64 protein-coding genes, 2 tRNA genes and 2 pseudogenes (1 of these 68 cut by a window edge) are annotated in these 54,342 nt (G+C 53.5%); 37 read left to right on the top strand and 31 right to left on the bottom strand.

Translation table 11 applies throughout. The annotated features are described in order from the left end of the window. Positions 1-741, bottom strand: partial view of a 2-isopropylmalate synthase gene (gene leuA, locus B4N58_RS10145; protein WP_291748840.1) — the 5' end (the start) only. It extends 942 nt beyond the left edge of the window; the window shows 741 of its 1,683 coding nt (coding positions 1-741); the start codon lies at positions 739-741; its stop codon lies off the left edge, out of view. A gap of 141 nt (positions 742-882) precedes the next feature. Here leuA and B4N58_RS10140 point away from each other — a divergent pair, with 141 nt between their 5' ends. Beyond that, positions 883-1,350: an Lrp/AsnC family transcriptional regulator gene (locus tag B4N58_RS10140; protein ID WP_040512228.1), complete on the top strand. Its 468-nt coding sequence runs from the start codon at positions 883-885 to the stop codon at positions 1,348-1,350. A gap of 9 nt (positions 1,351-1,359) precedes the next feature. Here B4N58_RS10140 and B4N58_RS10135 read toward each other — a convergent pair whose 3' ends face one another. The 7 genes from B4N58_RS10135 to B4N58_RS10105 all read right to left on the bottom strand — a co-directional run bounded on the left by B4N58_RS10135 (position 1,360) and on the right by B4N58_RS10105 (position 7,184). Then, positions 1,360-1,992 carry an exopolysaccharide biosynthesis protein gene (locus tag B4N58_RS10135; RefSeq protein WP_291748836.1) on the bottom strand — a complete coding sequence of 211 codons (633 nt, stop codon included), beginning with the start codon at positions 1,990-1,992 and terminating at the stop codon, positions 1,360-1,362. Between the two features lie 106 nt (positions 1,993-2,098). Continuing rightward, a complete protein-coding gene (locus tag B4N58_RS10130) occupies positions 2,099-2,686 on the bottom strand; it encodes a 50S ribosomal protein L25/general stress protein Ctc (protein WP_008247817.1) in 588 nt (195 codons plus the stop codon). A 90-nt stretch (positions 2,687-2,776) separates the two neighbouring features. Then, complete coding sequence (locus B4N58_RS10125) at positions 2,777-3,730, bottom strand: ribose-phosphate pyrophosphokinase (RefSeq protein WP_008247818.1); 954 nt, start codon at positions 3,728-3,730, stop codon at positions 2,777-2,779. A gap of 75 nt (positions 3,731-3,805) precedes the next feature. Beyond that, positions 3,806-3,882 (bottom strand) — tRNA-Gln (locus tag B4N58_RS10120). A gap of 28 nt (positions 3,883-3,910) precedes the next feature. Beyond that, positions 3,911-4,828, bottom strand: a complete 918-nt coding sequence (gene ispE, locus B4N58_RS10115; RefSeq protein ID WP_291748829.1) for a 4-(cytidine 5'-diphospho)-2-C-methyl-D-erythritol kinase — start codon at positions 4,826-4,828, stop codon at positions 3,911-3,913. Positions 4,829-4,831: 3 nt separating this feature from the next. After that, positions 4,832-5,401, bottom strand: a complete 570-nt coding sequence (locus B4N58_RS10110) for a hypothetical protein (RefSeq protein WP_008247821.1) — start codon at positions 5,399-5,401, stop codon at positions 4,832-4,834. Positions 5,402-5,405: 4 nt separating this feature from the next. Continuing rightward, positions 5,406-7,184: a tetratricopeptide repeat protein gene (locus B4N58_RS10105; protein ID WP_291748822.1), complete on the bottom strand. Its 1,779-nt coding sequence runs from the start codon at positions 7,182-7,184 to the stop codon at positions 5,406-5,408. A 78-nt stretch (positions 7,185-7,262) separates the two neighbouring features. Here B4N58_RS10105 and mutM point away from each other — a divergent pair, with 78 nt between their 5' ends. Continuing rightward, a complete protein-coding gene (mutM, locus tag B4N58_RS10100) occupies positions 7,263-8,081 on the top strand; it encodes a bifunctional DNA-formamidopyrimidine glycosylase/DNA-(apurinic or apyrimidinic site) lyase (protein WP_291748818.1) in 819 nt (272 codons plus the stop codon). Between the two features lie 7 nt (positions 8,082-8,088). Then, entirely contained in the window at positions 8,089-9,222 is a 1,134-nt protein-coding gene (gene mutY, locus B4N58_RS10095; RefSeq protein WP_291748815.1) for an A/G-specific adenine glycosylase, read from the top strand. On the opposite strand, the gene rapZ is transcribed toward mutY, so the two are convergent. From rapZ to B4N58_RS10045, 11 genes and pseudogenes are all read right to left on the bottom strand, one after another. After that, the gene (gene rapZ / locus B4N58_RS10090; protein ID WP_291748813.1) at positions 9,175-10,044 is read right to left on the bottom strand and encodes an RNase adapter RapZ; all 870 of its coding nucleotides are present in this window, start codon (positions 10,042-10,044) and stop codon (positions 9,175-9,177) included. The genes mutY and rapZ overlap by 48 nt on opposite strands. After that, complete coding sequence (gene hprK / locus B4N58_RS10085; protein ID WP_291748810.1) at positions 10,037-11,020, bottom strand: HPr(Ser) kinase/phosphatase; 984 nt, start codon at positions 11,018-11,020, stop codon at positions 10,037-10,039. The genes rapZ and hprK overlap by 8 nt, the downstream gene beginning before the upstream one ends. A 4-nt stretch (positions 11,021-11,024) precedes the next feature. Continuing rightward, positions 11,025-11,495: a PTS sugar transporter subunit IIA gene (locus tag B4N58_RS10080; protein WP_291748807.1), complete on the bottom strand. Its 471-nt coding sequence runs from the start codon at positions 11,493-11,495 to the stop codon at positions 11,025-11,027. A 110-nt stretch (positions 11,496-11,605) separates the two neighbouring features. Continuing rightward, a complete protein-coding gene (hpf, locus tag B4N58_RS10075) occupies positions 11,606-11,935 on the bottom strand; it encodes a ribosome hibernation-promoting factor, HPF/YfiA family (RefSeq protein WP_008247834.1) in 330 nt (109 codons plus the stop codon). A gap of 40 nt (positions 11,936-11,975) precedes the next feature. Beyond that, positions 11,976-13,496: an RNA polymerase factor sigma-54 gene (locus B4N58_RS10070; protein WP_008247836.1), complete on the bottom strand. Its 1,521-nt coding sequence runs from the start codon at positions 13,494-13,496 to the stop codon at positions 11,976-11,978. Between the two features lie 12 nt (positions 13,497-13,508). Further along, positions 13,509-14,000 carry an LPS export ABC transporter ATP-binding protein gene (gene lptB / locus B4N58_RS15685; RefSeq protein WP_414673844.1) on the bottom strand — a complete coding sequence of 164 codons (492 nt, stop codon included), beginning with the start codon at positions 13,998-14,000 and terminating at the stop codon, positions 13,509-13,511. A 318-nt stretch (positions 14,001-14,318) separates the two neighbouring features. Further along, positions 14,319-14,597, bottom strand: a pseudogene (locus B4N58_RS15680) (ATP-binding cassette domain-containing protein); the annotation flags it as partial. Next, complete coding sequence (gene lptA, locus B4N58_RS10060) at positions 14,594-15,175, bottom strand: lipopolysaccharide transport periplasmic protein LptA (protein WP_008247844.1); 582 nt, start codon at positions 15,173-15,175, stop codon at positions 14,594-14,596. The pseudogene B4N58_RS15680 and the gene lptA, both read right to left, overlap by 4 nt. Beyond that, a complete protein-coding gene (lptC, locus tag B4N58_RS10055; protein ID WP_291748798.1) occupies positions 15,172-15,771 on the bottom strand; it encodes an LPS export ABC transporter periplasmic protein LptC in 600 nt (199 codons plus the stop codon). The genes lptA and lptC overlap by 4 nt, the downstream gene beginning before the upstream one ends. Further along, on the bottom strand, positions 15,756-16,295 hold the full coding sequence (locus B4N58_RS10050) for a KdsC family phosphatase (protein WP_008247847.1): 540 nt from the start codon (positions 16,293-16,295) through the stop codon (positions 15,756-15,758). The genes lptC and B4N58_RS10050 overlap by 16 nt, the downstream gene beginning before the upstream one ends. Next, complete coding sequence (locus B4N58_RS10045; protein WP_291748794.1) at positions 16,295-17,287, bottom strand: KpsF/GutQ family sugar-phosphate isomerase; 993 nt, start codon at positions 17,285-17,287, stop codon at positions 16,295-16,297. Before B4N58_RS10045 ends, B4N58_RS10050 begins: the two co-directional genes overlap by 1 nt. Before the next feature lie 139 nt (positions 17,288-17,426). On the opposite strand from B4N58_RS10045, the gene B4N58_RS10040 reads away from it, so the two are divergent. Continuing rightward, on the top strand, positions 17,427-19,394 hold the full coding sequence (locus B4N58_RS10040; protein ID WP_373567544.1) for a monovalent cation:proton antiporter-2 (CPA2) family protein: 1,968 nt from the start codon (positions 17,427-17,429) through the stop codon (positions 19,392-19,394). Positions 19,395-19,402: 8 nt separating this feature from the next. Here B4N58_RS10040 and B4N58_RS10035 read toward each other — a convergent pair whose 3' ends face one another. Continuing rightward, positions 19,403-20,047 carry a type II secretion system protein gene (locus B4N58_RS10035; protein WP_008247856.1) on the bottom strand — a complete coding sequence of 215 codons (645 nt, stop codon included), beginning with the start codon at positions 20,045-20,047 and terminating at the stop codon, positions 19,403-19,405. Positions 20,048-20,104: 57 nt separating this feature from the next. Continuing rightward, entirely contained in the window at positions 20,105-21,235 is a 1,131-nt protein-coding gene (locus tag B4N58_RS10030; RefSeq protein ID WP_291748787.1) for a hypothetical protein, read from the bottom strand. Positions 21,236-21,402: 167 nt separating this feature from the next. On the opposite strand from B4N58_RS10030, the gene B4N58_RS10025 reads away from it, so the two are divergent. The 23 genes from B4N58_RS10025 (at position 21,403) to tatC (ending at position 37,091) form a co-directional block, all read left to right on the top strand. Then, positions 21,403-22,191 carry an ABC transporter ATP-binding protein gene (locus B4N58_RS10025; RefSeq protein WP_291748784.1) on the top strand — a complete coding sequence of 263 codons (789 nt, stop codon included), beginning with the start codon at positions 21,403-21,405 and terminating at the stop codon, positions 22,189-22,191. Continuing rightward, entirely contained in the window at positions 22,188-22,973 is a 786-nt protein-coding gene (gene mlaE, locus B4N58_RS10020; RefSeq protein ID WP_291748781.1) for a lipid asymmetry maintenance ABC transporter permease subunit MlaE, read from the top strand. Before B4N58_RS10025 ends, mlaE begins: the two co-directional genes overlap by 4 nt. A 12-nt stretch (positions 22,974-22,985) precedes the next feature. Next, positions 22,986-23,459, top strand: coding sequence for an outer membrane lipid asymmetry maintenance protein MlaD (gene mlaD, locus B4N58_RS10015; RefSeq protein ID WP_008247870.1), 474 nt, complete (start codon positions 22,986-22,988; stop codon positions 23,457-23,459). A gap of 21 nt (positions 23,460-23,480) precedes the next feature. Next, positions 23,481-24,371, top strand: coding sequence for an MlaA family lipoprotein (locus B4N58_RS10010; protein ID WP_291748778.1), 891 nt, complete (start codon positions 23,481-23,483; stop codon positions 24,369-24,371). A 72-nt stretch (positions 24,372-24,443) separates the two neighbouring features. Next, the gene (locus B4N58_RS10005) at positions 24,444-25,067 is read left to right on the top strand and encodes an MlaC/ttg2D family ABC transporter substrate-binding protein (protein ID WP_008247872.1); all 624 of its coding nucleotides are present in this window, start codon (positions 24,444-24,446) and stop codon (positions 25,065-25,067) included. A gap of 1 nt (position 25,068) precedes the next feature. Beyond that, positions 25,069-25,320, top strand: coding sequence for an STAS domain-containing protein (locus B4N58_RS10000; protein WP_008247873.1), 252 nt, complete (start codon positions 25,069-25,071; stop codon positions 25,318-25,320). A gap of 33 nt (positions 25,321-25,353) precedes the next feature. Then, positions 25,354-26,262 carry an ABC transporter ATP-binding protein gene (locus tag B4N58_RS09995; RefSeq protein ID WP_291748771.1) on the top strand — a complete coding sequence of 303 codons (909 nt, stop codon included), beginning with the start codon at positions 25,354-25,356 and terminating at the stop codon, positions 26,260-26,262. Then, positions 26,259-27,014, top strand: coding sequence for an ABC transporter permease (locus tag B4N58_RS09990; RefSeq protein WP_291748768.1), 756 nt, complete (start codon positions 26,259-26,261; stop codon positions 27,012-27,014). The genes B4N58_RS09995 and B4N58_RS09990 overlap by 4 nt, the downstream gene beginning before the upstream one ends. A gap of 33 nt (positions 27,015-27,047) precedes the next feature. Then, on the top strand, positions 27,048-27,290 hold the full coding sequence (locus tag B4N58_RS09985) for a BolA family protein (RefSeq protein ID WP_008247876.1): 243 nt from the start codon (positions 27,048-27,050) through the stop codon (positions 27,288-27,290). A gap of 16 nt (positions 27,291-27,306) precedes the next feature. Continuing rightward, positions 27,307-28,563 carry a UDP-N-acetylglucosamine 1-carboxyvinyltransferase gene (murA, locus tag B4N58_RS09980; protein WP_008247877.1) on the top strand — a complete coding sequence of 419 codons (1,257 nt, stop codon included), beginning with the start codon at positions 27,307-27,309 and terminating at the stop codon, positions 28,561-28,563. Continuing rightward, positions 28,560-29,195: an ATP phosphoribosyltransferase gene (gene hisG / locus B4N58_RS09975; RefSeq protein WP_008247881.1), complete on the top strand. Its 636-nt coding sequence runs from the start codon at positions 28,560-28,562 to the stop codon at positions 29,193-29,195. Before murA ends, hisG begins: the two co-directional genes overlap by 4 nt. A gap of 20 nt (positions 29,196-29,215) precedes the next feature. Then, positions 29,216-30,538, top strand: a complete 1,323-nt coding sequence (gene hisD, locus B4N58_RS09970; RefSeq protein ID WP_291748764.1) for a histidinol dehydrogenase — start codon at positions 29,216-29,218, stop codon at positions 30,536-30,538. 7 nt (positions 30,539-30,545) lie between these two features. Then, positions 30,546-31,646 carry a histidinol-phosphate transaminase gene (hisC, locus tag B4N58_RS09965; RefSeq protein ID WP_008247883.1) on the top strand — a complete coding sequence of 367 codons (1,101 nt, stop codon included), beginning with the start codon at positions 30,546-30,548 and terminating at the stop codon, positions 31,644-31,646. A 14-nt stretch (positions 31,647-31,660) separates the two neighbouring features. Beyond that, the gene (hisB, locus tag B4N58_RS09960) at positions 31,661-32,248 is read left to right on the top strand and encodes an imidazoleglycerol-phosphate dehydratase HisB (protein ID WP_291748761.1); all 588 of its coding nucleotides are present in this window, start codon (positions 31,661-31,663) and stop codon (positions 32,246-32,248) included. Beyond that, on the top strand, positions 32,245-32,877 hold the full coding sequence (gene hisH / locus B4N58_RS09955) for an imidazole glycerol phosphate synthase subunit HisH (protein WP_291748758.1): 633 nt from the start codon (positions 32,245-32,247) through the stop codon (positions 32,875-32,877). Before hisB ends, hisH begins: the two co-directional genes overlap by 4 nt. Positions 32,878-32,929: 52 nt before the next feature. After that, on the top strand, positions 32,930-33,679 hold the full coding sequence (gene hisA, locus B4N58_RS09950; protein WP_008247894.1) for a 1-(5-phosphoribosyl)-5-[(5-phosphoribosylamino)methylideneamino]imidazole-4-carboxamide isomerase: 750 nt from the start codon (positions 32,930-32,932) through the stop codon (positions 33,677-33,679). After that, positions 33,679-34,443, top strand: a complete 765-nt coding sequence (gene hisF / locus B4N58_RS09945) for an imidazole glycerol phosphate synthase subunit HisF (protein WP_008247896.1) — start codon at positions 33,679-33,681, stop codon at positions 34,441-34,443. Before hisA ends, hisF begins: the two co-directional genes overlap by 1 nt. A 13-nt stretch (positions 34,444-34,456) precedes the next feature. Then, entirely contained in the window at positions 34,457-34,882 is a 426-nt protein-coding gene (hisI, locus tag B4N58_RS09940; RefSeq protein WP_008247898.1) for a phosphoribosyl-AMP cyclohydrolase, read from the top strand. A 13-nt stretch (positions 34,883-34,895) separates the two neighbouring features. After that, complete coding sequence (locus B4N58_RS09935; RefSeq protein WP_291748754.1) at positions 34,896-35,234, top strand: phosphoribosyl-ATP diphosphatase; 339 nt, start codon at positions 34,896-34,898, stop codon at positions 35,232-35,234. A gap of 22 nt (positions 35,235-35,256) precedes the next feature. Next, complete coding sequence (locus tag B4N58_RS09930) at positions 35,257-35,613, top strand: histidine triad nucleotide-binding protein (protein WP_008247901.1); 357 nt, start codon at positions 35,257-35,259, stop codon at positions 35,611-35,613. Positions 35,614-35,648: 35 nt separating this feature from the next. After that, entirely contained in the window at positions 35,649-35,885 is a 237-nt protein-coding gene (gene tatA, locus B4N58_RS09925) for a Sec-independent protein translocase subunit TatA (RefSeq protein WP_008247902.1), read from the top strand. A 24-nt stretch (positions 35,886-35,909) separates the two neighbouring features. Continuing rightward, on the top strand, positions 35,910-36,338 hold the full coding sequence (gene tatB, locus B4N58_RS09920) for a Sec-independent protein translocase protein TatB (protein ID WP_008247903.1): 429 nt from the start codon (positions 35,910-35,912) through the stop codon (positions 36,336-36,338). 15 nt (positions 36,339-36,353) lie between these two features. Next, positions 36,354-37,091, top strand: coding sequence for a twin-arginine translocase subunit TatC (tatC, locus tag B4N58_RS09915; protein ID WP_008247904.1), 738 nt, complete (start codon positions 36,354-36,356; stop codon positions 37,089-37,091). Positions 37,092-37,138: 47 nt separating this feature from the next. Here tatC and B4N58_RS09910 read toward each other — a convergent pair whose 3' ends face one another. Beyond that, positions 37,139-38,290 carry a S1C family serine protease gene (locus tag B4N58_RS09910; RefSeq protein WP_008247905.1) on the bottom strand — a complete coding sequence of 384 codons (1,152 nt, stop codon included), beginning with the start codon at positions 38,288-38,290 and terminating at the stop codon, positions 37,139-37,141. A 32-nt stretch (positions 38,291-38,322) separates the two neighbouring features. On the opposite strand from B4N58_RS09910, the gene B4N58_RS09905 reads away from it, so the two are divergent. The 8 genes from B4N58_RS09905 (at position 38,323) to B4N58_RS09870 (ending at position 44,591) form a co-directional block, all read left to right on the top strand. Next, positions 38,323-39,075 carry a Nif3-like dinuclear metal center hexameric protein gene (locus B4N58_RS09905; RefSeq protein WP_291748879.1) on the top strand — a complete coding sequence of 251 codons (753 nt, stop codon included), beginning with the start codon at positions 38,323-38,325 and terminating at the stop codon, positions 39,073-39,075. Between the two features lie 145 nt (positions 39,076-39,220). Beyond that, positions 39,221-39,826 carry a ubiquinol-cytochrome c reductase iron-sulfur subunit gene (petA, locus tag B4N58_RS09900; protein WP_008247907.1) on the top strand — a complete coding sequence of 202 codons (606 nt, stop codon included), beginning with the start codon at positions 39,221-39,223 and terminating at the stop codon, positions 39,824-39,826. A gap of 25 nt (positions 39,827-39,851) precedes the next feature. Then, complete coding sequence (locus tag B4N58_RS09895; RefSeq protein WP_008247908.1) at positions 39,852-41,117, top strand: cytochrome b; 1,266 nt, start codon at positions 39,852-39,854, stop codon at positions 41,115-41,117. A 26-nt stretch (positions 41,118-41,143) separates the two neighbouring features. Then, positions 41,144-41,902 carry a cytochrome c1 gene (locus B4N58_RS09890; RefSeq protein ID WP_291748740.1) on the top strand — a complete coding sequence of 253 codons (759 nt, stop codon included), beginning with the start codon at positions 41,144-41,146 and terminating at the stop codon, positions 41,900-41,902. A 75-nt stretch (positions 41,903-41,977) separates the two neighbouring features. Then, on the top strand, positions 41,978-42,580 hold the full coding sequence (locus B4N58_RS09885) for a glutathione S-transferase N-terminal domain-containing protein (RefSeq protein WP_008247910.1): 603 nt from the start codon (positions 41,978-41,980) through the stop codon (positions 42,578-42,580). Positions 42,581-42,626: 46 nt separating this feature from the next. Continuing rightward, a complete protein-coding gene (locus tag B4N58_RS09880; protein ID WP_040512238.1) occupies positions 42,627-43,169 on the top strand; it encodes a ClpXP protease specificity-enhancing factor in 543 nt (180 codons plus the stop codon). 14 nt (positions 43,170-43,183) lie between these two features. Beyond that, positions 43,184-43,259 (top strand) — tRNA-Thr (locus B4N58_RS09875). 465 nt (positions 43,260-43,724) lie between these two features. Beyond that, a complete protein-coding gene (locus tag B4N58_RS09870; RefSeq protein ID WP_291748734.1) occupies positions 43,725-44,591 on the top strand; it encodes a class I SAM-dependent methyltransferase in 867 nt (288 codons plus the stop codon). Between the two features lie 11 nt (positions 44,592-44,602). Here B4N58_RS09870 and B4N58_RS09865 read toward each other — a convergent pair whose 3' ends face one another. From B4N58_RS09865 to B4N58_RS09835, 7 genes are all read right to left on the bottom strand, one after another. Then, complete coding sequence (locus B4N58_RS09865) at positions 44,603-45,205, bottom strand: UbiX family flavin prenyltransferase (protein WP_008247914.1); 603 nt, start codon at positions 45,203-45,205, stop codon at positions 44,603-44,605. Between the two features lie 53 nt (positions 45,206-45,258). Next, positions 45,259-45,591: a Grx4 family monothiol glutaredoxin gene (gene grxD, locus B4N58_RS09860; protein WP_008247916.1), complete on the bottom strand. Its 333-nt coding sequence runs from the start codon at positions 45,589-45,591 to the stop codon at positions 45,259-45,261. A 12-nt stretch (positions 45,592-45,603) separates the two neighbouring features. Beyond that, positions 45,604-46,527: a peptide chain release factor N(5)-glutamine methyltransferase gene (gene prmC / locus B4N58_RS09855; RefSeq protein ID WP_008247917.1), complete on the bottom strand. Its 924-nt coding sequence runs from the start codon at positions 46,525-46,527 to the stop codon at positions 45,604-45,606. Next, the gene (gene prfA / locus B4N58_RS09850; protein WP_008247918.1) at positions 46,524-47,606 is read right to left on the bottom strand and encodes a peptide chain release factor 1; all 1,083 of its coding nucleotides are present in this window, start codon (positions 47,604-47,606) and stop codon (positions 46,524-46,526) included. The genes prmC and prfA overlap by 4 nt, the downstream gene beginning before the upstream one ends. Next, the gene (gene hemA, locus B4N58_RS09845) at positions 47,607-48,875 is read right to left on the bottom strand and encodes a glutamyl-tRNA reductase (protein ID WP_008247921.1); all 1,269 of its coding nucleotides are present in this window, start codon (positions 48,873-48,875) and stop codon (positions 47,607-47,609) included. It lies immediately after the preceding gene. 54 nt (positions 48,876-48,929) lie between these two features. Next, positions 48,930-49,673: a response regulator transcription factor gene (locus B4N58_RS09840; RefSeq protein WP_291748721.1), complete on the bottom strand. Its 744-nt coding sequence runs from the start codon at positions 49,671-49,673 to the stop codon at positions 48,930-48,932. Positions 49,674-49,804: 131 nt separating this feature from the next. Beyond that, positions 49,805-50,452 (bottom strand): TetR/AcrR family transcriptional regulator, encoded by a 648-nt coding sequence (locus tag B4N58_RS09835; RefSeq protein ID WP_291748719.1) that lies wholly within the window; start codon positions 50,450-50,452, stop codon positions 49,805-49,807. 181 nt (positions 50,453-50,633) lie between these two features. On the opposite strand from B4N58_RS09835, the gene B4N58_RS09830 reads away from it, so the two are divergent. Together B4N58_RS09830 and B4N58_RS09825 are read left to right on the top strand one after the other, a co-directional pair. Further along, on the top strand, positions 50,634-51,836 hold the full coding sequence (locus B4N58_RS09830; protein ID WP_291748716.1) for an alkane 1-monooxygenase: 1,203 nt from the start codon (positions 50,634-50,636) through the stop codon (positions 51,834-51,836). 12 nt (positions 51,837-51,848) lie between these two features. Further along, entirely contained in the window at positions 51,849-52,922 is a 1,074-nt protein-coding gene (locus B4N58_RS09825; protein WP_291748713.1) for a 2Fe-2S iron-sulfur cluster-binding protein, read from the top strand. A 55-nt stretch (positions 52,923-52,977) separates the two neighbouring features. On the opposite strand, the gene B4N58_RS09820 is transcribed toward B4N58_RS09825, so the two are convergent. Next, positions 52,978-53,808, bottom strand: coding sequence for a hypothetical protein (locus tag B4N58_RS09820; protein WP_008247929.1), 831 nt, complete (start codon positions 53,806-53,808; stop codon positions 52,978-52,980). Between the two features lie 116 nt (positions 53,809-53,924). Next, positions 53,925-54,342, bottom strand: a pseudogene (locus B4N58_RS09815) (hypothetical protein); the annotation flags it as partial.

The raw sequence follows: 54,342 nt of genomic DNA, 5'->3' as shown, positions 1-54,342 counted from the left end.
GTTGTGGGGGTGCACGGAAAGCACCACATGTTCACGTCGATTTAAACGCCGGTTCATCCACTCAATTTGATCGGCGAACACATTGGGTGTGCTCCATTCCACCGTGGTGGGCAGGTTGATAATGATCTTTCTACCCGGCCCGGCTTCCCAGGCTTCAATGGCGGTGTTGCAGGCCTGCAAGGCCACATCCGGTTCGGTCATGTTGAAGCACTCGGGCGAGTACTGTAAAACCCATTGTGTTTCGGGGTGTGCGTCAGTGAGTTCTTTCACCTTTTTCACGCGTTTTTTTACCATGTCGATGACTTCAGGCACAGTCATGCGGAACACCGTATTTCTCCACACGGGTGCAGTGGAGTTGTAGATGTGGACGATGGCGCTTTTGGCACCAATCACCGATTCCACTGTTCGCTCGATGAGATCATCACGAGCCTGGGTCATGACCATGGGGGTAACGTCTTCCGGAATCAAATCGTTGTTGATCAAATGCCGAACCACGTCGAAGTCGATTTGCGAAGCGGCAGGAAAGCCCACCTCAATTTCCTTGAAACCAATGCGCACCAATTCCTTGAAGAAATCCAGTTTGGTGGCCACGCTCATGGGTTCAAAAATCGCTTGGTTGCCGTCGCGCAAATCGGTGCTTAACCAGATTGGCGCATTCTCAATGGCCTTGTTGGGCCATGTTCTGTCGGGCAGGTCCACTTTGTAAGCGGGGCGATATTTGTTGGCGGGGTTCTTCAACATGCTGCGTTGGCCTGAAAGGTGAATCGATGAAGACCAGTGTAGGCGCTTTACTGCGAAATAAGATTGCGTTTATTGCTTGGTTATTTGAACTAATTGGCAGATAATTGCGTATGAGTTGGTAAATTGAGCATTAAAAGCGAAATGCAAGAACTTGACCGCTATGACAAGCGAATTTTGACCCTGCTGCAGAGTGATGGGCGAATGAGCAACCAGGACCTGGCCGATGCCATTGGCTTGTCGCCTTCACCGTGTTTGCGCCGCGTGAAAGCGCTGGAGGACGCGGGCCTGATCACCGGTTACCGCGCATTGGTCGATTCAAAAAAACTGGGCTACAGCTTGATGGCCTTGATTTATATTTCCATGGATCAACACACCCCTGAACGCTTTGCCAGTTTTGAGGGCGCCATTGCCGCCATTCCCGAGGTGCTGGAATGTTTGCTGATTACCGGGCAACAGGCCGATTACCAATTGAAGGTGATAGTGGCCGACATGGACGGCTACCAGAATTTGCTGCTGAATAAAATTACCCGCATCAAAGGGGTAACTGGCGTGCACACCAGCTTTGTGTTGCGCCGGGTGGTGGACAAAACTGAAGTACCAGTGGGCTAGCGTGAAAGCCTAGTTTTTCAGCATGTTTTGAATCATCATGCCGCCGCCGCCAATCAGCACGCCGAAGTACACAATAGAGGCCGCATTGGCCAAATGCCCCAAGAGCACCGCTGCGCCGTCGCGTTGAATTAGGCCTACAGCCAGAAACAGCAGGGCAATGCCAGGCACGGTGTTGGAAAACGGGATGAATCCGAAGGGGGCCATCAGCAACACAGCGCCCAGAATCAGGCCGCCGTCGTTGATGATATTCATGCCGCGCCCGGTGCTTAGCCAGGCCATGCGATGGGGTTTGCTGATTTTTTCAAGGCGCGGAATCCAGACCAAACCTTTCTCAAGTGCATTTCGCAGTTTGTCAGCTGGCAGGGCACGCTCTTTGAAGCGTTTGGGCAACCACAAGGTGCGCCCGAAAATCCGGCTGATTCCGATGAGCAGAATGGCTGCTCCGAAGATGGTGCTGACACCCGGAATAGAAACCGGCACCATGAACACCAGCGTGAGAAATGCCACCAACAGCAACATGCCGTCTCGGCCCACCAGGTCCAGAATTTCGCCCAGGCTCACAGTGGTGGAGGGCAGTTGCGCGATCACTTGTTTGATTTGATCGCCCAGTGGCAATTCATCGAAATTGGGTGTGTTGTTCACTTCAGGTGTGTTGTGCGATTGATCAATGAGCCCACATTGTGCCCATAAAAAAAGCCGCTGAACTTCGGTGCAGCGGCTTTTTCGGTACTAATTGGACTTCGAGAATTTACTCGTCGCCGCCTTTCACTGCGCCAGCCTTGATTTTTACAGTCACCACTGACAGGTCTTGTTGACCGTGGTTTGGAATGCTCACGCCTTCCGGGAACTGCAATTCAGTCACGTGGATAGAGCGCTTGGTAACGTCCAACACGCTGCAATCTACGGCGATGAATTCTGGCAGGTCTTTTGGCAGACATTCGATTTCAATCTGGTTGGCCACGAAAGTAACCTGACCGGCATACAGCTTGACTGCTGGGCTTTCCAGGTGGCCAGAGAAGTGCAAGGGCACGTTCATGTGGATCTTCTGGTTGCCATCAATGCGCTGGAAGTCGATGTGCAGCAACTGTGGCTTGTAAGGGTGTGACTGGTAGTCACGCAGCAAAACCTGCTGTGACTTGCCATCGATTTCCAGGTCCAGAATGCTGGAGTGGAATTTCTCTTTTTGCAGGGCGTGCCACAGGGGGTTGTGTTCAATCGACACAGCCTGAGCTTCCTGATTTGCGCCATAAACAATGCCAGGTACCTGGCCAGCACGACGCAGGCGGCGGCTCGCTCCGGAACCCTGCTCTGTGCGGGATGTTGCAACTACTTTCATGTTGATTCTCCAAATTTGACTTCACCGCGACCAGTGAAACCAAGTTATGCGGCACTTAAGGGCGTCCGCAAATAAGCCCGAAAACTGTTCTTAGTCGATAAACAGCGAGCTGACTGAGTCAGAGCGCACGATGCGGCGAATGGTTTCAGCCAGCAGTTCGTCTACGCTCAACACACGAATGGTCTTGCTGTTGCTTGCTTCGTCTGACAATGGAATGGTGTCGGTAACCACCAGTTCGTCCAGGTCAGATTCTTCGACACGTTGAATGGCACCGCCTGACAACACGGGGTGAGTACAGTAAGCCACCACTTTCTTTGCACCGTTGGCTTTCAGGGCCGCTGCAGCCTTGCACAGGGTGTTTGCGGTGTCGACCATGTCGTCCATGATGACACAGGTGCGGTCTTTCACATCACCGATGATGTTCATCACTTCAGCCACGTTCGCGCGGGGACGGCGCTTGTCGATGATCGCCAAATCACAATTCAGGCGTTTGGCCAAAGCACGTGCGCGAACCACACCACCCACGTCGGGCGATACAACCATCAGGTTGTCGAGGTTTTGTTTCCATACGTCGCCAAGCAAAACGGGCGACGCGTAAATATTGTCCACGGGAATGTCGAAGAAACCCTGAATTTGGTCGGCATGCAAGTCCATGGTCAGCACGCGGTCTACACCAACCACCTGCAGCATGTTGGCCACCACTTTGGCAGTAATCGCCACACGTGAAGAACGCACGCGGCGATCTTGACGGGCATAGCCGAAGTAGGGAATTGCTGCGGTAATGCGGCCAGCTGATGCGCGCTTGAGCGCGTCGATCATGACCATCATTTCCATGAGGTTGTCGTTGGTGGGCGCGCAAGTGGATTGCAGCACGAACACGTCTTTGCCACGAACGTTCTCGTTGATCTCGACCATCACTTCTCCGTCGGAGAAGCGACCCACGGTTGCTTTGCCCAGTGGAATGTTCAACTGTTTTGCAACAGACTCGGCCAATGCGGGAATTGCATTGCCGGTGAAGATCATCAGACTGCTGTCGCTGGCCATTGTTTACCCCAGGGCTTGACGTGTGCGTTGGCGAAATAAAAAAAGGGCCAACCTGTGGCTGGCCCTCTTTGGTATTGGCAGAGGAGGAAGGATTCGAACCTTCGAATGCCGGAATCAAAATCCGGTGCCTTAACCAACTTGGCGACTCCCCTAAAACTTTTCTCGATTCAACTTGGTGGCTCAGCCATATTTAATTTGGCAAGCAAACCATTGTCCAGCGTTTAATTCAGGTGCATCGGCGACTGCTGCCACTGCGTTGCTGAGCTGGCTTGGGCTGGCAAACACAGCAAACATGGCCGAGCCGGAACCTGACATGCGAATCAATTGCGGGTTGAACTTTGCAACACAGCTTGAAAAAACACCAAATTGGCATTCCCAGTCTGGAAAGTTGCGCGACACAACAGCTTGTAATGCATTCTGTGTGTTGGCTTTAAGGTAAGCCATCAACTCACTATTCATTCGGCGGGCCGAATCGAAGACCGCTATTTTGACGTCACTTGAGTTGCGTGTCAATTGCGGATCGCTAAATATTTTGGGCGTTGGGCAAGAAAGTGGCGGTTTGTAGACAATTAAATGCCCGGAAATGCCCTGAATCGGGGTGATGACCTCGCCGATGCCTTCCACAAAGGCACTGCTTTCTTGAAGAAAAAAGGGCACATCAGCGCCAAGCTTCAGACCAATTGAGGCCAGTTGTTCCGGTTCTATCGGGTGTTGGTGGTGCTGTTGCAGCAGACGCAGCACGGTGGCTGCATTGCTGCTGCCACCTCCCAGGCCCGCTTGTTCCGGAACCTGTTTGCTGACATGAATGAACACCGAGTGGCCGATGCCAAGATTAGCGTGGGTATAAAAAGCCTTGCAGGCGCGAACTGTCAGGTCGATTTCTTCAGGAATGTGGACAAGGTCGCCACTTCGCTGAACCACCAATTCATTTTCAGGGTTGGCCTGCACTGAAATTGAAACCTGATCGCCCAAGGTGATTGGGCAGAAAACACTTTGCAGCAGGTGGTAACCATCGGCCTTGCGACCAGTAATGTGCAAAAACAGATTGATTTTTGCCGGCGAAAACGCAGAAAGTTTAGCGGGTGTGGGAAGGTTCACGCTTTACTTGCCCAAGGTGCCTTGTGGAATCAGGTCAATGCGGCCCGAGGTATTGTTCTCGATGAACACCACGCGGTATCGGCCGTTCTGGTTTTCCCAGGACCAATTGGCAGGCAATGTGGGCAATTCATTGGGGTTCGGGTTTTCCATCCACTGCACCAAGGCTTCGGCAGGCAGTTCAACGGGGAACATCAAGTCGAACAGGCTTTGCCAGTCTTTGGCCAAATACACGCGTCCATCTGCAGCCCGAACCTCGTAAAAATTACCCAAGCGCTTTGCGCTGCCCAGTGAGGGGCCCAGGGTGGAGTTCACCTCAAGGTAAGCAATTTCGGGAGCTTGGCTGGGTCCGGTGCGGCCCGATCGCCATTCATAGGTGCCAGAAATGGAATCGGCCTCAATTTTGCCGTCGGTTTGTTCAACCTTCCAGATGAGGCCAAAACGCCCATAGTGGCAACTGGACTGAATCGACTTGCAATCCACTTCGGTGCTTGGGTTTTGATCCAAAGTGCTGCAGGCGGCAAGACTTGCGCTGATCAAGCCAATGCAGGCCAGGCGCAGTGTTGATAAAGCCATGAACTTAAATTTCCTCAACCTGTTGAACCAGTTTTCTCAATGCTTTGCTGTCAGGGTAGCGAACGGTCAAGCGGCTCCCCAGTTGACGTGCTTCTTCTTTTTTGCCTGATTTAAGCAACACTTCAAGTAAATGCAGGCCGATTTCTTCGTCCTGACGCAGATCGAACGCTTTTTTCAAGGTGGCCTCGGCGCTGTCCAGTTTGCCCAGGCGGTAATGCACCCAGCCCAGTGAATCAAGAATGAAGGGGTCGTTGGGGGCCAGTTCAACTGCCTTCTTGATCAACTCGTAAGCTTCTTCCAGTCGCATGTTGTTTTCGGCCCAGGTGTAGCCCAAGGCATTGTAACCATGCGGATTTTCAGGGCGAACTGCAATAAGGCGCTTCAGGAATTGCTCAACAACTGGCAGGTCGTCTTGCCGCTCGGCCACCATGGCACGTTCATAAAGCAGGTCGGGTTGATCCGGAAAATTGAGCAACGCGAGTTCAAGTTCAGTGGCGGCTTCAGCGGGGGCTTTTTGAGATTCTGCCAGTTGCGATTTCGCCAGTGCCAGGCGCACAGACTCATCCTCGTTCTTGGGCTTGAACTGATTCAGCACCCGTTTGGCTGACCGCACATTGCCTTGTTTCTCGAACAAGGCCGATTTTTTCAGCTGCACATCGAGGTTATCGGCTGCGTTGGGTGTGGTGTCCAGCCATTTCAGGGCGGCAGCGTAGTCTTTTCGTTCAAGTGCCATGTCGGACAGCGTGGCGTGAATCAGTGATTCATTTTGACGCTCGGCTGGTGCAGTTTTGTCCAGGTAAATCCTGAAATGCTGCTCGGCTGCTTTGTAGTCTTTGAGCTGGGTGAGTACAAAGCCTTGGCTTGAATACAGTGGAATATTGTCGGGTTGAAGCTCGATCATTTCAGCAAAGCGCTGCCTGGCCTGTGCCCACTGCCCAAGCTGGGTGTGGTTGCGGGCGAGGTAAAGGCGCGCACCAAACCAGTTGGGGTGCAGTTGGGCTTGCTCGTTCACCAGTTGCATGGCTGCATCCAGGTTGCCGTCGCGCTTTTCCATGAACTGCGCCATCAACACATAAAAACGTTCTTGTGGTGACTTGCGCAACACGTTTTCCATGTGTCCTACAGCCTGTGGGTATAACTCGGAATTGTTGGCGAGTTGGGCCAGCAGGGTTTGTGTTTCAAGGTCATCGGCGTTGTTGCCAAACAGCTCGATGCCGGTTTGGTACGCTTTGTTTTTGTCGGGAATGCGTTGCAGCATGTCCAGCGCAACTTTCTCGGTGCTTGAACCACCCAAGCCCGGGTTTGCAGTTTCAGCGGCCTGTACGTCGGCCAAAAACGCCTTGAGCGCAGGCATGGCTTCATCGACCCGGTTGGTGCCCAGTTGCAGCAGCATGATGGAGCGGCTGGCTTGTTTGTCGCTGGGCGACAATTCGGACCACACTTGGGCCGCGTTCAAAGCCAGGTCCAATTGGCCTTCCGCCAGGCTGATTTCGACGGCTCGTTTTGCAAGTTCGGGATTGCGCTGTTGCTTGGCGGCCTCGGTGTAGGCCAGCGTGGCAGAATAAGTGTCGCCGCGCTGGCTTGCAATTTCAGCGGTGAGCAGCGCAAACAATGGGTCTTGTTTGACCATGTCGGCAACACGGGCCTCGTAGGCTTTTTGCTCGTCAGACATTTGCTGTTGTGCGGGCTCGCCTTGATCTGCGGGCACAGTGGCGCAGCCTGTGGTCAGGCTGGCGGCCAGAAAAAATACCGGGCCTGCGATGGTCCATTTAAAACAAGTCATACTGTTGAACCCAATGAAAACTGGTGAATCCGCTTTTATTTTTATCACATTAACAGATGCGCGTGCGCGCTTTAGCTTATGCCTGAATTACCCGAGGTAGAAATCACCAAAAGAGGCGTAGACCTGCATTTCACAGGGCAACGCCTGATGGCTTGTACCGTGCGGCAACCCCGTTTGCGCTGGCCTGTGTCCACCCAAGTGCAAAGTTGTGTAAAGCAGATATTGCAAGCTGTGGAGCGTCGGTCGAAATACATGTTGATGGATTTCGGCGGGCAGGTGTTGGTGGTGCATTTGGGCATGTCGGGGTCCATGAAAATTGTTAGCGCCAGTACCCCGTGGGACAAACACGACCACATTGAATGGAATTTTGGTGACAAGGTGCTGCGCTACAACGATCCGCGCCGCTTTGGCAGTGTGGAGTACGTCGAAAAAGCACCCGGCTGGGAAGACAGTTTTGTACGGTTTGCAAAACTGGGGCCGGAGCCTTTCAGTGATGCATTCACGCCAGAGTCATTTTTCAAGGCAACCCGCGGTAAAAAGGTGTCAATCAAGGCCTTGTTGTTAAGTGGGTTTGCGGTGGTCGGCGTGGGCAATATTTACGCCTGCGAGGCGCTGTTTCGCAGTGCGATTCGCCCTGGCAAAGCCGCAGGGCGGCTGAGTAGAGCAAATGCGCAGGCCTTGCATGCAGCGGTGGTTGCTGTATTGACTGAGGCGATAGAGCGGGGTGGTTCAACCCTGCGTAATTTTCAGGCCATTGATGGCGAGTTGGGACATTTCCAGTTGCATTGTGATGTGTACGGCCGCGAGGGGCAGCCCTGCAAACGCTGTGGGGCCTTGGTAAAACGCCGGGTAATGAATCAGCGCAGCACGTTTTATTGTGCGCAATGTCAGGAATAGACCCAGTATGAGCCCTTTGACAGGAGAGCCGTTTGGCGAAGTGTTGGTGCGGTGGCAGAAGCAGCATGGTCGACAAACCTTGCCTTGGCAGCACACCGGCGATGCTTACAAGGTGTGGCTGAGCGAAGTGATGTTGCAGCAAACCCAGGTAACGACCGTGCTGGCGTACTACACCCGTTTTTTGCAGGCTTACCCGACTGTAGCCGACCTGGCTGGCGCCCCGGAGCAGGATGTGATGCAGTTGTGGGCCGGTTTGGGCTATTACACCCGTGCGCGTAATTTACATGCCTGTGCCAAGCAGGTGGTGGCCCGTTTTGGAGGGCAATTCCCGCGCACGGTGGCCGAGCTTGAAAGTTTGCCCGGCATTGGTCAGTCCACGGCAGGTGCAATTGCATCGCTGGCATATGGTGTGCAGGCTCCCATTCTGGACGGCAATGTGAAACGTGTGTTTTGCAGGTATTACGGCATCGAGGGGTACCCGGAGCAAACCACCATCAAGAAAACCTTGTGGGCTATTGCACAGGCCAATGTGCCAGAACAGCAGCCCGGTGTTTACAACCAAGCCTTGATGGACCTTGGGGCCACATGCTGTGTGCCGCGCAACCCTGCATGTTCAGCTTGCCCATTGATGCAAAGTTGTGTGGCTTTGCAAAAGGGCATGGTCGGGTTGTTGCCCACACCGAAACCCAAAAAAGCCCGGCCTGAATTGCATTTTGTCAGCATGATTGTGGAAGACGAGCGTGGCGCGGTGTTGCTGGAACTGCAAACAGGCAAAGGAGTTTGGCAGGGCCTGTGGACTACACCTTTTGAGGCCTGTGGTAGCCAGGGCGGTTTTGCAGACGATTTTGACAACTTAACCCGAATCGCAGCTGTGTGGGTTGAGCGCTATGGCTTGCAGGCCCACCGTGTTGAACTTGAGCATCAGTTGCACGCGTTGCAAGGTCAGCCTTGGTTGGTGCATGAATTAACCCACCGCAAAATGCACTTTAAATTGTTGCGTGTGAAGGTGCCCGGCGTGTGGATTGGTTGTCATGTGGTTAGTGAAAAGCCCGTGCCGAAAATTGTGCACAAATTGTTGGAGCAATCGAGAGCTTTAGCCCAGGCTGCGGTGCCGCAACAAAACGCTCTCGATCTCGGTTAAAGGCTGGTTGGTAAAACGCTTGGCCAGTGTTTCGGCCACATACACCGAGCGGTGTTGACCGCCGGTGCAACCAATGGCCACGGTCACGTAGCTGCGCTGCTCATTCAAATACGAGGGCAACCATTTTCTCAAATAGGTTTCGATATCGCTGATCAGCGGGTCGCTGCGATTGTCGGCTTGAATGTACCGTTGTACTTCTGTGTCTTTCCCGGTCAGTGGACGCAGGCTTTTGTCGTAATACGGGTTACTCAGGCAGCGCACATCAAACACCAGGTCTGCATCGCTGGGCAGGCCTTTTTTAAAACCGAAGGTTTCAAACACCAATGTAAGTTTGGCCGATTCTTCTTCTACGGTTTCAAGCACCCATCGCCGCAGTACAATGGGCTGCAGGGCAGAGGTGTCGATACAGCTTGCAATGTTTCTCAGGGGCTCAAGCGACTCTCGTTCCGCATCAACACATTCTTGCACGGTGGCTTGCTCGCCAAGGCGTGCGCTCATGGGGTGACGGCGGCGGCTTTCAGAGTAGCGGGTGATCAGGGTTTCATCGTCGGCATCCAGAAACAGAATGCGAACATCGGTTCCGTCGGCTTTCAGGGCCTGAATAATTTGGGGAACATCGATAATGTCTCGTCCAGTGCGGGCGTCGGCTGCAATCGCAATTTGCGTGATGCCCTCGGAGGACAAGCGCTGGATGACTTGCGGTATGAAAGAAGGCGGCAAGTTGTCGACACAGTAAAAGTGGGAGTCTTCCAGCGCGCGAATGGCGACTGATTTGCCCGAGCCTGAAAGGCCGGTGACCAATACCACTTTCATGTTAATCATGGCCGATGTCCGTTTCAGTGTCGGGGTCAACCTGTAGGTGGTCAATGCCGCCCAGTTCAGTGAGCATGGCTTTTTGTTGACGAACCATGAATTCGTCGAGTGTGTTGATACCCCGCATTTGCAAGATGGTGTTGCGCACCGCAGCTTCCAGCAACACGGCCAGGTTGCGGCCCGCAGCCACTGGCAATATGGCTTTGCGAATCGGCAGCCCCAGCACTTCCTGGAATTGTTGCTCGGTTACCAATCGTTCCTGGTGCAATTCTAGCGAGGCTTTACGAACCAGATGTACGATCAGCTTCAATCGCATTTTCCGGCGTACGGCGGTTTCACCAAAAATAGCCTTGATGTCGAGCAGGCCCACGCCGCGCACTTCCATCAGGTTGCGAATCAGTTCAGGGCAGCGCCCTTCGATCAGGTTGGGGGCTACGCGCGAGAATTCGACCACATCGTCTGCCACCAAGCCGTGCCCGCGAGAAATCAGTTCCAGGCCCAACTCGCTTTTGCCCAAACCCGACTCGCCACAAATAAGCACGCCCATGCCAAGCACATCCATGAACACGCCGTGCATCATGGTGGTGGGGGCTAACCATTTGTTGATGTACACGCGCAGAAAATCGATGATTTCGGCGGCTGACAATGGAGTGGCCAGCAGGGGGATGTTGGATTCGTCGCAGGCGGCCTTCAGTAGGGTATGGGGCTGAAACGATTCAGCCACGATGATTGCGGGCGGATCGCCTTCGATTAGCTTGTCGATTTGGTGTTTTTTGCGTTCGTCGCTGATGCGGGCGAAGTATTCGATTTCCTGACGACCAAACACCTGAATGCGGCCAGGGTGGATGGTATTCAAGTGGCCTACGAGGTCGGAAGATGCAAAACACTGAAGATCCAGGTGGCGGTCACCACCATTTAAACCGGCCAGCCAGTCAAGCTTGAGTTTGTTGCGGTTGGCTTCGATCAGTTCTTTCAGTTGCTTCACAGGCTTAACTCGCGGGTTGGTAGGGCTCCCAGGTGGCGATGAGCTGGTGCATGGCGCCGGGGTCTGCTTCAGTCATGAGTTTCTCACGGAAATCCTTGTCAGACAGCATTTGAGCCAGTTCAGACAGTATATCCAGATGATGCTGGTTTGCGCTTTCTGGCACCAGCAAAAACATGAGCAGTTTGACGGGTTGACCGTCAGGGGCGTCGAAGGGAATTGGATCTTGAACTCGAACCAGTGAAGCGATGGGTTCGCGAAGGCCCTTGATGCGACCATGCGGCACAGCGACTTGTTGACCAAGTCCGGTGGAACCCAGGCGTTCACGTGCAAAGAGGCTGTCGAAAACCTTGGAGCGAGCAATGCCCTGGTTGTTTTCAAACACCAAACCGGCTTGTTCAAACACGCGCTTTTTGCTGGTGACCTGTGCATCCAGCAAAATGTTGGATGGAGGCAGTAGATTTGCGATCAAGTTCATCGCTGTTGATTCCTGAGACCCGCTTCTAATCGTGGGGCCGATTATACGCCATAAAAACAGAAAAGGCGGATGGAAGTCCGCCTTTTGATTTTCCCTGAAATTACAGAGGTTTATTCGGCTTCTTCGACCACCTGGTGTTTGATCGGTGTGTGATTGTGATTGGTTAGTTTGTCTTTGTGACGCAGTACCTGGCGATCCAGTTTGTCGGCCAGCGCATCAATGGCTGCGTAGAGGTTTTCATGACTTGCTTCAGCGTGAATGTCTTTGCCGCGAACGTGCAGCGTAACATCTGCCCTTTGAACCAGCTTGACCACCGAGATGGTCACCGATGCATCAATGACGTGATCAAAATGCCTTTTCACCCGATCCAGTTTTTCGATGACGTAGTTTCGAATTGCTGGGGTAACTTCCAGATGATGACCATTGATGTTCAAGTTCATAAGGTATCTCCTTTCGTTGCTGCGGGGGGAAGCTTTAAATTTAAAGCGACTTGCGCATGTTCACCGGGGGTATTTTCAGTGATTCCCGGTATTTAGCGACCGTGCGTCTTGCGACCACGATGCCCTGTTGACCGAGTAGGTCGGCGATTTGGCTGTCAGATATCGGCTGCTTGGCGTCCTCCGCAGAAATCAGTTGCTTGATGAGTGCACGTATTGCTGTGCTGGAAGCCTGACCACCCGAGTCGGTGGAAACATGACTTCCGAAGAAATACTTTAGCTCAACCAACCCATAGGGCGTCAACATATATTTTTGCGTGGTAACCCTTGACACGGTCGATTCATGCAGTCCCAAGAGATCGGCAATTTCCCTCAGAACCAAGGGCTGCATTGCGATTTCGCCGTGATTGAAGTAGCCGATTTGCCGTTCTACGATGGCTTGGCTCACCCGTAAAATAGTGTCAAATCGCTGCTGAACGTTTTTTAACAACCAGCGAGCCTCTTGTAATTGCGCACTGAGTTGCGCACTTTGACCACGGTGTGATCGCAAGATGGAGGCATACATTTCATTAATACGGATTTTTGGCATCACGTCGGGGTTCAGTTGCACATGCCACTGTCCACTCAGTTTTTTCACGATCACGTCGGGCACCACATGGTCATCGTCGATGCGTCGAAAACGCGCACCGGGAAACGGCTCGAGTGAACGAATGATTTGATGACATGTTTTTAGCATGTCCTCGTCGACGTTCAATGCTTTTTTCAGCTTGGTGAAGTCGCGTTGGGCCAATAAACCCAAGTGGTCGCGAATAATGTGCTGACAGTTGCTGTACAGGTTTGGCTGGCAAGTAATGTCTTTGCGCTGGGCCAGTTGCAGCAGCAGGCATTCGGCTGCATTGCGGGCACCCACGCCGGGTGGGTCAAAACTTTGCAGCAGGCGCAAGGCCGCGCTGAGTTCTTCAAACTCCAGGTCGGGCTCGTCCTGCAGGGTTTCCCACAGGTCTTCAAGTTCAACAGTCAGGTAGCCATCGTCGCTGAGGTAGTCAATCAGCCAAAGCACCAGGTTTTTGTCACGTTCGCTGGCCTGTGTCATGCGCAGCTGGTCGATCAGGTGCTGGTGCAGGCTGCTGTCGGGCGCAGCCAGTTGCAGGCCGGGTTTTTCTTCATCGCCATCGGCACCTGCGCCGCTGTTGTCGCGCCAGTCGCCTTCCCAGTTGTCCTGGATGGAGTCGATGGTCTCGCGCTGAACAATTTCTTCGCTTTGATTGTCTTGTTCAGCTTGCTGATCGCTGACCGGTTCGCTGGCTTTGCGGGGGTCGGGATCGGCCTCAAAGCTGTCGCCCTGTGGCTCGTGCAGTTCGCCATTGCTGCTGTCCAGGCTCAGGGTGCGCTCGCCTTCCACGGCCTCTTCGTCAGCCAACTCCAGCAGTGGGTTTTCAGCCAGCGCTTGTTGAATTTCCTGCTGCAACTCCAGTGTGGACAATTGCAGCAAGCGAATGGATTGCTGCAACTGAGGCGTGAGCGTGAGGTTTTGCGAGACTTTAAGCTGAAGGGATTGTTTCATGGAGATTCAGCTTTACATACGGAAGTGTTCGCCGAGGTACACGCGGCGTACATCGTCGTTTTTCACAATTTGCTCGGGACTGCCCGAGGCCAGCACGCGGCCCGCGCTGATGATGTAGGCACGATCACAAATGCCCAGGGTTTCCCGTACATTGTGGTCGGTGATCAGCACGCCGATGCCGCGGTCCTTGAGGTGGCGGATGATGCTCTTGATGTCGTTCACGGAGATCGGGTCGACCCCGGCGAAGGGCTCATCCAGCAGAATAAAATCCGGGTCCGTGGCCAGGCCCCGGGCGATCTCCGCGCGCCGGCGCTCGCCGCCGGACAGGCTCATGCCCATGCTGTCGCGGATATGGTCGATGTGGAATTCCTGCAGCAGTTTCTCCAGCTGCTCCTTGCGCTCCGCCTTGCTCAGGTTCTTGCGCGTTTCCAGGATCGCCATGATGTTCTGCTCCACGGTGAGGCGGCGGAAGATGCTCGCCTCCNNGTGGTCGGTGATCAGCACGCCGATACCTTTGGATTTCAAAAAGGCAACGATGCGTTGAATTTCCAGTACCGCAATGGGGTCAACGCCTGCGAAGGGCTCGTCCAGCAAAATGAAGCGCGGCTGGCTGCCCAGCGCACGGGCAATTTCAAGTCGGCGGCGTTCGCCACCCGAGAGGGACGCCGCCAGCGAGGTGCGAATGTGCGCAATTTGAAGGTCGTTCAGCAAATCTTCGACAGCCTGATCCACCGTTTTGTCTCTGGGTGGATTGATTTCAAGCACTGCGCGAATGTTGTCTTCCACAGTCAGTTTGCGAAACACGGAGGCTTCCTGAGGAAGATAAGAAAGCCCTGCGCGTGCGCGCTCGTGAATGGGTTGCAAGGTGATGTCGCGGCCTTCCAGGCAAATGTTGCCCTCGTCGGCACTGACCAAACCCACAATCATGTAAAAGCAGGTGGTTTTACCCGCACCGTTGGGGCCTAACAGGCCCACCACTTCACCGGTGTCTACATGCAGGGAAACGTCTTCAATCACACGCTTGCTTCGGTAGGCTTTGCGCAGGCTGAGTGCCTGAAGGCGGCCTTGACCTGTCAATGTGTGTGCAGGGGTGTTGCTCACTTGCTGCCCCCTTTGGGCGCGGGCTCGGGCGCAGGTTCCGTCGATTGGGTTTTTGGTTTGATCACGGCTTGAACGCGTGAGGAGCCGCTGCTGCTGGGTGAACCCACCACATTCAGGAATTCGGTGTTTTGCTCGTAGGTGATCCGTGTGCCCGAGATGGACTCAGTCAGCTGACCATTGGTACTTTTTTGAATGCTGGCCGCACCAGTCAACGTCACTATCGATTTGTTGCCGTCGAATTCTATGGTGTTACCAGTGCCGTTGATCAGCAATACCTCGTTGGGCGTCTCTGAATCACGTTGTTGCTTGAAGCGGGCTGGTTTACCTTCCACGGTTGCAAACTGGGTGCCGTCGCTGCGCTCGGTCAGTGTGAGTTTGTCGCCGCGAATCACCAGGCTTCCACGTGTTAAGAGCACGTTGCCAGTGAAAACATTCACATTTGACTTCTCGTTGTAAGTCATCTGGTTGGCGTCGATGGTGGTGGGTTGTTGTTTGTCCGATTCCAGTGCTTGCGCGCAAACCCCAAAGGCCAGTGCAGGCGCAGCCAGTGCGAGGGAAATCCAGGTAGAGCGTTTCATCGTTTGGCCTCTATGCGAAACTTGATTGACCCTTGGGCAGTCAATTCGCCAGTGTCGTTGTTCAGTGTGGCACCTTGTGCTTCAAACCGTTGGCCTGGTCGCGTCACCAGCACATTTTTGTCGGTTGAAATTTCGTTGGTGATATTGTCGATTCGTATTTCTTCAGACTTCATGGTGGTCAGCAGCCCTTCGTTTTGACTGGTCACCACAACGTTGTCCCGCAAGAAAATTTCATCCGTGTCGAGCAGGTAGACACCTTTTTGGGCATTGCCTTTGACCATGCCATTGCCCGATTCAAACTGTTCCAGTTCAGGCGCTGTAATGTTCCACACATTGCCTTGTGGAATATGCTCGGCTGCGTTGCTGCGGATGATTGAATATTTATTCTCGGCCAGGTCGTGGCTTTGTACCGAAAAATTACGCAGATAGTAGTCGCTGCTGGTCGGATCGTTTTTGCCGCTGGCGCTGAACAGGCTGAGCTCAGATTGAATTGCAAACCAATACGAGGTGGCCGCCAGTGCGAACGTCAACAACAGCGGAATGAACTGCGAAATCAGGTTGAAAAAAGCACTCAACGGTTTCACGCTGTTTCCCATGGGTTTTGATAGCCTGCCTGGTGACTCAAAATGAAGTCGCACAATTCGCGGGCTGCACCATCGCCTGGTGGGCGCGTGTTAATCCAGTTGGCAGAGTTTTTCATGGCAGCCGGGGAGTGCTGCGTGGTGGCCGCCAGAGCAACCTGTTGCAGCACTGGATAGTCGGGCCAGTCATCCCCAAAAAAGCCGCATTCGCTCCAGTCCAGCCCCAATAGCTGGCGAATTTCATCATAGGCTTGCAGCTTGGTTTTGCAGCCCTGAACCAGTTGATAGATGCCAAGGTCTTTGGCACGTTTTTCCACAATGGTGCTGGAGCGCGCGGTGATCCAGATCACCTTGATGCCATGGTCCATCAGCAGTCGAAGGCCCTGGCCGTCAAATACACTAAAGCGTTTCATGACCTCGCCTTCATTGCCGAAGTACAGGCCACCATCAGTCAGTGTTCCGTCTACATCAAAACCCATCAATTTGATGTTTGCCGCAGCTTGGGCGGCAGTGGGTTGGCGGTCGGTCAATTGATCCATCACACCACCTTGGCTTCGAAAAGATCATGGAAATTCAGGGCGCCGACAATGTGTCCCTGTTCGTCTGTGACCACCACTTGGCTGATGTGGCTGACTTCCATCATGCGAACGGCCTCTACGGCCAGCTTGTCGGGTGAAATGCACTTGGGCATAGTGTTCATCACTTCGCTCACCAGCAAACCGCGTAAATCCAGGCCTTGTTCAATCAGGCGGCGCAGGTCACCATCGGTAAAAACGCCCAGCAGTTTGTTGTTGGCCCCCACAACGGCAGTCATGCCCAGGCCCTTTTTGGTGATTTCCAGAATGGCACTGGAAATGCTGGCTGATGGTGAAACGGTGGGGATTCGGTCGCCTTTTCGCATGACATCGCTGACATGGGTCAACAGTTTGCGTCCCAGGCTGCCACCTGGATGCGAGAGTGCGAAGTCTTCTTCGCTGAAACCACGTGCTTTCAAAACCACCACGGCAAGCGCATCGCCAAGGGCCAAGGCTGCGGTGGTGCTGGCAGTTGGGGCCAAATTCAGTGGGCAGGCTTCTTTTTCAACGCCACAGTCCAGTACCAAGTCCGCCTGCCGGGCCAAGGCTGAATCGAGTTTGCCGGTCATGGCGACTATTTTTGCGCCTCGCCGTGCAATGGCTGGCAACACCGCGACCAATTCTTCGGTATTTCCCGAATTAGACAGGGCAATAACCACGTCGTCTTGGGTAATCATGCCCAAATCGCCATGAGAGGCTTCGGTGGCGTGCACGAAAAAAGAAGGCGTGCCCGTGCTGGCAAAGGTGGCAGCAATTTTTTTGGCAATCAGGCCCGACTTGCCCACACCGACCAGAATGACTCGACCCTTGCAGTTCAGTATGGCGGTGGTGGCTTGGCTGAACTGATCATTTAAGCGTTCAGCCAGTGCCGAGACTGCTTGGGCTTCAATGGCAAGCGCCTCCCTGGCCATGGCCAGAAAATCGTGCTTGTCATTATTCGACGGTGTTTTTGACATGGTAGACCCTGATAGACTTAAGCAACTAAGGTGCTTGAGGCTGTGCTCTTTTCAGGGCAGTATAGCAAAGCGCGTGCCAATTCTCTCCACTTCCTAAGCATTAAACGTGCCTAACGCTCTAGAGCTGTCTTTGATTCTAATGCTGGTCGCCGTGTTGGCGGTCTCGCTTTTCCGTCACTGGAAGCTGCCCGCCATGCTGGGCTATCTGTTTGCGGGTACGCTGATTGGTCCTTATTCATTCGGCATCGTGCCCGATACCGCCGAAACCCGGCATCTGGCAGAGTTCGGCGTTGTTTTCCTGATGTTCTCAATTGGTCTCGAGTTCAGTTTGCCGAAACTGCATGCCATGCGCCGTGTTGTGTTTGGCCTGGGGTTTGCGCAAGTAGGGCTGACCATGCTGGGCGTGATGGGCCTAGGCTTGTTGGCTGGCTATTTCTTTGAGGTGCCACTGAGCACCGCCTTCGTGCTGGCAGGGGCTGCAGCCATGTCTTCCACGGCGATTGTCAGTAAATTGTTGTCGGAGCGGCTTGAACTCGATTCTCCCCATGGTCGTCAAATCATGGGTATTTTATTGTTTCAGGATTTGGCCGTGGTGCCGCTACTCATCATTATTCCAGCACTGGGGCAAGGGGCTGAGAACCTTACTGTGACACTGAGCCTGGCGGTGGTGAAGGCTGCACTGGTGTTGGGGCTGATGTTGGTGTTTGGCCAGCGCATGATGAATTGGTGGATGACATTCGTGGCCCGTAGCAAGTCGCAAGAATTGTTTGTGCTGAATGTGCTGTTGATCACCTTGGGCTTGGCTTGGTTGACCGAGCTTGCAGAGCTGTCGCTGGCCCTTGGTGCATTTGTGGCGGGCATTCTGATTGCAGAGACCCAGTACAAACATCAAGTGGAAGAGGACATCAAGCCATTCCGTGATGTGCTGCTGGGTCTCTTCTTCGTGACCACAGGCATGCTGCTGAACCCACAAGTGGTGATGCAGAATTGGTACTGGGTAATTTTGCTGGCGGTACTCCCGGTGTTGGCCAAGTTGGTGTTGATTGCGGCACTGGCCCGGATATTTGGTGCGAACACCGGCACAGCCATGCGCACCGGCATTTATCTGGCGCAGGCCGGTGAATTCGGTTTCGTGCTACTGGCCAACACGGGCTCAGCCGGTTTTGGTTTGGTCCCCGACCCTTGGTTACAAACCATTACGGCCAGCATGGTGCTATCCATGTTGGCAGCGCCCTTCATGATTCAACATGCAGATCGAATCGTGCTGCGCTTTTCAAGTCAGGAATGGTTGCAAAAATCGCTGGAATTGCACCAAATTGCCCAGAAGAGTCTTGCCACGACCAAGCATGTACTGATCTGCGGCTTCGGGCGCAGTGGTCAGCACCTGGCCCGGTTGCTGGACCGTGAAGACCTGGATTATGTGGCTTTGGATCTGGATCCGGATCGTATTCGTGAAGCAACCGCAGCAGGCGATTCAGTGGTTTTTGGCGACGCCGCAAAGCGTGAAACACTGGTTGCTGCGGGTTTGCTGCGGGCATCCTGTGTAGTGGTCACATTTGCTGAATTCAAGTCGGCCGAGAAGGTGTTGATTGCAGTGCGTGCTTTGGCTCCGAATGTTCCAGTTGTGGTGCGCACTTACGATGAAAGTGATTTGGAGAAACTGACTGCAGCTGGAGCCACCGAGGTGGTGCCAGAAATTCTTGAAGGCAGTTTGATGCTGGGCTCACAGGCCTTGATGTTGTTGGGTGTGCCGGTTTCTCGTGTGGTCAAACAGATTCGAGCCATTCGTGAATCGCGTTACCAAATGTTCAGGGGGGTATTCCGTGGCGTAGACGACGAAGCGGATACACCCGAAAACCAATGGATCCGTTTGCATTCGGTGTTCCTGGAGCCGGGAGCCAGTGGCGTGGGTAAAAGCCTGGCCGAGTTGGGTATTCTTGAATTGGACATTGAAGTAAGCGCAATTCGCAGGCGTGGTATTCGGGGCGGGGATCCTTCCCCCGATACGCAACTGGAGTCGGGGGATATCCTGGTGCTGAAGGGGCAGCCTGATGCTTTAAGTTTGGCCGAAGCCATTATTCTTGGCCGCAAGTCTATGGGGCGTTGAATTGGTGTTTACCGAATAATATAAAGTGCCGCGCAATCAGCGCCTTGCGCCTCGTCCCATTGACTGCCGTTGATGGTGCACAGTTCTTCCTCGCCACTAATCACCTGCACTGCGCCACGCAGGGGGTTGCCATCATCGAGTTTGCGGTCAATTTCTGCCAGTTGGGCAACAGGTACGGTTTCGCCAATCAGCAAGGCCATTGCATTTTCCCGGGAGTTAGGGCCCTGCATGGTGTTGTTGAGCAGGTACTGGCCACTGAACTGGTTGCCCATGGTGCTGGCGGGCGTGCAATTTCCAGATTGGTCACTGCCACCGGTGAAGTCACCTTGGATGAAACCTGACAGTTGAAGATGCGTGAATACATTGCAGGATTCTTCGCCTTCAATCAGGCCGTTGCCGTCACCGCCGCTGTTGGAAAGCCCCGCTGCGCTGGCCGCAATGAAGTCACCGGGCAAGGCTGAATAACGTGCCTGAAAAGCGGACAATGCTGTTTCAAGGCTGGCGATGTCGGTAAGAGTGGCCTGTACGCGGGCGCTGTTCAGCAGCTCGCGTCCCTTAAGTACGCCACCAGCGAGTATGGCCAGCACAGCCAGCGCAATGGCCAGTTCTAATAAAGAGAACCCGTTCTGGGTCTGGTGTCGAGGTTGTTTCAATTCAATTCTCCTGAATGTGAGGTGTGTCGAGCGCGCCGCGTTTCATCCAAAGCCAGTTCAGACGTTCAAATGAAAGCCAAACGGGGTTTGCAGCGGGTTGGTCGGGATTGATAAAAAATTGTTGATACCGGTTTTGGTTTGCAAGATCGTCTGCTGGGTACCCAAGTTAAGCCCTTGCACCGCCAGGCCCGCGGTAATTCCGTTTTGGCGCAGCACATTCCAGTCAATTCCTCGCTCGTAGCGATCATTCAGTGAGATCTCGGTGATTACCGCTTCAATCACAATTTGCCGATCAACCCGACGCTGAATTTGTGTGAGCCACTGGGCTACCCTGCGATGCTGGCTGGGCTTTGCGATCACCGACACGGTTCCAGATTCCGGATTGGTGGTGACTCGCCCGGAGCGGGTTTCTTTACGAGTCGTTGTGATGTCCCGTTTCTCGGAGGAAACCGCAGTGGTACTCCTCAAATTGGGTTGTGCTCGGCGAGGGGATGTGTTGCGCGTGCTGGCATAGGCACGGTCTTCATCTTCATCAATGACGCGTTCCCGCGTCGAGAGTTCTACCGGCTTTATCTGCACCTGAATGATCTGTTCAATTTGAGTCGCGATGTCTTCCCACAAGTCGTGCTGTTGTGAGTTGTTCAGCACCAGTTCCGAGCGATTGCCAGTTTCCCGTCGATCAGTCAGTTCGCGCGGGCCGCCAGCGATTGCCGAACTCAAGCTGGATGAGTCATTCATTTCCCGGGCAATTGACAGGTAGTCAAGGGTATACACCCGAAGCTCATCTGCCTCGCACCGCATGGACAGCTGATTGCCTGCAAATTGCACGCTGGCACCGGATTGAAGTTCCAGGCTTTCTATGACTTGTTGAAGTGGCATGTCTCGACCCACCAGGCTGACCGGGGCGTCGCCGCAGTTGTCCATTTCATAGCCAAGCTTTAGCTCCCGCGAAATCAGTTCGAGCACTTGGCTTGCGGGTATGTTTTCAAGCCGGAAAGTGAATGTTTGCTGATGTCTTTGCCACGCGTTGCTGCTGTGCTGAACTTTGTCTGCCCAAAAAACAGCATTCAACTCAAGCGTATGTGCCACTTCAAGAGGCGCAATGCGCTCGCTTGTTTGGGGAGGAGTGGCCACGCACGCAGTCAGGAGGGTGGTCAAGCCGATTAAAAACACAAACAGTGAGGGCACGGGCAGACTTTTCAGGGTTTAAGTGCTGCGGATCATACTTTGATGAAACCATTTCCACGCTTCGTGGTCATGCCTTGTGGGTGAGCCTGTCACCATTTGGATGGTGAGTGCATGCCCTTCGGGGTACAATAGCTCCCAAATTCGTATTCGTTTACTAAGGAGCCCCCATGGGCTTTGTTGCTCAATTAAAAAACGTGGACTTCGGCTACGCCGATCGCCTCATTCTGGAAAACATTTCGCTGGACATCCCCAAGGGCAAAGTGGTTTCTGTCATGGGTGGCTCTGGTTCGGGCAAAACCACTTTGCTGCGCTTAATGTGTGGTCAGTACCCGGTTAATCGGGGTGAGGTAGAAGTGCTGGGCCAAAATGTGGTGACTGCCAGTACACAACAGCTTTACGCATTCCGCAAAAAAATCGGTGTGCTTTTTCAGTTTGGTGCGCTTTTTACCGATTTGAATGTCTTCGAGAATGTGGCGTTTCCGCTGCGTGAACACACCAATCTGCCCGAAGCAGCCATTCGCGATCTGGTGCTGTTGAAGTTGCAGGCCGTGGGCCTTCGTGGAGCAAGCAATCTTTTTCCGTCGGAAATCTCCGGCGGCATGAGCCGGCGAGTGGCCCTGGCCCGCGCCATTGCGCTCGATCCCGAACTGATTTTTTACGATGAACCCTTTGCCGGGCTTGATCCAATTTCGCTGGGCATCACAGCCAACCTCATTCGTACCCTGAATGATGCCTTGGGCGCCACCTCCGTGGTGGTTACCCACGATATTCACGAGTCTTTTGCAATCAGTGACCATGTCATTGTGATTGCGAACGGCAAGGTACTTGCGCAAGGTACGCCAGCAGAAGTGGAGGCCAACCAGGATCCTTACGTTCAACAGTTCATCCAAGGTTTGCCCGAAGGGCCTGTGAAGTTTCATTATCCTGCACGCGATTTGCAGGAGGACTTTGCATGAATCCAGTCGCATTGGTTTCCCGCCTGGGGGCGGGTGTTATTGCAACAATTGCCGGCCTGGGTGTTTTTGCGCGTTTTGTGGGCAACTTGTTCATGTTGCTTCCTAAGGCTTTATTCCGCCCGCGCCTTGTTATCGATCAAATCCATTTCATTGGCAATTATTCGCTGGTCATCATTGTCGTCTCGGGTCTTTTTGTGGGCTTCGTGTTGGGCTTGCAAGGTTATTACACCCTGAACAGGTACGGTGCCGAGCAGGCCTTGGGTCTCTTGGTGGCTTTGTCACTGGTGCGTGAATTGGGTCCGGTGGTGTCTGCTTTGCTGTTCGCTGGCCGAGCTGGCACATCGTTGACGGCTGAAATTGGTCTGATGAAAGCAGGTGAGCAGCTGACCGCCATGGAAATGATGGCCGTGGATCCCAAAGCGCGCATTGTTGCCCCTCGCTGGATAGCCGGTTTGATTTCCCTGCCTTTGCTGGCAGGTTTGTTCAGTGCGGTGGGTATTTTTGGCGGTTACGTCGTGGGTGTGTTGTTGATCGGTGTGGATTCAGGTGCATTTTGGTCTCAAATGCAGGCTGGTGTGGACGTGCGTGACGACATTCTCAACGGGGTGATTAAAAGCGTGGTGTTTGGTGTGGCTGTCAGCTCAATTGCCTTGTTCCAGGGCTATGCGTGTCAGCCCACGCCTGAAGGCGTTTCCAGGGCAACCACTCGAACCGTGGTGATTTCCTCCCTGACTATTTTGGGTCTCGATTTCGTGCTAACAGCACTCATGTTCAGTATTTAACGGATTGAAGGTATGAAAAAGAACACGGCAGTGGATTTTTGGGTGGGCCTGTTTGTGCTAATTGGCGCACTTGCATTGGTGTTTCTCGCTTTGAAGGCGGGCAACTTGAGTTCTTTCACCACGGGCGATCAATACCGGGTGACCGCAGAATTTGACAATATCGGTGGCTTGAAGCCTCGTGCGCCTGTTAAAAGTGCGGGTGTCACCGTGGGGCGTGTGGCCAACATCAACCTTGATCCAGTCACATTCCGTGCAGTCGTGGCCCTGGATTTGGAGGAGGGCTTCGAGTTTCCCAAGGACTCTTCAGCTAGAATCCTTACCTCAGGCCTGCTGGGTGAGCAATATGTGGGTATTGAGGCCGGTGGAGATCTCGAGAATCTAGCCAGCGGCGAGAAGTTTGCGCGTACCCAGTCTGCCGTGGTGCTTGAAAACCTGATTAGCCAGTTCTTGTTTAGCAAAGCCTCGGAAGGCGACTCCGAAAAGTGATGAAGGGGATTTGAAGTGTTAATGTCCATTCGAAAAGTGATTTTGCTGCTTGGCGTGCTTGGCTTGTCCACCGCATGTACCAGCATGCGCGCCCCTTCCGAGTCAGACCCGTTGGAAGGATTCAACCGTTCCGTTGACGGCTTTAACCAGGTGGTAGACAAGGCGGTGGTGAAGCCGCTGGCGCAGGGTTACGACAAGGTAACGCCGCCAGAAATCAAAACCGTGATCGGAAATTTCTTTTCCAATCTGGATGACATCAGTGTGGCGGTCAATAATTTGTTGCAAGGCAAGCCCAAGGCTGCAGGCAGCGATATCACGCGTTTCGCGCTGAACACCACAATCGGAATTGTAGGTTTGGCTGATGTGGCCACCGAACTGGGATTTCAGAAAAACGATGAAGATTTCGGTCAAACCCTGGGTGTGTGGGGCATGGGTTCGGGCCCCTACCTGGTGCTCCCCTTGTTGGGACCAAGCACCCTGCGTGACGCGCCTGCCAGGTTTGTCGATGCTCCCCTCGATCCCCTCTACCATTACGACAATGTTAGGGTGCGAAACAGTTTACTGGTTGTGAATGTGGTGAATACTCGGGCAAGGCTGTTGCCAGCAACCGACCTGGTTGAGCGCGTAGCACTGGATCAATATGCTTTCGTTCGCGATGCCTACTTGAAGCGCCGTGCCAGTTTGGTGCGAGATGGTGCCCCAGATCCGAACGAACAAAGTTACGAGGATTTTGAAGAAGAATCACGCAGCGAAACTCCCGTTTCTTTTCCACCCTTCAAGGCAGCCCTGGTGCAGCTTGAAACAAGCAGCGCATCTTTAAATACGCAGCCTGATTCAAACTCGTCGATTGGTCTGCCAACCGACCTGCAGCAAAGCGAACGTGCCAAGTCTGGCTTGGGTTTGGTGAACTGATTGGCATTGGGGTGGTCAACCCCTTGGTATGTATTGCGTTTTTAGACTAACGACACACGTTTTGGAAGAATCATGAATATTGCAGTGAACAAGTTGTTTCAATGGGTTGCAGCCGCCGCTTTGGGTTTTGGCCTGATTGCGCAGCCAGCGTTGGCGCAGGATGTACCTGCCAATGAGTTTGTTGAAAAGTTCAGCAATGAGGTGTTGGCCGAGATCAAGGCGCGCAAGCAGGAGTTGTTGGCTGACCCCAAGAAGCTGGATGCCCTGATTGACCAGAAAGTAATGCCCAATGTGAACTTTCGAAGAATGACCCAATTGGTTGTGGGGCGCCCATGGCGCGAAGCCACGCCCGAGCAGCGTGAGCAAATTACCAAAGAGTTTCGCACCCTGTTGGTGAAAACCTATTCGGGTGCCTTGGCGCAGGTCGGTGATCAAACCCTGCAAGTAGACCGCCTGCGTGCCCGCCCGGAAGACACGGATGTGATCGTGAATAGCCGCGTGATCCAGAAAGGCGCCCCGCCCGTCGATTTGGCCTATCGCGTTGAAAAGAAAGACGGCAAGTGGCTGATTTATGACCTGAGCGTTTTGGGTCTGTGGCTGGTTGATTCCTACAAAGCCCAGTTTGGCACGGTGCTGTCCAACTCCGGTGTGGATGGTTTGATTCAAACCCTGAAAACCCTAAACGCTAAGGGTTGATATGAAGGTATCGGTCGATCAAATTACCGTTCGCAACGGAGATCAAGTGATCGCCGAGGTCGCCAAGGCATTTGCCTTGGGCGACCATGTTATTGACTTTTCCTCAGTCAAGCATGTCGATTCCACCGCATTGGCTGTGATTCTTGCAGCCAAGCGAGTGCTTAAATCAGACAAAACCCTTGAACTCCAACATCCTCCCGCGCAGCTGGACAGTTTGATTGCTGCCTACGGAGTACAATCTCTCTTCTCCTAAAACCTGTAGCACCTTTCATCGGTGCGAGAAGTCATGTCGTTTGCACTAGAGCTGAGCTCGGTATCCAAATATTTTGGTGAATTCCGTTCCTTGAACAATGTGTCGCTCACAGTTCAGGAAGGGGAGTTTTTCGCTTTGCTTGGCCCCAATGGCGCCGGCAAAACCACACTGATCAATATTATTGCTGGTCTTAGCCGAGCCAGCACGGGCACAGCCAAGGTCATGGGTTTTGACGTGGTGAGTCAGTTTCGAGATGCTCGGCGAAGCATCGGCATCGTGCCCCAAGAACTTGTTTTTGATCCGTTTTTCTCAGTGCGTGAAACTCTGCGTTTTCAGTCGGGCTATTTTGGCTTGAAAAAGAATGACGACTGGATTGACGAACTATTGCATTCGCTAAGCCTGATGGACAAGGCCGACAACAACATGCGTACCCTGTCGGGCGGTATGAAGCGTCGCGTGATGGTGGCCCAGGCTCTGGTTCACAAGCCGCCAGTGATTGTGTTGGACGAGCCAACAGCGGGTGTTGACGTAGAATTGCGCCAAACCTTGTGGAAATTCATTGCTGGTCTGAACCAAAAGGGACACACAATTCTGCTGACCACGCATTACCTTGAAGAAGCAGAAACCCTGTGCAACCGAATCGCCATGTTGAAAAAGGGCGAAGTGCTGACCGTGGACACCACCCCCAACCTTTTGAAAAAGCATGCCAATCAAACGCTAAACATGCAACTGAACGGCGTATTGCCAGCGGGCCTGCAAGCCAGGGTGTTGAAGGCCAATGTGAGCGAGGGGCGCTACACGCTCGCGTTGAACGGCCCTGCAGAGATAGAGCAAATACTGGCTCAATGCCGCAAAGATCACCTGGATGTTTTGGAGTGCAGCATTGAAAAACCTGATCTTGAAGAAGTATTTGTGCAACTAATGAGTGGGGGTTCCAAATGACTGGTTGGCAAACCCTGTTCAAGAAAGAAATCCTGCGCTTCTGGAAGGTCAGTTTTCAAACCGTATTGGCCCCGGTGGTCACAGCTTTGCTGTATCTCATGATTTTTTCACATGTACTGGATGGCAAGGTAGAGCCTTATCCCGGCGTTAGTTACGCTGCCTTTCTGGTGCCTGGTTTGGTCATGATGTCGGTGCTTCAGAATGCGTTTGCGAATTCGTCGTCCAGCCTGATCCAGTCAAAAATTACCGGCAACCTGGTGTTTGTGTTGTTGCCGCCATTGTCCCATTTCGAGTTTTTCTCGGCATACGTGCTGGCTTCCATGGCTCGCGGCATTGCTGTGGGTCTGGGCGTGTTGCTGGTCACTGTGGCCTTTGTTGGCCTGCATGTGTATAACCCGGTCTGGATTCTCGTGCACGCCCTGGTGGGCTCAGCCTTGTTGGGTACCATGGGGGTAATTGCCGGTATTTGGGCTGAAAAATTCGACCAGCTGGCGGCCTTCCAGAACTTCATCATCATGCCAGCCACCTTTTTGTCGGGTGTGTTTTATTCCATCCACTCCTTGCCGACGGTGTGGCAAACAGTGTCGCATTTCAATCCGTTTTTCTACCTCATAGACGGTTTTCGCTATGGTTTTTTCGGCGTCAGCGATGTCAGCCCCTGGTTCAGCTTGGCCATCGGCCTGTCTGCCTGGGCTGTTTTGACCGTAATTGCGATGCGCATGGTGACCTCTGGTTACAAATTGAGGGGATAATAGTGCTGTTGAATCAAAAGGATAGGAAAAATCATGTTGTTGCCTGAAACCGTTCGCGGCTATATTGCGCAGGGCTTGGAATGCGAGCACCTCACCGTGTCTGGTGACGGTCAGCATTTTGAGGCGGTCATCGTGGCCAGTGCCTTCGAAGGATTGCGCGCCATTCAGCGCCATCAAAAAGTGTATGCAGTACTGGGTGACAGAATGCGTGCTGAAATTCACGCCTTGTCTATGAAAACATTGACGCCCGCTGAGTGGGCTCAACAACAAGCGTAAAAAGGACTGCCATTTAATGGATTCATTTTTGGTTCGTGGCGGAAAGCCGCTTCACGGAGAAGTGTCGATTTCTGGTGCGAAGAATGCGGCCTTGCCCATTTTGTGCGCAAGTTTGCTGACCGCTGAGCCAGTCACCATCACCAACGTGCCGCGCCTGCGCGACATCAACACCTGCCTGCGCTTGCTGGGCTCTATGGGCGTTCAGTGTTTTTGGCATGGAGAGAACCAGTTGGCCCTGCGGGCCGAAGAAATTTCCGAGCCGATCGCCAGCTACGATCTTGTGAAAACAATGCGCGCCAGTATTTTGGTGTTGGGTCCCTTGGTGGCACGCTTTGGCGAGGCCAGCGTGAGCTTGCCGGGTGGCTGTGCAATCGGGCAGCGCCCAGTCGATCAGCACATCAAAGGCCTTCAGGCCATGGGTGCCGAAATCACCATTGAAAAGGGCTACATTCACGCCAAAGCGAAGCGTTTGAAGGGTGCGCGCATTGTGACCGACATGGTGACTGTGACCGGTACCGAGAACCTCATGATGGCGGCGGCTTTGGCCGATGGAACAACCATCATTGAAAACGCGGCCCGTGAACCCGAAGTGGTGGACCTGGCGAACATGCTGGTCAAAATGGGCGCGAAAATTGAAGGCATTGGCACCGATACCATTACCGTTCATGGCGTTGAAAAGTTACATGGTTGCGAATACCAGGTAATGCCTGACCGCATTGAGGCGGGTACGTTTTTGTGTGCTGTTGCTGCCTGCGGTGGCAACATAACCTTGAACAACACCGATGCTGACAGCATGGACGCAACCATTGAAAAGTTGCGTACAGCGGGCGTAAGCATTGAAGTGGACGGCACAAAGATTCACGCCAGCATGAATACACGCCCCAAGGCAGTGGGCGCACGCACGGCACCATTTCCAGGCTTTGCAACCGACATGCAGGCGCAGCTGATGGCAGTGAACTGTGTGGCCGATGGCACGGCGGTGGTCAATGAAACCATTTTTGAGAACCGTTTCATGCATGTTCAGGAAATGGTTCGCCTGGGTGCAAACATTGAAATTGAAGGCCACACGGCAATCATCAAAGGTGTGGAGCGACTCGACGGTGCCACAGTCATGGCCACCGACCTGCGCGCCTCGGCGGGCCTGGTGATTGCAGGCCTTGCAGCCAGCGACGAAACACGGATTGACCGTATTTATCACCTGGATCGCGGGTATGACAGAATGGAAGAAAAGCTGCGCAAACTCGGCGCAGACGTCACGAGAGTAGCGGAATGATTACATTGGCCCTGTCCAAGGGACGTATTTTTGAAGAAACCCTGCCCTTACTGGAAAAGGCGGGCATTGTGCCGTCTGAAGATCCTGAAAAATCGCGAAAGTTGATCATTGGGACCAACCGTGCTGATGTGCAAATCATCATCGTGCGTGCAACCGATGTCCCCACCTATGTGCAGCATGGTGCGGCCGATCTGGGCGTGGCCGGAAAAGACGTACTGATTGAACATTCCGGTGCTGGCTTGTATCAACCGCTGGATTTGAACATTGCCAAATGTCGGCTCTGTGTTGCAGCTCCTGAAGGCTTCGACTATGCCAGCGCGGTGAAGCAGGGTGCACGCTTGCGAATTGCCACCAAGTATGTGAACAGCGCCCGCGAGCACTTTGCCAACCGTGGTGTGCATGTAGACCTGATCAAACTTTACGGTTCTATGGAACTGGCCCCGCTTGTGGGCTTGGCCGACGCCATTGTCGATTTGGTCAGCACCGGCTCCACCTTGCGTGCCAACAAGCTTGTTGAGGTTGAGGAAATTTGCGAAATATCTTCCCGTTTGGTTGTGAACCAGGCGGCATTGAAAATGAAGTACGAGGCTTTGCAGCCTATTCTGGATGTGTTCACCCAAGCAGTAGCGTGAAATTTTAAAGGTAGTAAAAAATGTCTTCCCAAATTCGTCGATTGTCTACAGAAGATGCCAACTTTGCCGAGCAGTTCCGTGCATTGCTCGCCTATGAAGAACAACGCGATCCCCATGTGGAAGGCGCAGTGGCAGACATTATTCATGCAGTGCGAAAGCGCGGCGATGAAGCCCTGCTGGAGTTCACGGAGAAGTTTGATCGGGTGAAGGCCGGTAGTGCCGCTGAACTTGAAATTGGTCAGGAAGAATTGAAGCATGCCTTCGATACACTCGATTCTGCCCAGCGCGAAGCTTTGAAAGTAGCGGCCCAGCGCGTGCGTGCATTTCACGAGCGCCAAGTGGCAGAAAGCTGGGAGTTCACCGAGGCCGATGGCACCCGCCTGGGGCAACGCGTGACACCGCTAGACCGCGCTGGTTTGTATGTGCCCGGTGGCAAGGCGGCGTACCCGTCTTCCGTGCTGATGAACGCAGTGCCGGCCAAAGTGGCGGGTGTGAAAGAAGTGATCATGGTAGTGCCTACTCCCAGTGGCGTGAAAAACCAGATGGTATTGGCTGCTGCCCACCTGGCTGGCGTCGACCGCGTGTTCACTATCGGTGGCGCGCAAGCTGTGGCAGCCTTGGCCTACGGCACACAAACCGTGCCGCGCGTAGACAAAATTGTGGGCCCTGGCAATGCCTATGTGGCTGAAGCCAAGCGCCGTGTATTCGGTGCCGTTGGCATTGACATGATTGCGGGCCCCTCAGAAATCCTGGTGATCTGCGATGGCAGCACCAACGCCGACTGGATCGCCATGGACCTGTTCAGCCAGGCTGAACACGACGAAATGGCGCAGTCCATTTTGTTAAGCCCAAGCAAGGAATTTCTTGATCAAGTGCAGGCCAGCATCAAGCGCCTGATGGACTCCATGCCCCGTGCCACTGTGATTGCCACATCGCTGAAAAACCGAGGCGCCCTGATTCAGGTGCGTGACATGGACGAGGCCTGCGAACTGAGCAATCAAATTGCGCCCGAACACCTTGAACTGAGTGTGCAAGACCCCGACGCCTGGGTTGGGAAGTTGCGCCACGCCGGTGCCATTTTCATGGGCCCTTACAGCAGCGAATCGCTGGGCGATTATTGCGCAGGCCCCAACCACGTGTTGCCCACTGCGGGCACCGCGCGCTTTAGCTCGCCCCTGGGTGTGTACGATTTCCAGAAACGCAGCAGCATTATTTTTGCCAGCCGCGAAGGTGCCAGCACCTTGGGTGAAGTGGCCGCCGAGTTGGCCTATGGAGAAGGCCTGCCAGCACACGCGCGCTCTGCCGAGTATCGCGTTGGTCCGAAATTCAGAAAGGTAGACTAAGCGCACCATGAGCCTACTTCAAAAAACAATTCGCGCTGATGTGCAGGCCACCAGTGCTTACGTGGTGGCTCCTTCGGCCGGCATGTTGAAGCTCGACGCCATGGAGAACCCCCAGGGCATGCCTGCGACTTTGCTGGATGCGCTTGCCGAGAAGTTGAAAGCAGCCGAGCTAAACCGATACCCCGCACCCAAGGCCCTTGAGCTGGAGGTTGCCTTGCGCGCCTGCACGGCCATTCCAAAAGCGGCCCATGTGCTGTTTGGCAATGGCTCTGACGAACTGATCGACCTGATTATTCGCGCCTGCTGCATGCCCGGCGATGCAGTACTTTCGCCAGTGCCCACCTTCGTGATGTATGCGGTGTACAGCCAGTGGAGCCATGCGCGTTTTGTGGGAGTCGACCTGAACCCCGACTTCACCTTGAACATGCCTGCCATGTTGAAAGCCATTTCCACAAATCAGCCCAAAGTGGTGTTTTTGGCTTATCCGAACAACCCCACTGGTGTGGCGCTGCGCGAAGCCGAAATTGTTCAAATCATTGAGGCCACGCCTGGCCTGGTGGTTGTGGATGAAGCGTATGAAGCTTTCGCCGATGCGTCGTTCATGGCCCGGGTGCTTGAATTTCCAAATGTATTGGTGCTGCGCACTTTCTCCAAGCTTGGTCTGGCAGGTGCCCGTTTGGGCTATGCAGTGGCCAGCCCCGCCTGGGTGGAACAAATCGACAAAGTACGCCCGCCCTACAATGTGAATGTGCTCACGCGGATTGCGGTGCAGTTTGCACTTGAGCATTTCGATGCTTTTGAGGCGCAAGCCAAACTGCTGCGCGAACAGCGCGATGTGCTGACCGAGTCACTGAAAAACCTGAAAACACCCAATGGCGACGTTGAAGTGTTTGATTCTTACGCCAATTTCGTACTTTTCCGTATCCCGAATGCGCTTGAGGTCTTTGATGCCCTGAAAAACAAGGGTATCTTGGTGAAATACGTGGGCAAAGCCCACCCCTTGTTGCAAAACTGCTTGCGCGTTACCGTGAGCACTGAGCAAGAGAATCAGCAGTTTTTGGTGGCTGTTCAACAATCCATCGACGAAGTGGCCACAAAAGCCGCATAACTTTTTAGACAATCATGAGAACCGCAGAAGTTACCCGCAATACCCTGGAAACCCAGATCACCGTGAAAATCAATCTGGACGGTACAGGCGAACGCCACCTCGAGACGGGCGTGCCATTTTTGGACCACATGCTGGAACAAATCTCGCGCCACGGCCTGTTCGACCTTCACATCGTGGCCAAGGGTGACCTGCACATTGATGCCCACCACACCGTGGAAGACACGGGCATTACCTTGGGTATGGCATTCACGAAAGCCCTGGGCGACAAAAAAGGAATCGTGCGTTACGGCCACAGCTATGTGCCGCTGGACGAGGCTCTTTCGCGCGTGGTGATTGACCTCTCGGGGCGCCCCGGTCTGCATCAGGATATTCCGTTCACACGTGCCAGCATTGGCGCATTTGATGTCGATTTGGTGTTTGAGTTTTTCCAGGGTTTTGTAAACCATGCCCTGTGCACCTTGCACATTGACAACCTGAAGGGTGTGAACTCACACCACCAGTGTGAAACCGTGTTCAAGGCGTTTGGCCGTGCTTTGCGCATGGCAGTTGCAATTGATGAGCGTCAACAGGGTGCCATTCCCAGTACCAAAGGTGCTTTGTGAGTCTAGTTGCCGTTGTTGATTACGGCATGGGTAACCTGCGTTCGGTGGCCCAGGCCTTGCAACATGTAAAGCTCGAAAATCAGGAAATCCAGATTACCGACGACCATGCCTTGATTGACCGGGCCAGCCGGGTTGTGCTGCCTGGGCAGGGTGCCATGCCAGACTGCATGAAAGCACTTCGGGAATCGGGCTTGATGGAAGCCGTGTACCGCGCTGCCGAATCAAAGCCCTTGTTTGGTGTGTGTGTTGGCGAACAAATGATGATGGAACGCAGCGCTGAAGGGCCTGCTGAATGTCTTTCCCTGTTTCCGGGTGATGTTGTGAAGTTTGATCCCCGCCTGACTGTGGAATGTGGCCTGAAGGTGCCGCACATGGGCTGGAACCAGGTGAACCAGCGCACCCAGCACCCCATGTGGGCCGGCATTGAAGACGGTGCATGGTTCTATTTTGTGCACAGCTATCATGTCAACCCCGTCAATCCGGACCATGTTGCGGGTGAAACAGACTACGGCGTTCGCTTTACCTGCGCCATCGCACGGGATAACATCTTTGCAACACAGTTTCATCCTGAAAAAAGTGCGGAAGACGGCTTAAGGCTGTACTCCAACTTTTTAAGATGGAACCCCTGAGTTTTTACCGATTATTTTTTCCACTCACTTGAATAGTTAACAACACAGTCTCATGTTACTCATTCCAGCAATCGACCTGAAAGACGGTCAGTGTGTTCGCCTGAAGCAAGGCAATATGGACGATGCCACCATTTTCTCGGCAGATCCGGTCGAAATGGCCATGAAATGGGTTGAAAGTGGCGCGCGCCGCTTGCACCTGGTCGATTTGAATGGCGCGATTGCGGGCAAACCCGTGAACGAGGGTGTCATTATTGACATTCTGGATGCTGTGGGTGGTGCCATTCCGGTGCAGTTGGGTGGTGGTATTCGTGACCTCGATACGATTGAGCGTTACCTGGACGATGGTCTGAGCTACGTCATTATTGGTACGGCGGCCGTAAAGAATCCCGGTTTTCTCCACGATGCCTGCGGCGCATTTCCCGGCCAGATTATAGTTGGTCTGGATGCCAAGGAAGGCAAAGTGGCCACCGACGGCTGGAGCAAAATTTCCGGTCACGACGTGGTTGATCTGGCCAAGAAATATGAAGGCTATGGCGTAGAGGCCATTATTTACACCGACATTGGCCGTGACGGCATGTTGGGCGGTGTCAACATTGAAGCCACGGTTCGCCTGGCCAATGCCCTGACCATTCCGGTGATCGCCTCGGGTGGCATTACCAATCTGGATGATGTGAAGCAACTGTGTGCGGTTGAGCACGAGGGTGTGATGGGTGCCATTTGTGGCCGCTCCATCTACGAAGGTACGCTTGATTTCGCCAAGGGCCAGTCCCTGGCCGATGAATTGAACGGAAAGTCCTACTAATGCTTGCAAGCCGTATCATTCCCTGCCTGGATGTAACCGCAGGTCGGGTGGTCAAAGGCGTCAACTTTGTGGAACTGCGCGATGCGGGTGACCCCGTGGAAATTGCTCGTCGTTACGATGAACAAGGCGCAGACGAACTGACCTTTCTGGACATCACGGCATCGTCTGATGACCGTGACCTGATTCTGCATGTGATAGAGGCGGTGGCCAGTCAGGTGTTTATTCCCTTGACTGTGGGAGGCGGTGTGCGCAAGGTTGAAGACGTGCGCAGGCTTCTGAACGCTGGTGCTGACAAAATCAGTATCAACACCTCGGCAGTCACCAATCCCGAATTGGTCGGTGAAGCTGCCACCAAGTATGGTTCCCAGTGCATTGTCGTGGCCATCGATGCCAAGGCGAAAAGCAATGGCGAGCCAGGCTGGGAGGTGTATACCCACGGCGGTCGAAAGCCCACGGGGCTTGATGCTGTTGAATGGGCGCGCAAAATGCAGGCCTTGGGTGCTGGCGAATTGCTGTTGACCAGCATGGACCGTGACGGTACCAAAATTGGTTTCAACCTGGAATTAACCCGAGCTGTGTCAGATGCCGTTTCCATTCCCGTGATCGCCAGCGGTGGTGTGGGCAATCTCGACCACCTGGTGGATGGTGTGATCAAAGGCAAAGCCAGCGCTGTGCTGGCAGCCAGCATATTTCACTACGGCGAGTACACCGTGCAGCAGGCCAAGGCCCACATGGCCAAGGCCGGCATTACAGTTCGCTTGTAAAGGAGCGTTCTCAATGAGCAAGGATGTCGTAATCACCGGGAACTGGCTGGACAGCGTCAGCTTTGATGACAAGGGCTTGGTGAACGTGGTTGCACAAGACCACATCAGCAAACGCGTGTTGATGGTCGCCTGGATGAACCGAGAGGCGCTGGAAATAACTGCCAGTACAGGCTTTGCAACGTATTTTTCACGTTCGCGCGGTAAACTGTGGCACAAAGGTGAGGAATCGGGCAACCAGCAGAAGGTCAAGGAAATTCGCCTGGATTGTGATGGCGATGTGCTGGTGCTGATGGTGGAACAGGTAGGCGGTATTGCTTGCCACACAGGCCGTGAAAGCTGCTTTTACTATGCGCTGGAAGGTGTGCCGGGTGAAAAGCCCGGTTGGGTTGCCAAAGACCCTGTGCTGAAAAACCCTTCCGACATGTACGGCAAAAAATAAGGAATGAACACGCATGGCTGACCTTGAAAAAGCGTCTGGAGATTTGCTCGAGCGTTTGACGAAAGTTCTTGAAGAACGCAAGCAAGCCAGTCCTGAGCAATCTTATGTGGCCAAGTTGTACCACAAAGGGCAAGATGCGATCCTGAAAAAGATCGGCGAGGAGTCTTGCGAATTGGTGATGGCGTCCAAGGATCAGGACCCAGCCAAGGTGATCGCTGAAACAGCCGATTTGTGGTTTCACAGCCTTGTATTGCTGGGCTGGCACGGTTTGACCGCTGCCGATGTACTGGCAGAGCTGGATCGCCGTATGGGTTTGTCAGGTTTGGTTGAGAAGGCCAATCGGCCCCAGTAAATACACGGGAAAAGGACAAGACATGTCAGATTGCATTTTTTGCAAGATTGTCGCTGGGGAAATCCCTAGCAGAAAAGTATATGAAGACGAGGATATCCTCGCGTTTCACGACATCAAGCCAGCTGCGCCAGTGCACTTTCTGATTATTCCGAAAAAGCACATTCCCACGCTGGCTGATGCCACTGAAGAAGACATTCCCGTGATGGGAAAAATAATGACCATTGCGGGGCAATTGGCCAAGCAAGAAGGGTGTCACGACGGGTTTCGAACCATCGTGAACACTGGAAGGGTAGGTTGCCAAGAGGTGTATCATGTTCATGTGCACATTCTTGGCGGTGATAAACCATTGGGCGTCATGCTGGGCATGCCAGCCTTGTAACTGATCAAGATACAGACACAAACTAGGAGTAAGTCATGGGTTCATTTAGCATTTGGCACTGGGTGATTGTGCTGGTTATCGTGATGTTGGTGTTCGGCACCAAGAAGTTGCGCAACATCGGCTCCGATCTCGGTGGCGCAGTGAAAGGCTTCAAGCAGGGCATGAAAGAAGGCGGCTCGGATGAAGAGCAAAACACGACGAAACTGGCCGACGACAGCAATAAAAAGTCTGACACCATTGACGTAGAAGCCAAAGAGAAATCTTCCAGCTAATTTCCCCTTTTTGCGGCGCGCAGCATGTTCGACATTGCTTTCTCGGAAATGCTTATCATTGCAGTGATCGCGCTGCTGGTGATAGGCCCTGAAAAACTGCCCAAGGTGGCCAAAACAGTGGGTCACTTGTTGGGCAAGGCCCAGCGTTACGTCAGTGACGTGAAGTCTGAAATTAACCGGGAAATGGAAATTGACGAGCTGCGCAAGTTGCAGGCAGAAATGCAGACCGCAGCCCGCAAGATGGAAGGCGATGTGCAGTCAACCATTCGAGACACCGAGGCGGACTTGAACAAGTCTGTGAAGTCGATTGAGGATGACATTGCCGAACTGGAAGCCAGCAAGCCCGCATCAACAGCACCACAAACCACCACTCAGGCCAGTGTGACCAAGGCTGAAGAGTCGTCGGCATCCGCGCAGTCTGCGGGGCCTGCCCCCAAGGCAGAAGCCAAATAACAAGGTGCAATTGGAATGAGTCAGCAAGAAAATTTTGTCAGTCACCTGGTCGAGCTCCGAGACAGGCTTTTGCGTGGCGTGATTGGTTTCATCATTGTGTTTGTCGCATTGATGGCCTATCCAGGCGCCGCTTTCATTTTCGATCTTCTGGCGCAGCCCATTCAAAGCGCGTTGCCCGAAGGCACCAAAATGATCGCCACGGGCGTGATCACCCCATTCATGGTTCCGGTCAAGTTGACCGCCATGGTTGCCTTCGTGATCTCACTGCCGATCCTGTTGTATCAGGCTTGGGCTTTTGTGGCGCCGGGGCTTTATCAGCACGAGAAAAAAATGGCGCTGCCCATTATTTTCTCAAGCACTGTGCTGTTTCTGATCGGGATCGCATTTTGCCATTTCATTGTGTTTGGCAAGGTGTTTGCATTCATCAATGATTTCGCGCCGCAAAGCATCACGCCCGCTCCAGACATTGAGGCTTACATGAGCTTTGTGCTGACCATGTTCATGGCTTTCGGCATGACCTTCGAGGTGCCCATCGTGGTGGTGGTGCTGGTTTATCTGGGTATAGTGACAGTTGAAAAACTCGTTGAAATTCGGGGGTACGTGATTGTGGCCGCTTTTGTGATCGCCGCAATCGTGACGCCGCCCGATGTGATGTCCCAGCTGTTCCTGGCCATACCGATCTGTATTTTGTACGAAGTTGGAATATTGTTCGCCAAACTAATTGGTAAACAGCGACAACAGATTGTTGAGTAAACTGATGTCGTCTGAATAAAAAAAGCCCGCTGATGTGCGGGCTTTTTTTATCGCTTGATGAAATCACCTGGTTTGGGTCGCACACCAATTTCGATATTCAAGGTTTCGTTTTTGCCATCCCGAAGCAACTCAACTGACTTTTTCTCGCCCGGCGCATAGGCTGCGATCAGGTTGAGCATTTGAGTGGTATCAGAAATCTTTTGACCGTCAAGTTTCAGCAAAATATCGCCCACCTTCAGACCAGCCTTGTCGGCTGGGCCGTCTTTTACAATGCCGGCAATAATCACACCGTCTTTCTGCGGCAGGTTAAAAGCCGTGGCCAGTTCTTCCGTGATGTTCTGTTGTTCCACGCCGATGTAACCCCGCGTGACCGTGCCAGTGCGAACAATCTGGTTTAACACGCCTTGTACTGTTTTGGCGGGGATTGCAAAGCCAATGCCCAATGATCCACCGGAGCGGCTGTAAATGGCGGTGTTGATGCCCAGCAGGTTGCCAGCCGTGTCGACGAGCGCGCCACCTGAATTTCCAGGGTTAATGGCCGCATCGGTCTGGATGAAGTTTTCAAACGTATTGATGCCCACCTTGTTGCGCCCAAGTGCGCTGACAATGCCCATGGTCACTGTTTGACCCACGCCGAACGGGTTGCCCATGGCCAGCACCACATCGCCCACCTTCACGGTTTCTTCGGCGGCAAATTTCAGGCTCGGCAAGTTATCAAGTTTGATTCGGAGCACAGCCAGATCAGTTTCTGGGTCGGTTCCGACAAGCTCCGCTTTGGTGGTTCGTCCATCGTTCAGGCTGACCTCGATTTCGTCGGCTGCTTCAACCACATGCTGGTTGGTTACAATCAAGCCGTCGCTGTTCACAATGACACCCGAACCCAGGCTGGATGCTTGTTCTTCTTCCTCAAACTGCTCCTCAAGTTCATCGCCGAAGAATTTCCGGATTTCCGGATCTTCAAAAAACGGGTGTTTGGGTAGGTTGCTTGCGCGTTTGCTGGTAAAAATATTTACCACGGCTGGCATGGCGGTGTCCACGGCGTGCCTGTAGCCAGCTACACCTTCAGGCTGGGCGGTTTGGTACGCCGGCTTTTGCAGCCAGTTGGGTACCCACTCTGGGCGCAGTACTTCGGTGATGAAATACAATGCAAGAAGTACGGTTAAGGCTTGAGCAAAAGTCAGCCAGAGTTTTTTTAACATATCAAGAATGCAGGGGTGCGCCGTTGGCTTCAGTGGATCGGAATGTACTGGAACATGATTTGCGGGAATTGCTGGATCAGGCTCGCATGTCAGATTATTGCCCAAATGGACTGCAGTTGGAAGGCAAGCCCCATATCCAGCGGTTGCTGACAGGTGTAACCGCTTCGAGGGCGCTGATTGAGCTGGCGGCGGAGCTGAATGCCGATGCAATTTTGGTGCATCACGGTTTGATGTGGAAAGGTGACCCCCAAGTGGTCACCGGGTTTCGCAAAGAACGTCTGCAGTTGGCGCTGGCGCATGATTTGAACGTGTTTGCTTACCACTTGCCGCTGGACAAACACCCTGAGTTGGGCAACAACGCCCAATTGGGCAAAATGTTGGGTTGGCCAAGTACCCGTGTGGTGGGCGACAAGGGTTTGGTTCACCTGGGCGTGTTGCCTATGCCCCAGCCTTTGAGTGCGTTGGTTCAGCAGGTAAGCGATGTACTGGGTCACCATGTTCAAGTAGAAGGTAACAGCGACCCGGAACGCAAGGTGGCCACTGTGGCCTGGTGTACTGGTGGGGCACCAGGTTATGTGGAAGAAGCGGCCTTGCAGGGCGCCGATTTATACCTGACGGGTGAGTTATCCGAGCCTGCTGTGCATGTGGCCCGTGAATGCAACGTCAGCTTGTTGGGTGCGGGCCACCACGCCACGGAGCGCTGCGGTGTGAAGGCCTTGGGCGAGTGGATTGCGCAGCGGTATGGCATCGAGGTGATGTTCCGTGATTTGTTTGTCGCGGTTTAGATGTTTTCTAATGTATGGCCACATTTTGGCTGTGCTTGATTGTCAATTGGACGAAATGTCCTCAAAACTGTTCCTTGTTTAAACCGTGCTAGGGTACAATCTCCGGTTGCATGGATCACTGGATTTTACTTTCGGGGTTATTTTGATGAGCAATAATCAACCTGTAGACAAAGAACGTCGCGTATGGATGATCGCTTGCGGCGCAGCGGGTGGTGTGGCGGCTGCGGCAACTGGTGGCGCGTTTCTGACTTCAATGGCACCCTCCGAGCGCGCGAAAGCAGCCGGTGCGCCCGTTGAGCTTGATATTTCTGGCATGCAGCCAGGTGACATGAAAACTGTCGAATGGCGCGGAAAGCCCGTTTGGGTAGTTCGTCGCGATCCAGCGATGCTCGAAGCCTTGCCCGAGTTGAATGACCAATTGGCCGACCCCAACTCTGAACGAAGCCCCGACCAGCTAACACCTGAGTACGCACGCAACATTCATCGCTCAATCAAACCCGAATACCTGGTGGCGGTTGGTATTTGCTCACACCTGGGTTGCTCGCCTTCTGCCCGTTTTGAACCTGGCCCCCAGCCTAGCCTGCCTGATGACTGGCAAGGCGGTTTCTTCTGTCCCTGTCACGGCTCAACGTTTGACCTGGCCGGCCGCGTTTACGCTGGCAAGCCTGCTCCGGACAACCTGGAAGTGCCACCCCACAAATATTTGTCAGACACCAAGTTGTTGATCGGTGTAGACGAGAACAACGCCTGACATCTGAGAGCGAGGAGTAGTAATTATGGCGGCAGACAAAAAAGTCGAAACAACAGGCGTGTTGGGCTGGATTGACCAGCGCTTTCCCCTGACCTCGACCTACAAAGCGCATTTGTCCGAGTACTATGCGCCCAAGAACTTCAACTTCTGGTATTTCTTTGGCTCACTGGCTTTGCTGGTGTTGGTCATCCAGATCGTGACCGGTATTTTCCTGGTCATGCACTACAAACCAGACGCGGCAAAAGCTTTCCAGTCTGTTGAGTACATCATGCGTGATGTGCCTTGGGGCTGGCTGGTGCGTTACATGCACTCGACAGGCGCTTCCATGTTCTTCGTGGTGGTTTATCTGCACATGATGCGTGGCTTGTTGTACGGTTCATACCGCAAACCCCGTGAACTGATCTGGATTTTCGGTGTTGCCATTTTCCTGTGCCTGATGGCTGAGGCGTTCTTTGGCTATTTGCTCCCTTGGGGTCAGATGAGCTACTGGGGTGCGCAGGTAATCGTGAACCTGTTCTCCGCAATTCCTGTGATTGGCCCTGATTTGGCCATCTGGATTCGTGGTGACTATGTGGTTTCCGATGCAACCTTGAACCGATTCTTCTCTTTCCACGTGATCGCCATCCCATTGGTGCTGCTGGGTCTGGTTGCTGCTCACCTGGTTGCTTTGCATGAAGTGGGCTCGAACAACCCTGACGGCGTTGAAATCAAGGAAAAGAAGGACGCCAACGGCAAGCCTTTGGACGGCATTCCGTTCCACCCCTACTACACCGTGCACGACATTCTGGGTGTGGGCGTATTCCTGATGGTGTTTTCAGCCATTGTGTTTTTCGCGCCAGAAATGGGTGGTTACTTCCTGGAATACAACAACTTCATTCCAGCTGACCCATTGAAGACGCCAGCGCACATTGCACCTGTTTGGTATTTCACACCGTTCTACTCCATCCTGCGCGCTATCACATTCCCGTTCCTGGGTCTGGATGCGAAGTTCTGGGGTGTGGTGGCCATGGGTGGTGCGGTTGTAATCCTGTTCTTCCTGCCATGGCTGGACAAGAGCAAGGTTAAGTCAATCCGCTATCGTCCAGCGCTGCACAAGTGGATTTACGCTGTGTTCGTAATCAACTTCATCGTGTTGGGTTATCTGGGTGTGAAGCCACCATCAGACATTGGTCAAATCGTGTCGCAGATTGGTACCTTGTACTACTTCCTGTTCTTCCTGGCGATGCCATGGTGGTCAAAGCTGGGCACATTCAAGCCCGTGCCCGACCGTGTTGTGTTTGAAGCGCACTGAGCCCGACTGGACAAGATAAGGACTAGATGATGAAAAAGATTTTGGCTTTGCTGGCTCTTGTGCCTTCACTGGTGTTCGGCGCGGGTAGTAATTACCCGCTCGACAAGGCCCCGGACCTGACGAACGACCTGGCTGCGCTTCAACGTGGCGCCAAGTTGTTCTCCAACTATTGTTTGAATTGCCACTCTGCTGAAAGCATGCGTTACAACCGCTTGCGAGACATTGGTTTGACCGATGAGCAGATCAAGGAAAACCTGATGTTTGCGACCGACAACGTCGGCGACACCATGAACATTTCAATGGATCCAAAAGATGCCAAGAAGTGGTTTGGTGCCGCGCCTCCAGATTTGTCGCTGATTGCACGTTCGCGTGCTTCTGCAAATGGTCCTGGCGCTGATTACATCTATACCTACCTGCGTACTTATTACCGTGATCCTTCCAAGCCAACTGGCTGGAACAACATGGCTTTCCCGAATGTGGGCATGCCTCATGTGTTGTGGGAATTACAGGGTGAGCAGGTTGCGAAGTACGAAGAGGTGCCTGCCGGCTATGGCAAGGAAGGTACAGTTCAGCAGTTTGTTGGCTTTGAATTGGCCAAGCCCGGTACCATGACCCAGGTTGAATACGACCAGGCCATGGCCGATCTCACCAGTTTTCTGGTGTTTATGGCCGAGCCCGTGCGCGAAGACCGCTTCAAGTTGGGTGTAATCGTGCTGTTGTTCTTTGGCGTGTTTACCATTTTTGCGTGGCGCTTGAACGCCGCTTACTGGAAAGACATCAAGTAAGCTTTTTGGCTTAATCATGTACAGGCTGGGGTGTTTGCTCGCCCCGGCCATTTTTTGTTTTGGGATGACAACATTATGATGGTTCTTTACTCTGGAACGACCTGCCCGTTTTCTCAGCGTTGCCGGTTCGTTTTGCATGAAAAAGGCATGGATTTCGAGATCAAGGACATTGACTTGTTCAATCGGCCTGACGACATCAGTGTGATGAACCCCTATAGCCAGGTGCCAATTCTGGTTGAACGTGATTTGATTTTGTACGAGTCAAACATCATCAATGAGTACATTGATGAACGCTTCCCTCATCCCCAGTTGATGCCTGCAGACCCAGTGATGCGTGCACGTACTCGCTTGTTCCTGTTCAATTTTGAGCGTGAGCTGTTTCAACACGTGAGCGTGTTGGAAAAAGCAGGTAACCCCAAGGCCATGGACAAAGCGAAGTCGGCGATTCGTGAGCAGCTCACCCAGCTGGCACCTGTGTTTCTTAAAAGTAAATACATGCTGGGCGAAGACTTTTCGATGCTGGATGTGGCGTTGGCCCCATTGTTGTGGCGGTTGGAGCACTACGGTATTGAACTGCCGAAGTCCGCTGCGCCACTGATGAAGTATGCGGAACGTATTTTCGCGAAGCCAGCCTTTATTGATGCATTGACACCTTCCGAGAAGGTGATGCGTCGTTAATTGGATGCTCGCTGAGCAGGCATCCAGACACGTCGAGGAAAAAGCAGTGACTGAAGTATCCACAAAGCCGTATTTGATTCGAGCCATTCATGAATGGTGCGTCGACAATGGCTACACGCCTTACCTTGCCGTGGCTGTGAATGAGAAAACCCAGGTGCCGAAAGAGTTTGTGAAGGCCGGGGAGATCGTTTTGAATACGTCTCCTTTGGCCACCAACAAATTGAGTCTCGGTAACTCTGCGGTTGAGTTCGAAGCCCGTTTTGGCGGTGTAGTTCGCGAAATTTTTGTACCCATTGAACAAATTAGTGCAATCTATGCGCGTGAAAACGGGCATGGCATGGCTTTTGAAGTGCTGAAGCCCTTGGCAGAAATTGAGGGTGATGGAAACGAGGCTGTGCAGTTCATTCTTGATGAAGAGGATGAGCCTGTTTCATCTGATCCTGATGACAAACCGGCCGGTTTGCGTTCAGTTTCGGGTGCTTCTGAAGACCCGCAGCCTTTGTCTGTGGCTAAATCAGATAAATCTGATGAAAAAACACCAAAAAAACCCGGGCAGAAGAAAAAAAATCATCTGACTCGAGTAAAATAGCGCTTCTCTTAAGTGCCGCTTTAGCTCAGTTGGTAGAGCAACCGCCTTGTAAGCGGTAGGTCGTCAGTTCGAATCCGACAAGCGGCACCATTCTTCTCCCGATCTCTCGGGAAGTCATCCAAATAATTTTCTGTCGAACTCGTGATGATGCGTCTTGTGCTGGCGTCTATTGCCAATTCGACGTGGGTTACTTGTGCTCCACAGGGCCGGTGAGTTGGGAGCCAAACTTGAATGGTCACCGCTGCCCGAAAACTTGGCATTCCGGCTTGTCGTCTTGAGCCTGCACTAAGCCAAGCCCTCCAAAAGTAACGGTCGGGTCTTGCAAGCCCTCCAAAAGTAACGGTCGGGTCTTGGCTTTCGCGCCAGGGCGCGATCGTTAGTCTCGACGCGCCAAGCCAGCAAGTTTTCTGGCGAGAGATTGAAATTCGTGCCGAGTGGGTCATAAAGACATGCCAAGCGGAATATCAACACGCGCAGTGTGGGCCATGAACCTGCGCCGCTGTTGCGCAGAACCCTTTACACTGTGCGCATCGAATTCAACGCAGCAAGCCACCTATGCCAAAACTCAAGAAGAATCCTTTAGATGCCCTCGAGCTGAAACCAGGCCAGTCAATTGACCTGTTGAAGGCGCTGCACATTGTGACGCGTGAAGGCGGCATTAACCAGGACAGCAGAAGGAAGCTGAAGCAGGTTTACCACCTGACTCATTTTATTGAGCCTTTGATCGACGAAGTTCGCAAAGCCAATGACGGAGGTTTGTACCTCGTAGATCATGGTGCAGGCAAATCGTATCTTGGGTTTATTTTGTATGACCTGTATATCAAGCAAAACCGGGAAGGGGCTGTGGTGGCTGGTGTGGAAACCCGACAAGAGTTGGTGGACAGGTCCAATACCCTGGCCAAACAGCTTGGTTTTGATGCAGGCATGCAGTTTATTAATTTGCCAGTGGCACAAGCCACAGAACACCTCGACTTACCTGAAACAGTTGATATTGTGACTGCGCTTCACGCTTGCAACACGGCTACAGATGATGCGATTTCATTTGGCTTGAAAAAACAGGCGAAGTTTATGGCCTTGGTACCGTGTTGTCAGGCCGAGGTGGCTACACACTTGCGCAAGAACAAAGCCAGCCAACTTGGTAAAACCAGTTTGGTGGAAATGTGGCGCCACCCGCTTCACACCCGTGAATTTGGCAGTCAGCTAACGAATGTGTTGCGTTGCTTGCAACTGGAGGCGCATGGCTACCAGGTGACTGTCACGGAGTTGGTGGGTTGGGAGCACTCGATGAAGAATGAGTTGATTATTGCGAAGAAACACCAGCGATCGAATCCAAAGGCGGCACAACGTTTGCGCGACATGCTGCTTGAGCTGGGGCTGGATGGTGAGGAAGGATTGCAGCAGCGCTTTCATGTGCCTGCGTAGGCTATACCGCTTTAACTGCTGCTTTTAAGTCCCTGCCATTCATTGCGCTGCACATTGGGCAAACCCAGCAGTTGCAGGGCATGTTGGGCGGTGTCTGTGACCATGGCGTCGATGCTGCTTGGGCGCTGATACAGTGCAGGCACCGGTGGCATCACAATGCCGCCCATTTCTGTCACGCTGACCATGTTGCGAAGATGCGCCAAATTCAGCGGTGTCTCGCGGGGTAGCAACACCAGACGGCGCCGTTCTTTCAACACCACATCGGCGGCACGGGTAATCAGATTGTTCGACAAGCCATGTGCCACGGCGGCCAGGGTGTGCATGGAGCAGGGCGCAATGACCATACCTGCGGACGGGTAAGATCCGCTGGCAATGCAGTTGCCCACTTGCTTGGGCGAGTGCACCACATGGGCTTTGGCTTCAATTTCTTCTTTGCTCAAGTCGCTTTCACTGGCCAGGGTAAGCCAGCCTGAAGACGACACCACCAGATGCACTTCTGTGTCGCCGCGCGCGCGCAGCAAGTCGAGAATTTTCAAGCCGTACAAAGCGCCACTGGCACCTGTAATGGCGACGGTGATGGACTGCTTGAACTGGTGGGAGAGGGTGCTGCTCAAGATGGTGTGCCTGGAAGTGGCCGCACGATGATTGGTGCGGCCTGTTTCATGATTTATTCAGACTTGGTGGACGCATTGGCGGCGGCAATTAGTGCCTTCAATTCGCCGCTTTGGTACATCTCGGTCATGATGTCGCAACCACCCAAAAATTCGCCATTCACGTAAAGCTGTGGAATGGTAGGCCAGTTGGCATATTCTTTGATGCCTTGGCGAATTTCGGGGTCGTCCAGCACGTTCACTGTGACTACTTTTTCAGCTTCGCAGGCTTTCAGGATTTGAATGGCGCGACCAGAAAACCCGCACATGGGGAACTGGGCAGTTCCTTTCATGAACAAAACCACGGGGTGGCTGGTGACGGTTTCGTGAATGGAATCGCGAACGCTCATAAAGACTTCCTTTCAATTGGATGGATTGCTACAACCCTGTAGTGTAATGGATGTGGGTATAAAACGCTCGTTTTCAATACGGGCGAATACAAAGCGCGGTGTACCGGCCAGGTCGGGCAGGCCTTGAACATCGACATAAGGCGCTTTGGAAAACAGGGCTTTCACGGCCTCTTGCTGTGTGTGGCCATGCTCAACCAGCACGCCGCCACCTGCGCGCAGCAGGCTCGGGCTGTGTTGGGCAATTTCACGGTAAAAGTGCAGGCCATCGCCCCCGTCGGTCAAGGCTTGTTGGGGCTCGAAACGCAGATCACCTTGGGAAAGGTGTTCATCCCCCAGTTCAATGTAGGGCGGATTGCTGCAAATCAGGTCGAACGCCAGTGGGGGTGTTTGATTCAATAGATTCTCGAAGAGATCGGATTGAAGAAAGCGGATGTTTTTCGCACCCAATTCGTTGGCGTTGAATTGAGCCACCCACAATGCGTCTGCAGAAATGTCGGTGGCGGTGACTTCAAGAATGGGATTTTCAAGCGCGAGTGACACGGCAATGGCGCCGCTGCCGCAACCAATGTCGAGCACCCGGGTGAGCAGATTTTCTGTAGATTTGCTCTGCAAAAAACCAAGGGCGTGCTCCACAAGTTCTTCGGTCTCCGGGCGGGGTATTAATACCCGGGGGTCGACAAAGAACGGGCGTGAATAGAATTCTTTTTGTTGTACCAGGTAGGCGATGGGTTCGCCTTGCTGCCTTTTGGCGGCCAGTGACTTGAAGGCACTGAGCTGATCCATGGGCAATTCCCGGTTGCCTTTGGTGACCAGGCCCACGCGATCAAAACCCGTGATGTGGGTCATCAAAATACGCAGTTCACTGGGCGCAAGCCCGGTTTCTTCACGTGTTTGCTGCAACACCGATTCAATGGTGGGCTTGGGCAGTGTGCTCATTCTTTGGCTGTAATTTCGGCCAGCAGTTCGGCTTCGTGAAATGCGGTCAGGCCGTTCATCAGGTCGGTCAAGTCTCCATCCATGATGTAGTCGAGTTTGTACAGGGTCAAGTTGATTCGGTGGTCGGTCATTCGCCCCTGCGGGAAGTTGTAGGTTCGAATACGTTCAGAACGGTCGCCTGAACCCACGAGGCTGCGGCGTTCGCTGGCCTCGGCGGCCTGGCGTTCACGGTCAATTTTGTCTTGAAGGCGTACGTTCAACACCTTCATGGCTTTGGCCTTGTTTTTGTGTTGGCTGCGTTCGTCCTGGCATTCAACCACCAGGCCTGTGGGCAAGTGGGTAATGCGCACGGCCGAATCGGTTTTGTTGATGTGTTGGCCACCTGCGCCGCTGGCGCGGTAGGTGTCAATTCGCAAATCGGCAGGGTTGATTTCGATCACTTCGGCTTCGTCGGGTTCGGCCATCACGGCCACGGTGCAGGCGGAGGTGTGTATGCGCCCCTGGCTTTCCGTGGCTGGTACGCGCTGCACACGGTGCCCCCCCGATTCAAACTTCAGGTGCTTGTACACGTGGTCACCGGCAAGGCGAATGATGACTTCTTTGTAGCCCCCCAGTTCCGATTCACTGGCACTCATGACTTCAATTTGCCAACCCTGCCGCTCGGCGTAGCGGGTGTACATGCGAAACAGGTCGCCCGCGAACAATGCAGACTCATCGCCGCCCGTACCGGCGCGAATTTCAAGCATGGCGTTGCGGTGGTCGTTGGGGTCTTTGGGGAGCAGCAGGCGTTGAAGATCGGCTTCGAGTTGCGCAAGTTTCGCTTCATTTTGCGCAATTTCCTCGCGGGCCATGTCGCGCATGTCGGGGTCGGAAAGCCATTCTTGTGCAGTGTTGAGGTCTGCCTCTATGCTCAGGTATTCGGCAAAGCGCTCGGTGGCGGGCAGCAGTTCGGAGCGTTCACGCGTGATGGCCTTGAACTGCGCCATGTCATTGGCTGCGTTTTGGGACGACAAAAATTCTTCAAGGTCGGCAAGGCGCTCGGCAAGGCGCGTTAGCCGGTTCCGCATGCTGTCTTTCATCTATTTGTCGGTGTTTTTAATGTTGAAGAGCTGTGGGAGCCACTTTAACAGGGCTTCCCGTTCGGCTGGGCTGGCGTGGTGTAGCGCCTGCATGGGGCCGTGCATGAATTTTGCGCTCATGCGGTGGGCCATCAGTTGCAGTACGTCGTCGGCAGGTGTGCCCTTGGCCAGTTGCTTACGGGCGTGGTCGAGTTCAAGCTGCGCGATGTCGTCGGCTTTCTGGTGAATTTCCTGAATGGTGGGCACCAGTGAGCGTTCGCTCATCCAGCGCATGAAGCCCTGGACCTGCGATTCGATGATGGCCTCGGCTTGTTCAACAGCAGCGGCCCGTTGCTCACGGCCTTCCTGCACAATTTGGCTGAGGTCGTCGACGGAGTATAGAAACACGTCGTCGAGTTTGCTGACTTGCGCTTCGATGTCGCGAGGTACCGCGAGGTCGAGCATGAAAATGGGTTCGTGTTTGCGTTTTTTGCAGGCGGCTTCAACCATGCCCAGGCCAATGATTGGCAGGGTGCTGGCGGTGCAGGATATGACAATGTCGGATTTCGCGAGTTGCTCTGGAACCTGGGCCAGACCGATGACGCTGGCGCCGTGGGTTTGAGCCAATTGGTTGGCGCGATCTGCGCTGCGGTTTGCAATGGTGATGCTTTTCGGGTTTTGGGCGGCGAAGTGTGTGGCGCACAGTTGAATCATTTCACCAGCGCCGATAAACAGCACATTGCGCTTTCCAAGGTCGCCGAAAATTCGGCTGGCCAGTTTTACGGCTGCGGAGGCCATAGATACCGAGTGGGCACCAATTTCAGTGTGTGAGCGTACTTCTTTGGCGACCGAGAAGGTGCGTTGAAACAGTTGGTGCAGCATTTGACCCAGCGTGCCGGCTTCTTCGGCGGTGCGTGCAGCCTGCTTCATTTGACCCAGAATTTGTGCTTCGCCCAGCACCATGGAATCCAGGCCACTGGCCACGCGGAATGCATGGCGGACCACTTCCTGCTGGGGAAGAATGTACAGGTGAGGGCCTAGTTCGGTGGTGGGAATGTTGCGGTTGACGGCCAGCCATTCAAGCAGATCGGTTTTCAGCTGCTCAATATTGCTGGCTGCGCAATACACTTCAGTGCGGTTGCAGGTGGAAAGAATGGCCGCTTCAGGGGCCTGAACACGCTGTGCCAGTGCGCGCAATGCCTCTTGCAATTGCTCGGCCGGAAACGCCAAACGCTCGCGTAGTGCGAGCGGTGCGGATTGATAATTCAGGCCGACTGCGAAAAGCTCCATAATACCTACTGGGCGGAAAACCCTTCATTATAACCCGCTATGGCGTACTCGCCTTCAATCGTTCTCGGCGAGTTGGCGTTTGATTTTTGCCAGGTCAGATGATTTGCCTTCGTGATCAACCTGCTCCAGTTTGTAACCAAAGCCATAGACTGGGGTTAAACGGAAGCCCTGTTCGGGTCGCAAGGCCAGCTTGGAACGAACGCGCGAGATGTGGGTGTCCATGGTTCGCGAGGGTAAATCGGTGTCGCGTCCCCACACGGTTTCCTGGATGTGTGACCTTGACAGCGGTTTGCCGAGGTTGCGAAACAGCAGAAGCGCCAAATCGAATTCTTTTTGGGTCATGACCACGCGCTTTGTATGGCGCACGATTGTCGAGAACTTGGGATGAAATTCCAGGTCGGTGATTTCAAACACTTCCGGGGCGGTTAGTTCGGGATAGGCGCGGCGTAGCAGGGCATTGACCCGGGCGATCAGTTCGCCGCGACGGATGGGCTTGATCATGTAGTCGTCTGCACCGGCGTTGAGCGCTTCAACAATATTCTCTTCGTCGGTTTTGGAGGTGATGAACAGCACGGGTACTTTGATGTGCAGGGTTTCACGGATCCAGTGCATGACTTTGGGGCCAGAGCTGTCGGGCAGTACCCAATCCAGAAGAACAAGGTCGAAGCTGTCGCGGTACAAAGCGGTTTGAAAGCTTTTGAACGTGGCAAAACAATGGCATTTGTGGTTGACCGATTCGAGCACCCAGCGCAGCATTTCGCTTTGTGTCAGGTCGTCTTCAAGAATGGCGATGCGCATGGGTGTGGCTCCTGGTTCGGAATTTTTGTTACCACAATGTTAATTTGTGTGTTGACAGTTTAATCGTTTAAACAGGGCATGAAACACAATGTTGCTTTTTTGTTAAATTGAATGGGCATCCAATTTATCAATCAGGGGGCTTGAGTGCTTTCCTGATCCTGTTCCAGTTTCATGGCGTGCGTGGCATGTGCGCCAGCAAAGATGACAGCCACAATCCGAAGCGCTTTGTCATAGATAGCCTGCCGTTGATCGGGTTTCTCGACGTACTCAACCGCCATGAACAACACGTTTTGGGCGAGTACTTCCAGCACTTCGATCATTTCTTCTTGGGGTAAACCGGGCAGCAGGGCAGCAATACGGTTGTCGCTGCAAATGTCTTCGCTGATCGCCCGAATCGTTTTTTTCAGGCCGTCGCGCATGCGCTCCAGTGCACCGAAAGCCTCGGAGGCACCCACTACGACTGGTTTTGGATTCTCGGCCGCCCAATCAAAAAACCGTTTGACGAGCATGGGGCGAATGTCGAGGTCTGCCTCTTTGGCCGTGCTGATTCGGACTTCAGTGAAGGCGTCCAGCACTGCTTTTTCAACCTCGAGAATGACGGCTGTGCCCAGGTCGGCCAAGTCTTCAAAGTGCCTGTAAAACGCGGGCGCAGACAGTTTCGCTTCGCGCGTTATTTCGCGAATACCGAGGCTGGAGAAACTTCGCCGGTGATAGCTCAGGTTCAGTGCAGCTTCAATGAGCCGGGTTCGGCCGTGGATGGTTGATGCGTTGGAGGTCATAAGCCAGTGATTATAGCGAAAACCCGAACATCTGTTATGAATCCTTGATTTAGAAGTTTTATCCAATTTGATAAGCAAAGGTATTGACGAGTATGTTTACAATCGTTAACATGATTTTCGTCGGGATAGACCTTGCCCTTCCAACAATAACTATTGGGCATTCATAAACGGGAGACCACCTATGTTGCACTACCTCAAATTCACCACTTTTCCGCTGATTGCCATTGGTGTGATGCACGCCATGATGCAGGGCGGTGCGTGGATGTACACCGGCATTGCCGCTTTGGTGCTTGTTGTGGCTTTGGGCGATGTGTTGCTGCCCGATGATCGCAGCGAGCCCCGGATGGAAGGCGAGTTTTTTCTGAATTTGATGCTGTGGCTGACACTGCCAATTTTGATGTGGGTGACGCTTTGCTTCACCTGGGCGGTAGCGCCGGTGGATGTATTGGGCATTGATGCATTCATGAAGAACACTTTCGGTTATGACCGTTTGCAATTGCAAGCAGACACCACCTGGTACCAATGGTTTGTGGGCGCGGTTGCGGGTGCATTTTTGTTTGGTGCCGGTGGCACCAATGTTGGCCATGAGTTGACCCACCGCACCTACAGTATGCGCGACATGATTTTGGGCCGCTGGATGCTGGCGTTTACCTGTGATGCTTCTTTTGCGATCGAGCATGTATACGGTCACCACAAAAACCTGGGTACACCTGCTGACCCTGCCACGGCCCAGCGCGGCGAGAATGTATACGGCTTTGTACTGAAAAGCACCATTGGCGGTTACAAGTCGGCCTGGAAGTTGGAAAAGCAACGCTTGGCCAAGTTCAATCAATCCGTGTGGAACCCGATTCACAGTCGCATGATGCGCGGTAATTTGATGAGCTTGAGTTTGTTTGCTGCATCGTTCTACATCGGTGGCTGGGCAGGGGTAGTGATGTTCTGGATCATGAGCGCGGGCGGCAAGACCCTGCTTGAAATCGTGAACTACATGGAGCATTACGGGATTGTTCGTCGTCCTGAAGACAAGGTAGAACCACGTCACAGCTGGAACACGAATGCTTCGGTGTCGACTGCTTTGTTGTACGCGCTGACCCGCCACTCGCACCACCATGCTGAGGCAGATCAGGAATACTGGAACCTGCGCAGCTATCGTCATGCGCCCATGTTGCCCACAGGCTATCTGGGCACTATTTTGTTGGCCTTGGTGCCACCGCTTTACAAAAAAGTGATGACGCCTTTGTTGAACCACTGGGATGAAACTTTTGCCACGCCGGAGGAGAAAAAACTGGCGATTGATGCCAGTGTGAAGAGTGGTATGAAAGGTTTGAAATCTGCCCAGTTGGGGCAGCAGACTGGCCAACAACTGAAGCGCGCTGCCGCGTAAAGGGAGAGCATCATGAAATTGCTTGAATGGTTTGGATTGCAGGGTGGTGCAGCAGCTGGCAAAAAAGGCAAGGTAACGCACAAGGTGAGTGTGGCCCCGGGTGGGCAAAGCTTCGAGGTGGAGAAAGGCCGTAAGGTTATTTTGAATTCTGCCTTGTCGGCAGGTTTGGGGTTTCCACACAATTGCCGTGTGGGCAGTTGCACGCAATGCAAGTGCAAGCTGAAAAGCGGCAAGGTGCGCGAACTGACCGATTCAAGTTATGTGCTGAGCGCCGAGGATTTGAAGGCTGGAATGATCCTGGCCTGTCAGTCCATTCCGGAAACTGATCTGGAAATTGAAGTGGAGTTGACCTCTGGCGGTGACCGTTTGGTTGAAACCCGCGGCACGATTGTGGGCCAGAAAGATTTGACGCACGACATTGTGGAATTGCGTGTGGCGCTGGATGATCCGATGCCTTTCAAGGCGGGTCAATATGCTGAAATTCGACTTGAAGAATTCAGCCTGTCCCGCAACTACAGTTTCGCGATTGCACCAAAAGGCCAAGAAGCCAATGAACTTGTTTTTCATGTGCGCAAGGTGCCTGGAGGCAAGTTCACTGAATGGTTGTTTGCAGCCAATCGACAGGAAACCCGGTTAAGTATGAGTGGACCGTTTGGTGATTTTTATTTGCGCCCCGCCGAAGGTGAGAAGCCAGCGCCGATTGTTTGTGTGGCCGGTGGCAGTGGCATGGCTCCTATTTTGAGTTTGCTGGAACAGGCGAAATGGGCTGGTGAAACCCGGGATGCTGTTTATCTGTTTGGCGCACGCACACAGCGCGACTTGTATGCGGATGAAGAAATTGGTCGTATTCAACAGGGTTGGCGTGGTTCTCTGAATTTTAAGCAGGTGTTGTCTGAAGAGCCTGCCAATTCGAGCTGGAACGGTGCGCGTGGTTACGTGACAGACGAGTTGGACAAGCTTGAGCTGGAGTGGCCTCAGGTTCAGGCTTACCTGTGCGGGCCGCCTGCGATGATTGATGCGGCGATTGCAAAGTTTTCGAAGTTGGGTGTGAAAGCTGAGAATATCCGTTACGACAAATTCGAGTGATCGGGAAATAAAAAAGCCACCGTAAGGTGGTTTTTTTACTGGTTAAAACTTTAAATCAGACCGGCAAGTTGCCAGTGATTGCATCCAGTGGCAATGCGTCTGCAGGATTGGGTGCTGAGCCGATTGGCAAAGATCCCAAGGCATCAAACAATGGATCGGAAATCACCGACAAAGGTGTGCCTCCAAGCGCGTCGGCCAAGGGGTCGAGTACCGCATCCAGTGGCGTACCAGTGGTTCCTTCGTTGACTGGATCAGTGGGTTCCTCTGGTTCTTCTGGGTTGTCGACAGGATCTTCCGGATTCTCTGGGTCTTCTGGATTTTCACTTTCGTCGGGGTTCTCGGGATTGTCAACTGGGTCTGTGGTTTCATCGCCATTGTCTACGCGGACATCAGTAAAGGCAGAACCTTCCACGTTGGTGTCGTCTCCAGAGGATGCTGCAAGGGCGGCCACACCAACACCTCCACCGATTGCAGTGGCAATACCGCTGACACTGCCAGCAGTGCCCGCAGATAGCAGACCTGCACCAACCAGTCCGCTAAAGCCTGTGCCTGCATCGGCCAGCAAAATTGCACCATCGGTGCCTTCGCTGACTGCAAATAGTTCGACGCCCTCTGTTAACGAGGTTACTTCAATCATGCCGCCTTCTGCGGCTGAGTTGGTGGCAATTTGAGCTGCGGATTCTGGGGCCAGGGTAACCAGAGAATCGGCTTGGCCAGCCGCTTGACCGGGTAGCTCAATATCCACTGCGACCAAGTCCTTGTTCTGTAGAACGTCACCAGCCAGAATTGCATCGCCTTGACGCAAAGTGAGTTGCTCGCCCTGGCGTTGAACCAAAAGCTTGTCGGTTTTTGAGGCAATGGTGCCAATTTGAGGTGCCGTGCTCATAAGGTGATGTCCGTTGGGTTGTCGGTAAAGTTATTATTTTTACTGTGGTGAACCGCGATTTGGATTCAAATAAAAAACCCCTCCGAAGAGGGGTTTCTTGTGGAGCCTTCTGCTGTTTAGGCAGTTGGCAGGCCTGGGATAGTTGGCAGGTCATCAGCGCCGGGCAGTGAGCCCAGTGGTGAGCCTGTGCCACCCAGCAGATCTGTCAGGGCAGATGGATCTGTCGGAATTGGCAAACCACCCGCATCTGGCAAACCGCCGCCAGCCAAATCAGCCAATGGCGCCAATACTGCATCCAGAGGTGTCCCGGTTGGGCCTTCGGTACCACCTTCGCCACCAGGCAAGCCTGGGAGTTCTGGCAAACCGCCGCCAGCCAGATCAGTCAATGGAGCCAGTACTGCGTCCAGAGGTGTTCCGGTTGGGCCTTCGGTACCGCCTTCGCCACCAGGCAAGCCTGGGATTGCAGGTGCACCTGGGATGCCGCCGGCCAGCAGGCCGTCCAGTGTCATGGCGCCAGTGATGATACCGTCTTCA

Source organism: Limnobacter sp. UBA3528 (genome assembly GCF_002377005.1).
Classification (GTDB): Bacteria; Pseudomonadota; Gammaproteobacteria; order Burkholderiales; family Burkholderiaceae_B; genus Limnobacter.
This window is presented reverse-complemented; position numbering and strand designations above follow the sequence as displayed.

Excerpts from the sequence above, each read along its gene's own strand:
- B4N58_RS09930 (WP_008247901.1), top strand. The coding sequence starts at position 35,257 with ATGTCAGATTGCATTTTTTGCAAGATTGTCGCTGGGGAAATCCCTAGC.
- B4N58_RS09935 (WP_291748754.1), top strand. The coding sequence starts at position 34,896 with ATGGCTGACCTTGAAAAAGCGTCTGGAGATTTGCTCGAGCGTTTGACG.
- petA (WP_008247907.1), top strand. The coding sequence starts at position 39,221 with ATGAGCAATAATCAACCTGTAGACAAAGAACGTCGCGTATGGATGATC.
- B4N58_RS10050 (WP_008247847.1), bottom strand. The coding sequence starts at position 16,295 with ATGGATCAATTGACCGACCGCCAACCCACTGCCGCCCAAGCTGCGGCA.
- tatC (WP_008247904.1), top strand. The coding sequence starts at position 36,354 with ATGAGTCAGCAAGAAAATTTTGTCAGTCACCTGGTCGAGCTCCGAGAC.
- B4N58_RS09830 (WP_291748716.1), top strand. The coding sequence starts at position 50,634 with ATGTTGCACTACCTCAAATTCACCACTTTTCCGCTGATTGCCATTGGT.
- rapZ (WP_291748813.1), bottom strand. The coding sequence starts at position 10,044 with ATGATTAACATGAAAGTGGTATTGGTCACCGGCCTTTCAGGCTCGGGC.
- mlaD (WP_008247870.1), top strand. The coding sequence starts at position 22,986 with ATGAAAAAGAACACGGCAGTGGATTTTTGGGTGGGCCTGTTTGTGCTA.
- tatA (WP_008247902.1), top strand. The coding sequence starts at position 35,649 with ATGGGTTCATTTAGCATTTGGCACTGGGTGATTGTGCTGGTTATCGTG.
- B4N58_RS09870 (WP_291748734.1), top strand. The coding sequence starts at position 43,725 with ATGCCAAAACTCAAGAAGAATCCTTTAGATGCCCTCGAGCTGAAACCA.
- B4N58_RS09840 (WP_291748721.1), bottom strand. The coding sequence starts at position 49,673 with ATGCGCATCGCCATTCTTGAAGACGACCTGACACAAAGCGAAATGCTG.
- B4N58_RS09990 (WP_291748768.1), top strand. The coding sequence starts at position 26,259 with ATGACTGGTTGGCAAACCCTGTTCAAGAAAGAAATCCTGCGCTTCTGG.
- prmC (WP_008247917.1), bottom strand. The coding sequence starts at position 46,527 with ATGAGCACACTGCCCAAGCCCACCATTGAATCGGTGTTGCAGCAAACA.
- hisG (WP_008247881.1), top strand. The coding sequence starts at position 28,560 with ATGATTACATTGGCCCTGTCCAAGGGACGTATTTTTGAAGAAACCCTG.
- B4N58_RS09985 (WP_008247876.1), top strand. The coding sequence starts at position 27,048 with ATGTTGTTGCCTGAAACCGTTCGCGGCTATATTGCGCAGGGCTTGGAA.
- B4N58_RS10140 (WP_040512228.1), top strand. The coding sequence starts at position 883 with ATGCAAGAACTTGACCGCTATGACAAGCGAATTTTGACCCTGCTGCAG.
- B4N58_RS09885 (WP_008247910.1), top strand. The coding sequence starts at position 41,978 with ATGATGGTTCTTTACTCTGGAACGACCTGCCCGTTTTCTCAGCGTTGC.
- B4N58_RS10040 (WP_373567544.1), top strand. The coding sequence starts at position 17,427 with ATGCTGGTCGCCGTGTTGGCGGTCTCGCTTTTCCGTCACTGGAAGCTG.
- B4N58_RS10125 (WP_008247818.1), bottom strand. The coding sequence starts at position 3,730 with ATGGCCAGCGACAGCAGTCTGATGATCTTCACCGGCAATGCAATTCCC.
- B4N58_RS09995 (WP_291748771.1), top strand. The coding sequence starts at position 25,354 with ATGTCGTTTGCACTAGAGCTGAGCTCGGTATCCAAATATTTTGGTGAA.
- B4N58_RS09835 (WP_291748719.1), bottom strand. The coding sequence starts at position 50,452 with ATGACCTCCAACGCATCAACCATCCACGGCCGAACCCGGCTCATTGAA.
- B4N58_RS09895 (WP_008247908.1), top strand. The coding sequence starts at position 39,852 with ATGGCGGCAGACAAAAAAGTCGAAACAACAGGCGTGTTGGGCTGGATT.
- B4N58_RS10025 (WP_291748784.1), top strand. The coding sequence starts at position 21,403 with ATGGGCTTTGTTGCTCAATTAAAAAACGTGGACTTCGGCTACGCCGAT.
- B4N58_RS10070 (WP_008247836.1), bottom strand. The coding sequence starts at position 13,496 with ATGAAACAATCCCTTCAGCTTAAAGTCTCGCAAAACCTCACGCTCACG.
- hisC (WP_008247883.1), top strand. The coding sequence starts at position 30,546 with ATGAGCCTACTTCAAAAAACAATTCGCGCTGATGTGCAGGCCACCAGT.
- hisB (WP_291748761.1), top strand. The coding sequence starts at position 31,661 with ATGAGAACCGCAGAAGTTACCCGCAATACCCTGGAAACCCAGATCACC.
- B4N58_RS10000 (WP_008247873.1), top strand. The coding sequence starts at position 25,069 with ATGAAGGTATCGGTCGATCAAATTACCGTTCGCAACGGAGATCAAGTG.
- hisF (WP_008247896.1), top strand. The coding sequence starts at position 33,679 with ATGCTTGCAAGCCGTATCATTCCCTGCCTGGATGTAACCGCAGGTCGG.
- mutM (WP_291748818.1), top strand. The coding sequence starts at position 7,263 with ATGCCTGAATTACCCGAGGTAGAAATCACCAAAAGAGGCGTAGACCTG.
- hemA (WP_008247921.1), bottom strand. The coding sequence starts at position 48,875 with ATGGAGCTTTTCGCAGTCGGCCTGAATTATCAATCCGCACCGCTCGCA.
- B4N58_RS10010 (WP_291748778.1), top strand. The coding sequence starts at position 23,481 with ATGTCCATTCGAAAAGTGATTTTGCTGCTTGGCGTGCTTGGCTTGTCC.
- hisA (WP_008247894.1), top strand. The coding sequence starts at position 32,930 with ATGTTACTCATTCCAGCAATCGACCTGAAAGACGGTCAGTGTGTTCGC.
- B4N58_RS10080 (WP_291748807.1), bottom strand. The coding sequence starts at position 11,495 with ATGAACTTGATCGCAAATCTACTGCCTCCATCCAACATTTTGCTGGAT.
- mlaE (WP_291748781.1), top strand. The coding sequence starts at position 22,188 with ATGAATCCAGTCGCATTGGTTTCCCGCCTGGGGGCGGGTGTTATTGCA.
- tatB (WP_008247903.1), top strand. The coding sequence starts at position 35,910 with ATGTTCGACATTGCTTTCTCGGAAATGCTTATCATTGCAGTGATCGCG.
- B4N58_RS09825 (WP_291748713.1), top strand. The coding sequence starts at position 51,849 with ATGAAATTGCTTGAATGGTTTGGATTGCAGGGTGGTGCAGCAGCTGGC.
- hisD (WP_291748764.1), top strand. The coding sequence starts at position 29,216 with ATGTCTTCCCAAATTCGTCGATTGTCTACAGAAGATGCCAACTTTGCC.
- B4N58_RS10130 (WP_008247817.1), bottom strand. The coding sequence starts at position 2,686 with ATGAAAGTAGTTGCAACATCCCGCACAGAGCAGGGTTCCGGAGCGAGC.
- B4N58_RS10110 (WP_008247821.1), bottom strand. The coding sequence starts at position 5,401 with ATGGCTTTATCAACACTGCGCCTGGCCTGCATTGGCTTGATCAGCGCA.
- murA (WP_008247877.1), top strand. The coding sequence starts at position 27,307 with ATGGATTCATTTTTGGTTCGTGGCGGAAAGCCGCTTCACGGAGAAGTG.
- B4N58_RS09910 (WP_008247905.1), bottom strand. The coding sequence starts at position 38,290 with ATGTTAAAAAAACTCTGGCTGACTTTTGCTCAAGCCTTAACCGTACTT.
- B4N58_RS09820 (WP_008247929.1), bottom strand. The coding sequence starts at position 53,808 with ATGAGCACGGCACCTCAAATTGGCACCATTGCCTCAAAAACCGACAAG.
- grxD (WP_008247916.1), bottom strand. The coding sequence starts at position 45,591 with ATGAGCGTTCGCGATTCCATTCACGAAACCGTCACCAGCCACCCCGTG.
- B4N58_RS09890 (WP_291748740.1), top strand. The coding sequence starts at position 41,144 with ATGATGAAAAAGATTTTGGCTTTGCTGGCTCTTGTGCCTTCACTGGTG.
- lptA (WP_008247844.1), bottom strand. The coding sequence starts at position 15,175 with ATGAAACGCTCTACCTGGATTTCCCTCGCACTGGCTGCGCCTGCACTG.
- hpf (WP_008247834.1), bottom strand. The coding sequence starts at position 11,935 with ATGAACTTGAACATCAATGGTCATCATCTGGAAGTTACCCCAGCAATT.
- mutY (WP_291748815.1), top strand. The coding sequence starts at position 8,089 with ATGAGCCCTTTGACAGGAGAGCCGTTTGGCGAAGTGTTGGTGCGGTGG.
- hisI (WP_008247898.1), top strand. The coding sequence starts at position 34,457 with ATGAGCAAGGATGTCGTAATCACCGGGAACTGGCTGGACAGCGTCAGC.
- B4N58_RS10005 (WP_008247872.1), top strand. The coding sequence starts at position 24,444 with ATGAATATTGCAGTGAACAAGTTGTTTCAATGGGTTGCAGCCGCCGCT.
- B4N58_RS10045 (WP_291748794.1), bottom strand. The coding sequence starts at position 17,287 with ATGTCAAAAACACCGTCGAATAATGACAAGCACGATTTTCTGGCCATG.
- B4N58_RS10105 (WP_291748822.1), bottom strand. The coding sequence starts at position 7,184 with ATGACTTGTTTTAAATGGACCATCGCAGGCCCGGTATTTTTTCTGGCC.
- prfA (WP_008247918.1), bottom strand. The coding sequence starts at position 47,606 with ATGAAAGACAGCATGCGGAACCGGCTAACGCGCCTTGCCGAGCGCCTT.
- lptC (WP_291748798.1), bottom strand. The coding sequence starts at position 15,771 with ATGGGAAACAGCGTGAAACCGTTGAGTGCTTTTTTCAACCTGATTTCG.